Below are 57671 nucleotides of genomic sequence, written 5' to 3'. Positions count from 1 at the left end.
TGCCTCCAGCGGCCCAGCCGAACCTGGGCGCGGGTTTTTACACCGCCAACAATGCGCCTATTCCGGTGTATGTGCCCAATGAGATGCTTCTGATTCGGGCCGAGGCGTACGCGCGCAAAGGCGACCTAACAAACGCCGTTATCGAGTTGAACCGGGTGCGGACCAGCACGGCGGCGGCTTCCTTCGCCGGCACGTTGCCTACCTCGCCCCCCGGCGCGGGCCTGCCACCCTATTCCGGCCCGCTCACCGCTACCGATATCCTGACGGATATTCTGCGCAACCGGAATATTGAGTTGGCTTTCCAGGGCTTCCGCCTCGATGACAGCCGCCGCTTCGGCCGCCCCGGCCCTGGCGCCACTGGCTCGGAGCGCAACCGCAACTTCTTCCCCTACCCGCGCACCGAACGTGAAAACAACGCTTCCACCCCCACCGACCCACAGATTTGATGGGCGTTTGTAATCCACAGGCTCCCTCTCCGCGGGAAAGGGGCCGGGGGTGAGGTTAGCTGATAGAACGTTCTTTTGCGCATTCAGCACTATTCCCCACAGCTCCGCATGAACGCCCACCTCACCCGCTTACATCACCTCGCCAGTCAGCCCAGCCGCCACATCATTGGCCTGATGTCGGGCACCTCGCTCGATGGGCTTGATGTGGCGCTGTGCCGCCTGGATGGACACGGCGCGGGCACGCAGCTGGTGCTGGAGCAATTCCACACCGTGCCATATGACGAGGATACGAAGGCCCGCATCCGCCAGGTATTTGCCCGCGAGCAGGTGAGCCTGGAATACCTCACGCTCCTCAATGCCTGGCTGGGCCAGCTACATGCCCGCGCCGTATTGGATTGCCTGAAGATTTGGCAAATAAACCCCGCCGAAGTCGACCTCATTGCCAGTCACGGCCAGACGGTATACCACGCCCCCCAGCACCAGCACCAGCGCCCGGATTTTGCCCTGAACGCCACGCTGCAAATCGGCGATGGTGACCACGTGGCCGTGGGCACGGGCATCATCACACTCAGCGACTTCCGGCAGAAACACGTGGCAGCCGGCGGCGAAGGCGCCCCGCTGGCGGCCTACGGCGACTTCCTGCTGCTGAGCAGCACTGATGAGGAGCGACTGCTGCTCAATCTCGGCGGCATCGCCAACTTCACCTACCTGCCCCGCGCCGACGGCGATGCCCGCACGGCCTTCAGCACCGACACCGGCCCCGGCAATACCCTGCTCGATGCCACCATCCGCGCCCACCGCCCCGAGCTAGCTTACGATGAAGACGGCCGCCTCGCCCTGGCCGGCCGCGTGCACGAAGGCCTGCTGGCTGCCCTGCTCGACCATCCATTTTTTGCTGCCCCCCTGCCCAAAACCACTGGCCCAGAGCTTTTCGGCCCGGCTTATTTAGAAGCAGCACAGCAGCGCAGCGCCACTCTTGACTTATGTTTGGAAGACATGCTGGCCACTTTGGTTGAGTTGAGCGCCGTGGGCGTAGCGCGGGCCGCGCGGGCGGCTTTTGCGAGTCGACCTGCTCCCGTGGCCATCTACACCAGCGGCGGCGGGGCGCACAATCCGGCCCTGCTGGAAGCGTTGGGCCGGCACTTGCCCGAGGCACGATTCGCTAGTACCGACATTTTAGGCATCCCCGGTGATGCGAAAGAAGCCATCCTGTTTGCCGTGCTGGCCAATGAAGCGGTAGCGGGGCAGCCGGTAGCAATTGGCGCGGGGCGGCAGCGGGTACCCGCGGTGGGCATGGGCAAGGTGTCGTTTCCGGGGTGATGGTATCAGCACAAACACAGCAATAAATGTCATGCAGCGCACTACCCAAGCCGCCCTCGAAACAACTGGCACCCAACCCATAGCGGAAGCCTCCCAACCCGGCCGGCTCATCAGCCTCGACGTGTTTAGGGGCCTCACCGTGATGGCCATGATACTGGTGAACAACCCCGGCGACTGGGGCCACATCTACCCGCCGCTGGAGCATGCGGAATGGAACGGCTGCACGCCTACCGACCTCATTTTTCCGTTCTTCCTGTTCATTGTGGGCGTGAGCCTGGTGTATGCGCTGGACGGCGTGAAGCAGCGCGGCGGGCCGCAGGGCACCGTGCTGCTGCGGGTTTTGCGCCGGGCAGCGGTGCTCTTTGGATTGGGCCTGCTGCTGTCGCTCTACCCGAAGTTCGACTTCTCGACGGTGCGCATCATGGGCGTGTTGCAGCGCATTGCGCTGGTGTTTCTGGGGTGCGGCTTTATTTTCCTGAAAACGAGCTGGCGCACCCAGGTCTGGCTGATTATCGGGTTCCTAGTCGGTTACGCGGTACTGATGCAGCTGGTGCCCGTGCCTGGTTTCGGCGCTGCCAACCTAGAGCCGACCACCAACCTCGGCGCCTGGCTCGACCGCACCCTCTTCACCGAAGCCCACCTCTGGAAACAAAGCCGCACCTGGGACCCCGAAGGCCTGCTCGGCACCTTGCCAGCGCTAGGAACTGGCCTGCTGGGCGTGCTCACAGCCCAATGGCTGCGCCGGCGCGACCAGGAGCCCGCCGCCAAAGTGGCCTGGCTCTTCGTGGCAGCCGGCGGGCTCATCGTCCTCGGCTTGTGCTGGTCGCCGTGGTTTCCCATCAATAAAGCCCTGTGGAGTAGCTCCTACGTACTCTTTTGTGGTGGGCTGGCGATGGCCGGCTTGGCGGCACTCTACTGGATTTGTGACGTGCAGGGCTACCGCGCCTGGACGCGCCCGGCGCTGGTGTATGGCGTCAATGCCATTCTGGTCTTTTGCCTCTCGGCGTTGCTCTCGCGCACGTTTGGGCTGTTTCAGTTAGCGTTGCCAGGCGGCAAAACCGGCGGGCTAAAGGAGTGGCTCTACGAGTGGGGCATCGCGCCGCATTTCCAAGACCCGCGCAATGCCTCGCTGGTGGGAGCCATCACGCTCATTGTCATCTGGTACTTTATCCTGAGTTGGATGTACAAGAAAGGCGTGGTGCTGAAGGTGTGAGTGTTTTCGTCTGTTATCCTGAGCGCAGCGAAGGACCTTATCACTACTGAACAGATTGCAGTAATATCAATCTACGCAGCCGTGATAAGGTCCTTCGCCGTGCTCAGGAGACAGACGGCATGACGTTCTTTGCTATTCGAATAGCAACTTTTATTATGAAAATCCTCATCATCGGTGGTGGCAACATGGGCCTGACTTACGCCCGCAGCTTTGCCCGCACCCACGTCACGTCCCGGCTCGATTTGCGCCTGCTGGCGCGCTCGCCGGAGCGGGTGGCAGCGCTGGCCGTCCACGAAATCGGCACCGTGTGGGGCTCGCCGGCCGAGTGCGTGCCGGGTGCCAACATCCTCATTCTCGCCGTTAAACCCCAGGATTCGCCCGCCCTCTTTGAAACCCTTAAGTCGCTGGTGCAGCCGGAACAGCTGGTGCTCAGCATTATGGCTGGCGTGCGCATTGCCACCATCAAAGAGGCGCTGGGCACACCTAAAGTTATTCGGGCCATGCCCAACCTGCCCGCCCAGATTGGCATGGGCATGACGGCCTTCACCGGCACCGACGAGGTGACCCGCGCCGAACTGGTGCAGGTGCAAAACCTACTCAGCACCACCGGCAAAACGGTGTATGTGGAGCAGGAAAGCGCCATCGATGCCAGCACCGCTATTTCGGGCAGTGGCCCGGCCTACGTATACTACTGCATGGGCGCCCTCATGGACGCCGCCGCCCAAATGGGCTTCTCCCCCGCCGAAGCCGAGCTGCTGGTGAGCCAGACCTTCCGCGGCGCGGTGGAGTTGTATTCGCAATCGGGCCTGAGCTGCCAGGACTGGATTGCCAAGGTGGCCTCCAAAGGCGGCACCACCGAGGCAGCCTTGAAAGCCTTCGGCACGGGAGCAGTACGCGAGGGCCTGATGGCCGGGGCTGGGGCAGCAAGGGACCGGGCCGAAGAGTTGGGGAAATAAAGTCTAAAAAGCCCGTCATGCGCAGTGTAGCCGAAGCACATCTAACGCTGTGGTAATCCCTTCGTTTGAATTTGTATTGCGGTAGATATGCTTCGATTACGCTACGCATGACGCTTTGACTTGCCTGCTTCTACGCCACTGAGTACCCCGCAAAATCTTTGCGTAGCTGCGTCTTAAGCAGCTTTCCCGTAGCCGTGTGCGGCAAAGCATCCACAAATTCCACCGCATCGGGCTCCCAGAACTTAGCCACTTTGCCTCGGAAAAAGGCCAGCATTTCCTCGGCTGAAACGTCCAGACCAGGGCGGCGCACCACCAGCAGCAAGGGCCGCTCGCTCCACTTCGCGCTGGGCACACCAATGACGGCCGCCTCGGCCACGGCGGGGTGGGCCACGGCTAGGTTTTCGAGGTCGATGCTGGAAATCCACTCGCCGCCCGACTTAATAACGTCCTTCGAACGGTCGGTGATTTGCATGAAGCCGTCGGGGTCGATGGTGGCTACGTCGCCGGTGCGGAACCAGCCATCGGCCGTAAGCTCACCGGGCGTGGGGCTGCGGAAGTACTCGCGCACCACCCACGGCCCGCGCACCAGCAGGTCGCCGAATGCCTCGCCGTCGTGCGGCAGTTCCTGGCCATCGTCGCCTACTATTTTCATATCGACGCCGAACACGGCCCGGCCTTGTTTGGCCAAAACGCTGGCTTTCTCGCTGGCCGGCAGCTCCAGCTGGTTGGCTTTGAGGCGGCCAGCAGTGCCGAGCGGGCTGGTTTCGGTCATGCCCCAGGCGTGGGTGATTGTCACGCTTAGCTCGTCCACAAACGCCTTCATCAATGCCGGCGGGCACGACGAACCGCCCACCACCGTGCGCCGCAATGTGCGGAAGCGGCGCTGGCCTTCGCGCATGAATTGCAACAGCGCCAACCAGATAGTGGGCACCCCAGCCGAGAACGTAACGCCTTCGTTCTCCATCAGCTCATAGAGGCTGGCACTGTCCATGCCCGCGCCCGGCAGTACGAGTTTGGCACCGGCGAGCGGGGCCGCGTAGGGCAAGCCCCAGGCGTTGACGTGGAACATGGGCACCACCGGCATTATCACGTCGAGGGCCGAGCAGCCGAGCGAATCGGGCAGCGAAATGCCCAGCGCGTGCAGCACCGTGGACCGGTGCGAGTATAGCACACCCTTGGGCTGGTCGGTAGTGCCAGAGGTGTAGCACAGCGAACAGGCCGTGTTCTCATCAAAGCTGGGCCATTCGTAGCCAGTCGTTTCAGCCGACAGTAAGTCCTCGTAGCTGCACAGGCCGGGCATTTCTGAACGAGCCGGCAGGTGCTCAGGGCCAGCCAGCAGCACCCATTTTTCCACGGTGGGGCACACCGGGGCCAGGCGCTCGACCAAGGGTAAAAAGGTGAGGTCGAAGAACAGCAGCCGGTCCTCGGCGTGGTTGATGATGTAGACCAGTTGCTCGGGAAACAGGCGCGGGTTGATGGTGTGACACACCGCCCCGATGCCTGCCACACCGAAATACAGCTCAAAGTGGCGGTGCGTATTCCAGGCCAGTGTCCCCACCCGGTCGCCGTTTGCGACGCCCAGCTTCAACAGGGCCTGGGCCAGCTGCTTGCTGCGACGGTTGGCCTCGGCGTAGGTATAGCGGTGGATGCCGCCCTCGGGCCGGCGCGACACGATTTCGGTGGTGGCGTGCCACTTGGCGGCGTGCTCGATAATCGTGGCCACCCGCAGGGGTTCGGCCATCATCAGTCCTAACATAGTGGGGCGGGAATAAGAGTAGGGCCGTAAGGTAGCAAGCCGACACTCATTTTCTCTGCCCGCCCGATAGGCTGCGTAACCGCCTTACCGCGCCGCCTCGATGGCCAGCTGCAGCAGCGACGAGCGCACGCTCAAATCGCCCAGCTTGTTGTTGCGCCGCGTGGGGTGCACGCGGTTGGTGAGCAGCACCACCACCAGGTCCTTCTCAGGCTCGACCCAGAAGTAGGTGCCCGTGAAGCCAGTGTGCCCGTAGCTGCGCTGCGAGGCCGATTTGGCCGAGTTCACCGTAGGGTCGGCGGCGGGGCGGTCGAAGGCCAGGGCGCGGCGGTTGTCGGGGCAGAACTGGCAGCGCGTCCAGTCGGCCAGAATGGTTTTGTCGAACAGCTGCTGGCCGCCATAGCGCCCGCCCCAGGCATAGGTTTGGGCGAGTTTGGCCACGTCGTTGGCATCGCCGAAGAGGCCGGCATGGCCTGAGAGGCCGCCCAGCAGGGCCGCGCCTTCGTCGTGCACGGTGCCGTGCAGCAGCTGCTTACGGAAGGCCGAATCAACTTCCGTGGGTACGATACGCGCCAATGAAAAGCGGTTGGCAGGCCGGAAGCCGAGTGTGCGGGCGCCCAGCGGCCCGTATACTTCCTTCTGCAAAAAGGCATCGAGCGACATTCCGGTACGGCGTTGCACCAGGTCCGGATATAGAATAAACGACAGGTCGGAGTACACGTAACCCGGCTTCGCATTCAGCGGCGACTCCCCAATTTCCTTATAGATACGGGCCGGCAAATCCTTGCTGGCCCACAGGCCTTGGGCCGCTGGCAGCGGGAAGCGCGCCGACGAATCGGGCCGGAAGTAGCGGCGGCGCAGGTCGCCGTTTTTCTTGGTTAGCTCCTTCCAAAACGGAATCCAGGCTTGCAGGCCGGCCTGGTGAGCCAGCACGTCACGCATCTTCAAGTTGGCCTTGTTGGTGCCGCGCAGAAAGGGGAAGTAGTTACCCAGCGTGCTATCGGGGCTGAATTTATGGTCGGCTTCGAGCTTGAGAAGCGCGGGTGTGGCGGCCAGCAGCTTGGTCATCGAAGCCAAATCGTAGAGGTCTTCGTTTCTGACGGGACGAGGAACTGACACCAGCTTGGTATCCGCTGTTGGCACGCCTGTTTTCTTCTTTTTAGCATCAACTACTGCTTCTCCAAAACCTGCATACGTCTGGTTGCCATAGCTTTTGCGGAGCACCACCGTGCCGCGCCGGGCAATAACCACCTGCGCGCCCGGAAACGCTTGGGCGGCCAGCGCCCGGCCCACGAGGCTGTCCACGCGAGCTTCGAGGCGGCCGTCCATGTTCACGTCTTCTGGGTTGGCGTAGCGCAGGCGGAAGGGGGCAGCCGTGCGCAAGCCAAAGCCACGCGGGTACCGGTCGCTCACCGTGACGGGCAGCTTGCCCGTGGCTGCGATACCGCCAAAAATGGCCTGGGCAGCCAGGTTTTGCGCATTCTCACTTTCCTGATAGGCCAAGACGACAGCGGCAGCGCGGTCCGAATCGCGCACCCGCGCTACGGCGTAGGCCGAGCCAAACACGCTGAGCACCAGTTGTTGCTTTTGGTCGACCAGTTCGCGCAGCAGCATGTTTTCCTCGGGCGAGATGCCGAAGCTGGTAGCAGGCAGTCGGCCTAGGTTTTGCAGACTCACCAACACAAGGTTGTAGGGCTTGAGGGCGGCGCGCAGCTTGGTCAGCTCATCGAGCGAGGCAGTAGCGGCGATGTGGAAATGCGCGGCTGGCGCATAGTCGGCCACTGCTTTCTGGAAGGCCGTCGTGTCGCTGGGAGCGCCGCCGAGCACTAGCGTGGCAATGCGCAACGTATCGAGGCGCTGGAGCGGCAGCAGGTTCTTCTGGTTTCGCAGCAGCGTGATGCTCAGCTCCGTGAGGCGGTGGCTCAGGTACTGCGCGTGCGGGCCGTTGAGGTCTTCGTAGAGGTTTTTGGTATCGATGGGCCGGTAGTGGTTCAGGTCCGCCCACTGCTTGAGGGCCAGCACGCGGCGGCAGTGTTCGTCGATTTCTTTTTGCGAAATCCGACCACTGTCCACCGCAATGCGGACCATTTTGAGCGCCAGCGGAATGTTCTTGCTGAACTCCAGAATGTCGTTGCCGGCCATGATGGCGCGCACGTCGGCCTCGCCGGGCGGGAACTTGCTGATAACGCCGCGCATGTTCATCGCATCCGTGAATATCAAGCCTTTGAAGCCCATTTCCTCGCGTAGCACGCCCGTGATGATGGGCCGCGAAAGCGTGCTGGGCCCCAGTACCGTATCCAGGGCCGGCACGTTGAGGTGGGCCACCATCATGCCGCCGAGCCCGCCCGCAATCAGGCTACGGAAGGGCGGCAGTTCTAGGGTATCGAGCCGGCGGCGGTCGACGCGCACGGTGGGCAAAGCCAGGTGGGAGTCGGCGTCAACGTCGCCGTGGCCCGGGAAGTGCTTGGCCACAGCCAGAATGCCGGCGTCCTGCATGCCGCGCATGTACTGGCGGCCGTCGCGGGCCACGGCGGCCGGGTTTTCGCCCCAGCTCCGGAAGCCGATGACGGGGTTGGCCGGGTTGTTATTGACGTCGACTACCGGCGCGAAGTTGACGTGCATGCCCAGCCGCTTAAACTGGTGGGCGATTTCGCGGCCCATATCGTAGAGCAGCGTGGTGTCGGTTTCGCCGCCCAGGCTCATCTGGTAAGGGAATTTCACCACGCTGTCGAGGCGCATGCCTACGCCCCATTCGCCATCCAGGGCCACCAGCAGCGGCACTTTGCTCTGGCTCTGGTAGCGGTTAAGCAGATTGGCCTGACGCACCGGCCCGCCCTGAAAAAATATCAGCCCGCCAATGCCGTACTGCTGAACGAGGGCCGAAATCGAGTCCTCGTCCGCGCGCTTGCGGTTGGAATAAGCAGCCACCATGAACAGCTGCGCGGCCCGTTGGTCGGGCGTGAGCTGGCGCATCAGGCTATCGACCCAGGTCGAGTGCAGGTATTTGGTGAAGGCCGGGGTGCTGGCGGCAAGGGCTTTCTGGCGGGCCGCAGCCTGGGCGGCCCGGCGCGCTGCTTCCACGCGCGGTATCGTTGGGCGCTTGACCGGACCAGTTGGCCGGCGCTGGGCCCAGACCAATGATGGCGCCGCAAGCAGCAAAAACAGCAAGAGAAACGCGGGAATTGGAGTACGCAAGGCGAGGACTTTTTTACGAAAGTACCGCCTCGTAAGGCATTGGCTCGCGAGGAAGCCAGGGGGTTTGCCAGAGCAAGGCTGATAATTGGGCAAGGGCATATTACGTCGACTTCTACGGTCGGCCGATAACATCTGTTGAAAGGAACAGACCTAGGCGGGCAATCCGGCTGCTTCGATTCAGCACAAGGCCCGGCTCCACTGCCTGCACTGATTGGCAAATTACCTGCAACTGCTAAAACCCTACTTGTCCCAACCATAATAACTGCACCAAATGGCCTTAAGACTCAATACTATATATCCTATTCTATCTACAAGTTCAAAACCTTACACAAAGTCATTGATTATACAATAATTACAAACAGTAGTGTGTGCTATATTTTTGCATATAAAACAGCAAATAAATACGACTTATACACCACTGCTATGCATTGTTCATGCCTACTTCTTCGCTTTTACTGCTTTGCTTATCCAGCAGCAGGATTGGCGTATGTATCTCTTTAACCAACCCACTCTTTCTTTATGAAACACCCTTTACACTGCCTGGGCAGCGCTTGGCCAAGTGCGGCAGCACTGCTCCTTTGCTCGCTCAGCGTAGCCGCGCAGGTTAGTTCAAAAACCCAGGATTTTTCGGGGAGTGCCGCTACTCCCAGTACATACGTTACCCTGACCACCAGCGCCAACGCTACCAACTCCGGCACAGCCGGCTACTTCTCAACAAGCTTTACCCAGCCTGGTACTGGCGCATTCGGCGTCGCCGACAACAACGCCAGTACCACCCCCAACACCATTCCAGTTGTTTTTTCGAGAGAGACATTTCAGGCAGGCTCGGCAAATAATAAAGTAACCTTTCAGTTGGGCCAGAAAGGAAACTTTGGTTTTGATGACAATAATAATGTGACGGTAAGCATATCCATTAATGGTGGCGCTGCAGTCAACGCTTTAACCATCGACGGCCCGAACAGCAACAGTGCCCCTGTTTTTAACATTGGCACCGGGGGCTCTTACACGTCGACGTACGGAACTCCCGCGACCTATTCATTTACCATGCTGGCCGCAACCGGCGCCAACCCAAGCCTGAACGCTGTTGGGAATTATACGATTAATCTGCCTGCTTTCAGCAGCAGAACAACCGTTGACGTAACCATCTCGGTTAGAGCAGCACGCAAGTCGACGGTTCTCATCGACAACGTTACGATTTCTTCGAGCTTGCCCCTGCCCGTTGAACTAACCCGTTTCGAGGCCTTGGCCAGCACACAGGCCATGAACCTGAGCTGGGCCACGGCCAGCGAGAAAAACAGCGACCGGTTTGAGGTGCAGCGCAGCGCCACCGGCGAGGCCTACCAAACCATTGGTATGGTAAAAGGCCAGGGCAGCAGCACCAGCGCCCACACCTACTCGTTCGTGGACAGCCGCCCTTTCACCGGCCGGGCCTATTACCGCCTGCGTCAGGTCGATACCGATGGCACGGTGACCTTCTCGCCGGTAGTAGCGACGCAGGCACTGGCGGGCATAGCAGCTGCTTATCCGAATCCCAGCCTGGGGCTCGTGACGCTGCCATCAGCCCTGAGCTTCGTGCAATACCGCATTTTTAATACCATAGGCCAGATGCTCCTAACCGGCAAGGCTGCTGGCAATGACCGTATCGACATCACCAGCCTGCCCAAAGGCCCTTTCTTTCTGGAACTAGCCAGCAAAACAGGCTGTACAACGCAGCGCTTGGTGCACGAATAGGTTTTGCGAAAAGTCCACATTATGCGCGGGCAGAATGCGCTTCAGCCCTGCTTTCCTTTGGGGGCAGGGCTTTTTTTGGCCCAATGCCGTACAACGGAACACGACGGGGGTTCTTTTGCCCCGCGCTCTTGGCTCTATGTCCCTTATTTTCACTTTGGTTGGTCCGCTGAAGCGGGCAGGAGGTTTTATTGCGAGCTGTGCACTACTCCTCGGGCTTGAGGCTTGTTCGGGCAATGCGCCGCTGGAGCAGTCGAGTGGCGGCTCGGGCCGTTCCACCGTGGTGTCGGCCGACACAACAGCCACGCTGCCCACCGAAGCCTGCGGCCTGCTCACGCCCGGCGAAGTAGCCAATCTCACCGGGCGCCCCGTGCAGCAGCAGGCCCAAGGAGATGCCTGCCGCTTTGTGGAAGCCGACCAGCCCGGTAGCCCCGATGCGGTGGTGATGGTATCGTTTCGGCCTGCTGCGGCTTTCCAGATTGCGGAAGCCGGCAACGACCTGCGGCACAGCGTTTCGCCTGTAACTGGCTTGGGCCGCGCCGCCTACTACGACGACAACCACGGCGACCTTTACGTGCAGTTGCCCGACCGCACCTTGGTTATCGGCATGCCGCGCCGCGTGAAAAGCTACTCCCGCGAGCGCATTGCACCGGAGCTGGGCCGCCTAGCCATGGCACGTCTGGCTGCGAATGCGAGGAGCACCCCGGCACAATAGCCAACCAAGCGGATGGGCATGCAGCGGCTTCGTAGCTTGCGCCACATTCCCATTCGCTCATGAAGAAAATTGCTTTGGCCGGCCTCGTTGCCGCTGCCCTCACTTCGGCCTGCAACCAGACCAAAACCTCCGAAACGGCCAGCACCAGCGCCAACGGCGCGGCCGCCGATACCACTAAGGGCCTCAACGGCCTGTTTGCCAGCTTCTGGGAGCAGCAGTCGCGCCTCGACCCGCTGTCGGCCACGGCCCAGGGCGACAACCGCTACAACAACCTGCTGCCCAACGACCAGACCCAGGCTTTCCGGGATACGCTGAGCACTTTTTACCAGGACTACTTGACGCAGTTGGGCAAGTTCGACCGCGCCCAGCTGGATGAGAACGACAAAATCAGCTACGATATCTTTCAGTATGACCTCAAGCAGCGGGTGGCGGGCCTGAAGTTGAACACGTGGATGATTCCGTTTCAGCAGTTCTGGGGGTTGCCCATTAGCATGGGCCAGTACGGCTCGGGGCAGGGCAATCAGCCGTTTAAAACGGTGAAGGACTACGACAACTGGCTGGGCCGGGTGCGCGGCTTTTCGGTATGGGCCGACTCGGCCATTGGCAACTTCCGGCGTGGCATGAAGGCGGGCGTGGTGCTCCCCAAAGCCTTGGTGGTAAAGATGCTGCCGCAGATGCGCGCCGCCGACATGCAGGTAACGGACCCCACCAAGTCGCTGTTCTACGGCCCTATCAACAGCTTCCCCAAGGACTTTTCCGACGCCGATAAGCAGCGCCTCACCGCGGACTACAAGAAGGCAATTTTGACCGAGGTGGTACCGACTTATAAGAAGCTGGGCGACTTTCTGGCCAACGAATACCTGCCCAAGTCCCGCGCCACCAGCGGCATCAATGCCGTACCGGGCGGGCCGGAAATCTACCGCTACTACGCCAGCTACTGGACCACTACGGAGAAGACGCCGGCCGAAATCCACGCTTTGGGCCTGCGCGAAGTGGCCCGCCTGCGCGCCGAGATGGAGCGCATGAAAATTCAATTGGGCTTTAAGGGCACTTTGCGGCAGTTCTTCGAAAGCCTGAAAACTGACCCCAAGGCCATGCCCTTCAAAACGGCCGAGGAAGTGCTGGCGGGCTTCCGCAAGATTCAGGCAACCATCGACCCGAACCTGAAAAAGATGTTCGGGCGCACGCCCAAAACCCCGTTTGAAATCCGCGAAACGGAGAAATTCCGCGAAGCATCGGCGTCGGCGGAGTACAACCAGGGTTCGCCAGATGGCACGCGGCCGGGCATTTTCTACGTGCCCATTCCCAAGCCCGCCGAGTACAACGTGACGCAGGGCATGGAGTCGCTGTTTCTGCACGAGGCCATTCCGGGCCACCACTACCAGATTTCCTTGCAGCAGGAAAATACCAGCTTGCCCAAGTTCCGGCAGTTTGCTGGCTACGGCGCCATGACCGAAGGCTGGGCCCTCTACTGCGAAAGCCTGGGCAAAGAGCTGGGCCTCTACAACGACCCCTACCAGTACATCGGCGCGCTAAGCGACGAGATGCTGCGCGCCGTGCGCCTGGTGGTGGATACCGGCCTGCACACCGGCCAGATGACCCGCGAGCAAGCCATTGACTACATGCTCGATAACACGCCCGACAACAAGGAGAACGACACGGCGGCCATCGAGCGCTACATGGCCATTCCGGGTCAGGCGTTGGCCTACAAAATCGGCCAGCTTAAGATTCAGGAGTTGCGCGCCAAGTACACCAAGCAGCTCGGCAGCAAGTTCTCCCTCAGCAACTTTCACGACGAACTGCTGAAAGACGGCGTGATGCCGCTGGGCGTGCTCGAAACCAAGATGGACGCCTGGGCAGCCAAGCAATAATACTTCTCCTAAAGGGTTGTCATCCTGAGCGCAGCGAAGGACCTTATCACGTTTGCGCAGTGGTTTACTGCAAATTACTCATCGGTGATAAGGTCCTTCGCTACGCTCAGGATGACAGAAATGCTTTTGTTCATCTTGCCAACACCCTGCTAAAATCTTCTATGCTGCCTCTCCTCCCCCACCAACGTTTGACCGGTTTCCTGGCTGCCCTCGGACTGACGTTCACCGTACTTTCCCCTCCCGCAATGGCCCAATCCACTGCTCCTACCATCACGGTAGCCACCAGCGCCAGTCAACCGCTGCTCGCGCCCTGGGGCGGCCCCCACGGCGGTGTGCCCGCGTTCGACAAGGTGAAAGTGGCCGATTTTAAGCCGGCGCTGGAAGCGGCAATGGCTGAGAATCTGGCCGAAATCAATGCCATTGCCAACAACCCGGCGGCGCCCACGTTCGAGAATACCATTGTGGCACTGGAGCGCAGCGGCCAGACGCTCATCCGCGTGAATACGGTGTACGATATCTGGAGTAGCACGCTAAATGATGACACGTTCAGCGCCATCGAGACGGAAATGGCGCCCAAGCTGGCAGCTTTCAGCGACCAGATTACGCAGAACGCGGCGCTGTTTAAGCGCATCGAAGCGGTGTATAAAGCACCCGAAATTAAGAAGCTCACCCCGGAGCAGCAGCGCTTGGTGGAAGTTGATTATAAACAGTTTGTGCGTGCTGGGGCAAAGCTGGATGCCACGGCCAAGGCGCGACTCTCGCAAATAAACCAGCAGCTGGCGGGACTGTTCACCAAGTTTTCGCAGAACGTGCTGGCCGATGAATCGGACTCGGTGCTGGTGCTGAAAACCGATAAGGACCTGGGCGGGCTGCCGGCCTCGCTGCGCGACGCGGCCAAAACCACGGCGGGCACGCGCAAGATTGCGGCGGCGGGCGTCATCACCAACACCCGGTCCAGCATCGACCCGTTCCTGACGTACTCGGACCAGCGCCAGCTGCGCGAAAAGGCCTGGCGCATGTTCACCAACCGGGGCGATAACGGCGGTGCCCACGACAACAACGCCCTCATCACCCAGATTTTGCAGCTGCGGGCCGAGCGGGCCAAGCTGCTGGGTTACGCCACCCACGCCCACCTGCGCCTCGACAACACCATGGCCAAGACGCCCGAAGACGCCATGCAGCTCATGGAACAGGTTTGGAAGCCCGCCGTGGCCCGCGTGCACGAGGAAGTGGCCGACATGCAGGCCCTGGCCCTGAAAGAAGGCGCCCCCGCCAGCTTCAAAATCGAGCCCTGGGACTACCGCTACTACGCCGAGAAGGTGCGCAAGGCCCGCTACGACCTCGACCAAAACGAGGTAAAGCAGTACCTGCAGCTCGACAAGATGCGCGAGGGCATGTTCTGGGTGGCCGGCGAGTTATTCAACTTCGCCTTCGTGCCCGTGACCGATGTGCCCGTGTACCACCCCGACGTGAAGGTGTGGCAGGTGAACGACAAAACTAATGGCAAGCAGGTGGGCCTCTGGTATTTCGACCCCTACGCCCGGCCCGGCAAACGCTCCGGCGCCTGGATGAATGCCTACCGCGACCAGCAGCGCATCGATGGTAAAAACGTCACCACCATTGTGTCGAACAACTCGAACTTCGTGAAAGGCAAGGACGGCGAGCCCGTGCTCATCTCCTGGACCGACGCCACCACGCTGTTTCACGAGTTCGGCCACGCCCTGCACGGGCTGTCGAGCAACGTAACCTACCCCACCCTTTCGGGCACCAACGTGGTGCGCGACTATGTGGAATTCCCCTCGCAGTTGCTCGAAAACTGGCTACCGACGCCGCAAGTTCTCAGCCGCTTCGCCCTGCATTACCAAACGGGCAAGCCCATTCCGCAGGCGTTGGTCGACCGCATCGACAAGGCCAGCAGCTTCAACGAAGGCTTCGCCACGGTAGAATTCCTGGCCAGCGCGCTGATTGACATGAAGCTACACCTGGCCGGCAGCCAGAAAATTGACCCCGACAAGTTTGAGCGCGAAACCCTAGCCCAAATGGGCATGCCCAGCGAGCTGGTGATGCGTCACCGCACGCCGCAGTTCGGCCACGTTTTTTCCTCCGATGGGTACTCGGCGGGCTACTATTCCTACCTGTGGTCGGTGGTGCTGGCGGCCGATGCCTCCAGCGCCTTCACCGAGGCCGGCGGGCCTTACGACAAAGCCGTGGCTGCCCGCCTGCGCCAAAACGTGTTCACGGTGGGCAACACCGTGGACCCGGCCGCGGGCTACCGCGCCTTCCGGGGTCGCGACCCGAAGATTGATGCGCTAATGAAGCAGCGCAACTTCCCGATGACGGCTGCTAAACCCGGCGGCAAGCTGGGCCCCGGTAAGCCCATTGATGTGCCACCGAAGCAGCCTGTGCGGCGGAAAAAGTAGTCGCTCATCGGATAATATTCATTGCAGGAGAGCCCCGTTTGCGGGGCTCTCTTTTTTTGCAACTGCTCAGAAGCCACCAAAGCATCATGCACTAAGGAGTAACCCGTATTCCTTACCTTCTGCCATGCAAAATCAGATTATCAGTTTCTGGTCCGCAGCCTTGCTGCAGTTTATCGAGCTGCTGTTGCCCAACGCGGCCTGCGCCCAGCGCCGCTTCGAGTTGGCCGACATTGGCAAAGTTGTGAGCGTAACCGACCCGCAGCTTTCACCCGATGGCCGGCAGGTTCTCATCGTGGTTTCGCGCCCCAACCTAACTGCTAACCGCCATGAGGCCGAAGTAGTAATGGTGGAAACTACCAGCGGCCAACAGCGCGTATTGGTAGCCGGCCGGCCCACCGTGAAGCAGCCGCGCTGGTCGCCCACCGGCGACCGGGTGGCCTTCCTGGCTCGCACGGGCGCGGGCAAAGACGCGCATACGCAGCTTTTTATCCAGGCTCCTACCGGCACCGCTGAAGCCCGCCAGGTAACCGCTGGACCTACCAACGTACAGCATTTCCGCTGGAGCCCTGATGGCAGGACGCTCGCCTACACTGCTGCCGACGAGCCCGCCAACAAAGCCGAAATTGAGCGCGGCAACGACAGTTTCGAGGTAGGTGACGGCAGCGCCACGCTCACCGCCTCCCCCGCTCCCGACCACCTCTGGCTGGCCGATGCCAGTGGCAACCAGCCTGCCCGCCGCCTCACCAGTGGTACCTGGAGCCTGCCCGACGACTCTTCCGAGCCCTTTGACTGGGCGCCGGATAGCCGCACGCTGGTGTTCACGCGGCGCGCCACGCCCCAGGCCGGCGACCCAGCCAGCAGCCTCTGCACTGTGGAGGTGGCCACCGGTACCATCCGGATGCTGAGCGGGCCGCCCCGCCAAATTGAGCTGCCCGCATTTTCGCCCGATGGCCGCTGGATTAGCTACCAGACGCCACGCGATACGGCCTTTTTTGAGGGACTGGAATTCCAGGTGATTCCGGCTAATGGCGGTGCGCCACGCCCGCTCACCCGGCCCATCGACCGCAACTTGCAACGGGCAGTGTGGAGCCCCGATAGCAAAAGTCTTTTCGTGGGCGGCAACGACGGAGCGGGCGTGTCCATCTGGCAGCAGCCGCTGAGTGGCAAGGCCCGTAAGCTGCCGCTGGGCGCGGTATCGCCCAATGGGAATTACTGGGTGGAGATGTCAATTAGCCGGCGCAACTCCGTGGCCCTGACGGCCAACGAGCCGGGGCGCCCGGCCGAGCTGTACTACCTGGCGTCGCCCACGGCTGCCCCGCGCCGCCTCACCGATTTCAACCACGAAACTGCAGCGCTGGCCCTGGGCCGCTTGGAAGCCCTGGAGTGGACCTCCGATGAGCTGCGCCCCAATGGCATCCTCACTTACCCGCCTGATTTCGACCCCGCCAAAAAATACCCGTTGGTGCTGATGATGCACGGCGGCCCGTCGAATGCCTCGCGGGTGGCGTTTTACGGGCTGGGACAGGCGGTGGCAGCGCGGGGCTACGTGGTGTTTCAGCCTAACTACCGGGGCAGCGACAACCTGGGCTACGCCTTTCAGCGCGCTATTCGGAACGATGCGGGAGCCGGGCCGGGGCGCGATGTACTGGCTGGCATCCGGGCGCTGGAACAGCGCGGCTGGGTCGACACGAGCCGCATGGCGCTGTCGGGCGCCAGCTACGGCGGGTTGATGACGGCCTGGCTGATGGGCGAGCCCCGACGCTGGCGTTGCGCTGTGGCCGCCGCCTCGGTGGTTGATTTGCTGGACAGCTACAACCTGAGCGACAACAACGTAGCCAATGCAGTGCATTACGGACCCTCGCCCTGGCTCAGCGCCGAAAACCTGGCCAGCTACCGGGCGCAGTCGCCCATTTCAAGGGCCGGGCGCTGGCGCACGCCCACGCTCATTCTGCACAACGTGGGCGACTACCGCGTGCCCATCGCCAATGCCTACAAGCTTTACCACGCCCTGGAAGACCACCGCGTACCCGTCCGTTTCGTGGCCTTCCCCATCTCTGCCCACGTCCCCTCTGACCCAGTGCGCAGCGCCGAATGGAACCGGCTGTGGGTAGAATGGCTCGACCAGTATTTGCAAAATGCTGCATCGGATGGGCCGCGTTAAGGCCCAAATTTTCACGACAAACAAATTACGGCTACCATACTTTCTCCTTTATGCAAACTACCCTTCGCAACCTGGGCTTCCGGCTGCTTGCCACCCTTACGCTGACCGCGCCACTAGCCGCATCAGCCCAAAAGAAGCCCGCTCCCAAGTCCGCCAACGCCGAAAGCGCCATCCGGGAAACCGATATTAAGCGCGACTTGTATGCTCTGGCCGGCGACCATTTTCGGGGCCGCGAGGGCGGTACGCTCGATGAACTGAAGGCCTCGGCCTGGCTAGCCGAGCAGATTCGGGCCATTGGCCTACTGCCGGCCGGCGACGATGGGACCTACTTCCAATGGTTCCACTTGCAGCGCACGCGGCTGACGAAGGCCAGCCGGCTCAGCATCGGTACGCACCAGCTAAAGCTGCACGAGGATGCGCTGGTGATTGCGCCCACTACCTACGCCATTACGGCGCCGCTGCTGTACGTGGGCACGGGCACGGCGGCCGAGCTGGCCAAGGTCGATGTGAAAGGCAAGGCGGTGGCGCTGCTGTTTTCGGGCACGCCGCCGGCCGAATCGAGCTTCCGCTACTACCTGCGACAGGTGATGACTGATAAGTCGGCTGAGCTGCTGAAGGCGGGTGCGGTGGCCGTGGTGTTTGTGGCCGATGCGCGAGCGCAGGCCATTTACGAGCACTGGGGCCACACCTACGAACGGGGCCGCTACGGCCTGCCCGGCGATGCTGCCACCCAACCGGTGAGCACGCCGCCCACCATTCTGCTCCCCGAAACGGCCAAGGACTGGGTGCAACAGGCCGGTCAGCAAGTCAGCATCGACCTGCGGACGGAGAGCTTCCTCTACCCTTCCGTCAACGTTGTGGCCCGGCAGCCCGGCACCGATGCGGAGCTGAAAAAGCAGTACGTTCTCTTCAGCACCCACCAGGACCACGATGGCGTGCGCGCGCCCGTAGCCGGCGATTCCATCTATAACGGGGCCGACGACAACGCCACCGGCTGCGCCGCGCTGCTGGCCATCATGCGGGCTTTTCGGCAGCAGCCAGCCCGGCGCTCGGCGCTGTTTGTGTACCACGGGGCTGAGGAGCGAGGCCTGCTGGGCTCGCGCTACTTCTCAGCCAATCCCACGGTGCCCCAAGCCAGTATTGTGGCCGTGCTCAACGCTGAGATGATGGGCCGCAACGCTGCCGACAGCGCCGCACTGATAGGTTCGACGCCGCCTCACCTCAACTCTTCCGATTTGGTGAAGACAGCCCTGGCAGCCAACCAGGCGGGGCCAAAATTCAAGCTCGATACTGAGTGGGACAAGCCTACGCACCCCGAGCGCTGGTATTTCCGCTCCGACCACCTGCCTTACGCCCGCCTGGGCATCCCGGCCGTGATGTACACTTCCCTGCTCCACCCCGACTACCACACGCCCCGTGACGAGCCCAAAACCATCGACTACGCCAAGCTAACCCGCATGACTACCTGGATATACCTCACCGGCTGGGCCGTAGCCAACCGCACCGCCGCTCCCGCCCGCGAACCAGGGTTCAAGCTGGAGCGATAAGAAAGGGAAGCTGCTCAACGCTACCGTATAACGAACAAGCAGAGTTGCGGAATAGGCACGTAGCGGCGACAGGTTTGTAGCAACGAAGCTAACAGAAGCATAAAGCCGCGTAGCGGTGACAGATTACCAAGTGGTTCTGTCACCGCTACGCGGCTTTTTTGCTTTGCCTCGCTGTGGATGTTTTGCAACTGAGACTCAACGCAAAAGCAATGCTCCTAATTATTCTTGTTTTATGAATAATATAAGTACTTTAGTGCTCCATTATTTTGTCGCCCCATGAAGCACCTTTTGCTTGTCGTTCTGTCATTTGTTGCTCCGGCTGTGCATGCCCAGGCAGCCAAGAAAGCGGCTGCGCCGGCTGGGGCCCCTTCGGTTCCGCTGGCTACATTATTTGAGCGCTACCACGACCGCACCAACCGCCTGTTTCCGCTCCGGGCCACGGTGCAGGGCGACAACCGCTTCAACGACAAGCTGCCCAACGACCAGACCCGCGTATACCGCGACACCCTACGCGCCTTCTACACGCACTATTCCAACGCCCTGCGCCGTGTGAACCGCGCCGCCCTGACACCCAACGACCAGCTGAGCTACGACATTCTGCGCTACGAGCTGGACCAGGAGTTAGCCGCGTTCAGGTTTAATAACTGGATGATGCCTTTCAATCAGTTTTATGGGCTGCCCACCAGCCTGCCGCAGCTCGGCTCGGGCAAAGGCGCTCAGCCATTCAACACGGTGAAAGACTACGACAACTGGCTGGCGCGCATGCGCAGCTTCCCCGCCTGGACCGACTCGGCCATTGCCAACTTTCAGCACGGCGAGCGCAGTGGCATTGTGCTACCCAAGGCACTCGTGACCAAAATGATAGCGCAGCTAAAAGCAGTAGCCAGCGCCGACCCCACCACCAGCTTGTTTTTTGCGCCGGTAGCCAACTTTCCAAAAACCTTCACGCCCGCCGACAAGGCCCGGCTGACGCCCCTCTACCAGAGCGCCATCCGGCGCGATGTGCTAAACCAATACCGCAAGCTGACCGACTTTCTCGAAGTGGAATACCTGCCCAAGGCGCGCACCACGTCGGGCATCAATGCCTTGCCGCAGGGCGCGGCCCGTTATGCCTACGCTGTGCAGGTGGGCACTACCACCGCCCGCACCCCGGCCCAGATTTATGAAACCGGCCTGGCCGAAGTGGCCCGCATCAGGGCCGAAATGGATACGGCAAAAAACCGGACAGGCTTCAAAGGTGACCTCAAAGGCTATTTCAACTACGTAAATACCGACCCCAAATTCCGGCCTTTCAAAACCGAGGCCGAAGTTATTAACGCTTTCCGAGCCATTCAGGGCCGCGTCGAGGTCACGATTCCGACCTTGTTTAGCCGCGGGCCCAAGGCGCTTTTTGAGGTGCGGGCCACCGAGGCCTACCGGGCGGCCTCCGCCTCGGCCCAATACAACCGCGGCGCACCCGATGGCTCGCGGCCGGGCATTTTCTACGTGCCCATCCTCGATGCCACCAAATACAACACCGTTGCCAACCCGGCCATGGAAACCTTGTTTTTGCACGAGGCGCTGCCGGGGCACCACTTTCAGGCCTCGATGCAGCAGGAGAATACCGCCTTGCCCAAGTTCCGACGCTTTGGGGGATATTCGGCTTGTAGCGAAGGTTGGGGTCTGTATTGCGAAAGCCTGGGCAAGTCCCTAGGCCTCTACACCGACCCCAACCAGTATATGGGCCACCTGGGTGCCGAAATGCACCGCGCCCTGCGCCTCGTAACCGATGTGGGCCTGCACACCGGCAAGCTCACCCGCGAGCAAGCCATTCAGTACATGATGGATAACGAGGTTATCAGCGAGCAAGGCGCTACGGCGGAAGTAGAGCGCTACATGGCCATTCCGGGCCAGGCGCTGAGCTACAAAACCGGCCAGCTCAAGCTCACTGAGCTACGCGACCGGTACCGCCAGCAGCTGGGAGCGAAGTTCGACCTGCGCGCCTTCCACGACGAGCTGCTGAGCGTGGGCCAGATGCCCCTGGCCGTGCTGGAAACCCACATGGATGCCTGGGCCGCCCGTATTAAGTAAGCCCAAGGCATCCCCGCGCTCCGAAACCGCGTTGACGCAAACGGTGCTTCCATTTCAACACCGTTTGCTTCATGAATCTGACTAATCCTGAGCTGGCCTTCGTGCTGGGCCGCCTGCTGATGGGCGTGGCTTTCCTGACCCATTTTCTGGTGCGGCTGCCCAAGCTGGCTGCGTTTCAGGCAGGCATGGTGAAGCAGTTTGCTAACTCCCTGCTGCCCGAGCTACTGGTGCGCCCCTTCGCGGTGGTGCTGCCGTTTGTGGAAGGCGGCATTGGCTTGCTGCTCATTATCGGCCTGTTTACCCGCCCGGCCCTGGCGGCGGCCATGCTGCTGATGACAGCGCTGGTGTTCGGCAGCAGCCTGCTGGAGCAGTGGGATACGGTGGGCACGCAGCTGGTATATGGGCTTTTCCTCTTCGCCCTCATTCTGCATTGCCACTACAACCGCCTCTGCCTCGACCGTACGGCAAGCGTTGGTGGGCGCTAGGGCGGGGCTTCACCCCCTACCCCCTGCCTCTCTCCCACGGAGAGCCTGGCGATTGCCAACGACCACGCCGCCGTAGCCCCCTATCCATCTAAGAGGGAGCCGGGGTGAGCCTCTCACTAGCGCCACAGTCATCTGAACAATTCCGGCAATGAGCCGGTCATTGCCGCAATACCTCCCTACTTCGCCTTTCTCGCATGCGCCACTTTACTGCCGCCGACATTGCTGGCTTTGAAAAAATCTACCGCCTGAACCTCGTCAATGGGCTGCCAGGCTTCAAGCCGGCCAACCTGGTGGGTACCGTTGCGGCGGATGGCCAAACCAACCTGACCGTGTTTAGCTCAGCCCTGCACCTGGGCTCCGACCCGGCCCTGCTCGGCATCGTGACGCGGCCCACCACCGTGCCGCGCCACACCTACGCCAACCTCAAGGCCAACGGTTGCTACACCCTCAACCATGTACCAGAGGCGCGGGCGGCATCAGCCCATTACACGTCGGCCAATTTCCCCGATGATGTCTCGGAGTTTGACGAATGCGGATTCACTGCCGTATTCCGGGATGAATTTCCCGCGCCCTACGTAGCCGAAAGTCCCTTGAGCATCGGCCTACGCCTGCTGGAAGAGCACCACATCAGCAACGGCACCGTGCTGCTGGTGGGCACCGTGGAGCACGTGTACCTGCGGGAAGATGGCCTACGCGAAGACGGCACCCTCGACCTTGTGGCGCTGGCCACAGCCTGCATCTCCGGTCTTGATGGCTACCACGCCGTGGCGCCGCCCGTGCGCTTCGGCTACGCCCGGCCCGGCCAGCCGCCGGTGGCGCTGTAGCTTCTCCGTACTTTGACCTAATTAAAACAAAAGGCCCATTCCTGCGCAGGAATGGGCCTTTTTTCTGGCTTTCTCGGGTGTAGTTATGGGTACTGTGTTTCAATCTTACGGCCCAGCGAATCGGTGTATTGATGGGCGGTTGCAGTCAGCCCGTCGTCATTGGGCAAACGGCTGGTAGCGGCGGCATAAGACTGGCGGGCATCGTTTCCGAATTGATTGCTGGGCTTGCTGTTGCGCTTTTCTCCGTCTTCCCGTTTTTTAGCTTTGCGGCCCTTTTTCTTGCCGGCAGTGGCCAGCGCCACGCCACCCAGCACCAGGCCCGCTACGGCGGCCACTTTCAGCCAGGGTTTCACCAACGGCGGTGGCACAGACGTTACGCCACCGCTGTCGGCCCGGGCGGGCTGGTGCGCGTAGCGGCCAGTTTTGGGTCGGGCCAGGGAATCGAAGCGGGGCACGAAGTCGGCCAGTTGGCGGCGCAGCTCTTCGCCGTGCATGGGGATGCCGTGACCAGTGGCAGCTACTGCGGGCTCCATGCGTGCGAGTAGCTCCATCGAAGCGCGGGCAGCATCCCAGTCGGGCGTGAAATAGGCTGGCGGGCCATGCACTTCCTGCTTTTGGGTGAGCGTGCCGAGGCCCGATTCAGCGAAAACGGTGGTGAAGGCATCACCGGCTACCAGAATTTTATCGTGTTGCCGGAAGAAGGAAACGTGCCCAAAGGTGTGCCCCGGGGTGTGCACCCACCGCCAGCCGGGCAGGCCGGGCACACTGCCATCGGCAGGCAGGGCGTGCACCCGTTCGCCAAAATCATAGGGCGTTTTAGGATAGGCAAAGGAGAGGTAGGCCATCATGCCCCCACCCACCGTGGGGTCGGGTGGTGGGTAGCTGGAACGGCCGGTGAGGAAGGGCAGCTCCAGTGGGTGGGCGTACACGGGCGCGTCGGGCCAGACTTCGAGCAAGCCCTGAAGGCCACCGGCGTGGTCGAAATGGCCGTGCGTGAGCAGGATGGCCGCGGGCGGGATGTTGGCTCCGAACAGGGTTTCGGCCTGCTTCTTAATCTTGTCGGCTGAGCCGGGCAGGCCAGCATCAATGAGCACCCACGGCCCCTCCGGCTGGTCCTGCGGGAAGGCATAATAGAGGTTCACAAATACGTCGCGCAGCACACTCAGGCCGGGTACTACGGCAGTGAAAGCAGGCGTATCGGCCCGCGTGGCATCATTGGAAAGCATAAGCAAACGAAGAAAAAGGTGGAACCAGCAAAGCAAAAACCAAGGCTACTACGGGCCCGCCCGCGCTTGGGGTTGGCTTTTTTTGCTACGCTTGAGGCTAGGCTTTTTCTAGCGCTCAGCTTCGGCCGAACGCAAAAAGCCCCTCGCCTAATTGGTAAGGGGCTTTCATAGCAGCGCTAAAAAAAATTATTCTGCCGACTTGCCTTTGTCGCCGGTGGCCTGGTCGGGCGAGCCCATCTGGCCGCTGGCGTTCTGGGGCGAGGTGGTGCTGTTGCCGGAAGGGGCCGAATCCAGTTGGTCCTGCGTGCTGCCGTTCTTGATAGCGGCGGCCGAGCCCACACCGCCGGCCGGCTCTACGCGCTGCTTATAGTTGATGCTGTCGCGGTTCACGTCCGAATTGTGCCAGCCGGGAGGGTTGGCGAAACCGTGTTTGAATTGCACGTTTTCGCCGGGGCTCCAGCGGTAGTCGCAGGACGAAAGCGAGGCCGCCAGGGCGGTGCCCAGCAGCAAGGCCAGGGCGGGACGAATGGAAAGCTTCATGAAGTAGTGCTTGGGATTGGTCTTGCAAAGTACGTTGATTTCGGGCGGAAGGCCAACGCAATACCGCGCGGGCCGTTACTTTCGGGTCTTCCGCCGCTTAGCCGCCATTCCCGCCCATGTCTGATTCTGATGCTTCCCAGCCTTCCCGCTTTCGCCGCGCCCTGGGGGCCGTGGGGCGGGCAGCCCTGCTGCCCGTGCGCGGTGCCAGCTATGTGGTGCGGGCGGGCCAGGCCCACCAGCATTTTTTCCTACCGGTGCTCAATGGCGCCCTCGGCGACCAGCTAGCGGCGCGCTACGACCCGCGAGCCATCCAAATGAGCTTTCGGCGCGGGGGCCAAGACGTGCCCGTGGCGGCCCTGCGCCTGCTGGAGCCCCACCAGAAAACCGTGGTGTACGTGCACGGCCTGATGGGCGACGAGCTCATCTGGCAAACTGGCTTTCAGGACGCGCCCGGCAGCCGGCGCTACGGCCCCCGCCTGGCCGAGGAAACCCACAGCCGCGCCCTCTACCTGCGCTTCAACTCCGGCCTGCACCTCTCCGAAAACGGCCGCGAGCTCAACCGCCTTCTCACCCAACTGGTCGAAACCTACCCCGATGCCGTGGGCGAGCTTGTGCTGGTAGGCCACAGCATGGGCGGGCTGATTATCCGCTCGGCAGGATATTACGCTTCGCCTGCTACTCCGCTTAACAAAGTAGCAAAGGATGCTGAATTGACTGAGGACGAGGCAGTGGCTGAAAGCACAGCGCCCTGGCTAGCTCATTTGCGCTCCGTGTTCCTTATTGGCACGCCCAACGACGGCTCGTGGCTGGAGCAGAATTCGCACTTTACGGCGCGGCTGCTGGAACGCATCAACCTGTTTCCGACGCGCTTTCTGAGCAAGGCGCTCAACCAGCGCAGCAACGGCATCAAGGACCTGCGCTACTCCATTCTGGTAGATGAGGACTGGCAGGATGCCCACGCCAACGACCTCACGCCACCGCGCACGCCCGTGCCGCCGCTCCCCGGTGTGCAATACCATATTTTGGTGGGTGCATGGCTGCGCACATCGCGCCCCGCCGCATTGCGCGAGTATTTTGGCGATGGCCTAGTGGGCAAAGGCAGCGCCCACGGCCATACTACTTTCGGCGATGAAGCCGGACTGCCAGCCGGTGCCAGCGTGCGCACGGCCGTATTCAGCCAGCAACACCACGGCGGCCTACTCACGCATCCAGAGGTATTTCAGTACCTCAAGCACTGGGCCTGACCATCACCTACAACACTCGAAACGCCTCCATTTACTTAAAAAAGGAGGCTTCTTGAGTGAAAGCGAAGTAGCGTGAGGTTGTTGAGCCTGTGGGGCTGTCGGATGTTTCCTAATCCGTATTTGGGCTTGGATAGCCGCCGCTACTCACAATCGCACAGAACTTCCCGCGTGGGCTTGGCCACCTTGTAGTCGGGCAGCGAAACCTCCTTCATGTAAACGACCGAAAGATGCTTTAGCGGCGCATGTTGGGGGTTTTCCTTCCAGATACGCAGCAGGTAGTTGCAGTAATAAGGCCGCATCCAGGCGTTGTTGACGAACAGGTAGTTCTCGGAATACTTGCGCCATCGGTCGTTTTTGAACAGCGATACCACAGCGGCAGGTTTGGCGTAAGTAAGCGGCGCGCCGGCCCGGTTCAAATCGACCTTCTGGCCGCCGGCAGTAGTCGCTTCCAGAATGTACCAGCCGTCGTCCTTGAACACGGCGGGGGCAAACATGCCCCAGTGCTGGTCCACCCGCAGCAGGTAGCCGAACCAGCGCACGGGCTCCGCCATCACCCCTCCGGCAGGGCGCAGCACGGCCACATCGTCGAGGTTCCACCAGCAAACGTAGGCCAGCACAGCGGCTACGAACGTTTCGCGTACGGCCCGGCCCAATCGGCGGCGGCTGGCAGCGGGCGGGCGGGTACGCTCCAGCCGTAGCTGCCAGGGCAGTTGCCAGGCAGGCAGGCGCGGCTGCAGCCAGGTTCGCAGGCGTACCGCGTGGGAAGCCAGCCGCCCCGTGAGCCAGTCGAGCGCCATGGGCGGCAGCAGGCCCAGCACCGAAGCCATGTTTATCAGGAAAAACAGCCCCACGTATAAAGTGAGGCTGATGCCTAGATGAAACCCGAACAGCACCCCAATAACCAGCAGCCGCCACCACCGCACGCCCACCGGCAAAAACAGTGCAAACGGCAGCAGCAGCTCGGTATAATACGTAGCAAAGGTGAGCCCCCGCAGCACCTCCGGATAAGGATAAAGCAGCCGCCCACCGGGCAGCAGCAGCTGGTCGAGACTGAACGCATAGTAGAGGGCCGTGCCGGTTTCGGTCCATTCGGGGCCGGTTTTGAGCAAGGCGGTGCACCAGTACAGCAGGCAGAGCTGCACGATGTAGGCTACCGTGGCAGCACTGAAGTAATCGAGGCGGGCGGGCTCCGGCTTGTGGCGGGTATCCCAGGACCAGACCCGCCCCCAGGGCAGAAACATGCCCCAGAACAGCAGCATCCGCAGTAGGTCGTCGCCGCCCTGGCTGATGAGGGTGTTGCGGTTTTGCAACGACACCAGCAGCACCCATGAGAATACCGTAGCCAGCCGCGTGTGGTAGCCTAGCAACAGCGCCCCTGCCACGCCCGCCGCCAGCAAAAACAGCACCGCCTGCCCCTGCCACAGCCCACTGGCGGTGTGCAGTGAAAATCCGTACTGCATCCAGGCGTGCTCAAACAGCACGGGCAGTGGCAGCACGCCCAGGTTGGCATAATGCGCCTCCAGGTCGGTACTGCGAATAGCCAAATCGACCAATACTACGGCCGCAACGGCCATTCGCAGCAGCGCCAACGCCCGCAAATCGAGGGTAAACGGCCGACGGAGCACACCCCAGAAACCAGTTGGCGCGGAAAGCTCCGGAACATCAGAAATGGGAGTGGGCGACGGCGTAAGTACTTGGCTCATAAAGTCAGTTTGGCAGGCTCGCCGCAGCAGCGAATGGAACAATGCCAACCGCTGCCCCTTCAGCGGGCTTGGCTACATGGCGGTCGGTCCATTTCCTTCTGGCTACCCGCTAAGTCGTCCGTAAATCATGTATACGGCTCCCAATCGGGATTCAGCTGCCGAAGAAACCCCTATTTTTTCCAAAGCCTCTCTACGTAGAAACCCGGCGCTTCTTTTCCTGCTGGTCCCGTTGCCGCTATTCAGCCCGGTAGTTGCCAGCGCTTCCCAACACGGCGGGCAACTCCAACGGCCGGTCTGGGGTAAGCAGGTAGGTTTAGGTTTGCGCCGTACCAGTAGCTTTTTCGCCTGCCATGCCCTCCCCTGCTCCCGATACCATCCTGTTCGATGGGGTATGCAACCTCTGCAACGGCTTTGTGCAGTTCGTTATTCGGCACGACCCGGCGGGCCGCTTTCGCTTCGCCGCGCTGCAGAGCGACGCGGGGCGGGCCCTGCTGCTGGCCCACGGCATTGCCCCCGCCATAGTAGCTGCCGAGCCCGAATCGGTGCTTTTGCTCAGCGCTGGGAAGCTATATTCCCACTCCGATGCGGTGCTGCGGATTGCGCACGGGCTGGGCGGCAGCTGGCGCCTGGCAGCGGTGGGCAGCTGGCTGCCTCGTATTTGGCGCGATGCGCTGTACCGGTTTGTGGCGCGGCACCGCTACCGCTGGTTTGGTCGGCAAGAAAGCTGCATGCTGCCGACCCCTGCGCTGAAAGCGCGATTCCTGCCATAGCCTGTTCCTTCTTCATCACAAGGTTGCGGGTGGGCCAATGTAGCTACGCTCCCTTCGCATATCCATAGTTAAATGATTTGCTAAAACGGCACAAATGCCGAGAGGCAAAGGGACATGTCACTACATCGGTTGCAGTTCGCTCTGCGGCAGCTTCCCTTACCAAAGGCTGTTAATCGGAGCTTGCAGACAGCAAAGGTTTGTTATTCGATTAAGGATAATTGACAGGTAATAACCAGTAGTAATAATCAACACTGATTACTTTGCATTTTGCGGAGCTTTATCTGAACAAATAGATTAGCATCTAGTACATTCGCGTAATTGTATGCACTATAATCCATAATTTTCTACTGATTATATAATAAGCCTAAGTACTTAGCGAGCAGCTTATCCACCTAATCTGTTCATAAGAATTATCAATTTTATTCTTTCTACCATGAAAACGAGCTACTCGGCGGCCTTGTTCTTAGTTCAGGCTTTGTTGCTATTAGCCCGGGAAGCCGTGGCGCAGTCGGGTGGGGCACTATGGCAACCAGTACAGGCGCCAATGGCCCGCGGTGGAGGCAGGCCTCTGGGCAGCTGGTTCACTCTTGATGCCAGCCAGTTGAATATGCGGCTGGCCAGCGCCCCGCCCGAAAGCCACCCAGCGGCGGCCGTACCAGTCGAGCTCCCCTTTCCTGATGGCAGTCTGCACCGCTTTGCCTTGACCCTGGTGCCGGTGCTGGCCCCGGCCCTCGCCGCCCAATACCCTCAGATTCGTACGTATGCCGGCCGCAGCCTCGATGCCCCTACTACCACCGTGCGCCTCGAAACGTCGCCCGCCGGCTTGCACGCACAGGTAACCTCCCTCACCGGCACCCTCACTATTGCGGCCGACCCGGCCGCTACCAACCGCTACCAGAGCGCTGCTGATGCCCCCGATGGCTTTACCTGTCAGGCGCTGCCGGTGCTGGGGCGGGCAGCGCGACCCACCAGCGGCAATGCGCCCCCGCCTCCCACGCCTTATGGCAGCCAGCTTCGTACGCTACGGCTGGCACTGGCCGCCACCGGCGAGTATACCCAGAACCTGGGCGGTGGCACCGTGGCCGGCACGCTGGCCAGCATGGCCTCATTGGTGAACTCGGTGAATACTGTGTACGAGCGCGACCTGGCACTGCGCCTCGAATTAGTGCCCAACAACGACCTGCTGATTTACAGCAGAACCACCACCGACCCCTACGACAACAACGACCCCACGAGCCTGATGAACAGCAACCAGGCCGTCGTGGATGGAACCATCGGCAATGGCAGCTACGACTTAGCACATGTACTGGGCTTCCGAAGCGGTGGCTACTCAGGTATTGCCTACATCGACGTGGTATGCTACGCGCCCTATAAAGGTGGCGGCGCTTCTACCGGCGGCTCGGCCGCACTGATGGCCACTGTGGCTACCCATGAGCTGGGGCACCAGCTGGGCTCCAACCACACCTTCAACGGTGATAAGGGCAACTGCGGCGGTGGCAACCGCAGCGGTGGCTTCGCCTACGAGCCGGGTGCGGGCAACACCATCATGTCGTACGACCAGCGCTGCTACCCCGACGATGTAGGACCAGGCATCAGCTACTTTCACGCCGCCAGCCTCAGCATCATCCGGCCCGAGCTGCAGTGCGGCACCCAGACACCCACCGGCAACCAGCCGCCCACCGTGACTGTGCCGCCCAGCAATACCTACACCATTCCGCAGGGCACGCCCTTCACCCTGGTTGGCTCTGGTACCGACCCCGACGGCGACCCACTCACCTATTCTTGGGAGGAACTGGACCTTGGCAACCCGAGTGGTCTGACCGGAGCCGCTACCGATGCTTCGGGGCCACCGCTGTTTCGCAGCTTCGCGCCTGTTACCAGCCCCGAGCGCACCTTCCCGCAACTGAGTACCCTGCTGACGAACACGCCTTCGGTGGGCGAAATACTGCCCCGTGTGGCGCGCTCGCTCAACTTCCGATTCACGGCGCGTGACAACCGCAGCGGCGGGGGTGGCGTGGCCGGAGCCAACGTGACCCTGACCGTGGGCGAAGCTGGCCCATTTGCCATTATCGAGCCCCGGGGCACCGTCACAGCGGCTTCTAACAGCACCCTCCGCCTCAACTGGTCCGTGCTGGGCACCGACCGCGCTCCCGTGAACTGTGCCAATGTGCAGGTGCTTTTTTCGACCGATAACGGCCAGAGCTTTCCGCTGGTGCTGCTGGCCAGCACCCCCAACACAGGCGTGGCCACGGTGCAACTGCCCAACGTGGCCACTAATCGGGGCCGCCTGAAAATCCAAGCCATCGACAACGTGTTTTTTGCCATCAATAACGCCGCCATCACCCTCACCCGGCCCCTGCCCGTGGAGCTTACGGCCTTCACGGCGGAGGCCTACGGCGCAACGGCTCACCTGAACTGGGCCACGGCTTCGGAGAAAAACAACGCCGGTTTTGCTGTCGAAACCTCGCCTGATGGCCACGACTTTCGCCGCCTGGGCTGGGTGCCGGGCGCGGGCAGCAGCACTAGGCCCAGCCGCTACCAATTCGATGATGGCACGCTGGCCGCCGCGCCCGGCACCATGGCTTACTACCGCCTGCGCCAGACCGATGCCGACGGCACCGAAACCTTTTCGCCGGTGCGGGCCGTGCCCGTGCCCACTGGCGGGGCTGCCAAGCTTCAGCTGTGGCCCAACCCGGCACACGGCACCGTGACCGTGGCAGAACTAGCCCCGCGCCAGTCGGTACAGCTGCTGGACCTCACCGGCCGGGTACTGCTTACGGCCATATCGCCTGCCGCCGGGCCATTGGAGTTGGTACTACCGGTCGGGGTGCGGCCGGGCCTCTACGTGGTGCGGGCTGGCGGTCAGGCCCTGCGGCTGGCGGTAGAATAGGGCTGCATATTCTGGGCAGGTGAGTGGGTGGTAGAATGGGGTTTAGTCGGCTTACCGACCTTCTCCGTCGATTGCAGGGAGTGAAAAACGGCCTAGCTGGTATATTTGGCCACATCATTCACTTCCTAACCCGTTTTCGCTATGAAAACCCTTACCCGTTTTACGCTTGCGCTTGCCGCTAGCGCTTTCACCTTGGGCACAGCCCATGCCCAAGCTGTGCTCAACCTCAACCTCGAAACTTGGTCGACCCGTTCCACAGCCGTAGCAGGCGGCGTAGAAGCGCCCACCGGCTGGCTCACCGACGATGACTTGGTAGCGCAGGATGGCGGTGCGCAACTACCGGCCAGCTTTAACACCCTGACCAAAACCACCGACAGCCACGGTGGCTCCTACGCAGCCAAGCTCACCACCGACGCCAGCGGCTTTCCCACCTACTTCGTGCTGGGCTCGCGGGCGGCTTCAAACTCCAGCAATTCGCTGGGGGGTATGCCCTTCACCGGGCGGCCCGCCCAGTTGCAATTCTACTACAAGCTGACCGGTGCCAGTGCCGTGGCCGACTCGGCTTATGTGCAGATGGAACTAACCACCACCGTAAACGGCGCTTCCCAAACGGTAGGTTACGTTACCCAAATTCTGACCAGTCCGTCGTCCACTTACACGCTGGCGTCATTTCCCGTCACATACCTCTCCACCGCTACCCCCGACTCTGTGCACCTGATGTTCCTATCGGGTGTGGCCAGCAACATCACCACGGGTACGTCGGTATACATCGACGACATTGACCTTGGCCTCATCCCCACGGCCACCCGCAACACGGCTCTCAATGCTGCCGTCACGGCTTCGCCCAACCCCAGCCCCAACGGCCGCTACGCCCTCAACACCACCGAGCCGGCCCTGCTAGCGGCCCCGCTCATTGTGCTTGATGCTACTGGTCGCGTCGTGCGCCGCGAAGCCGCCGCTGTGGCGTCTGCCTCGCGGGAGCTTGATTTGAGCGCCCTGCCCGCTGGCCTCTATACCATGCAACTGTTCACGACTAAGGGCTTGGTGAGCCAAAAGCTGGTAGTACAATAACGGATTGGCAATAGAAGTCGATTTACGACTTTCATAAGAACGTCATGCCAAGGGCAGCCGACGCCTTTCTATCGCAACAGTAAAATTGATTACTTCTGCGTCAGAAATGCGCCAACTGCCCTTGACATGACGTTCTTTTCTTGCCCCATCAATACACGCAGCGGCATTTCGCTTCCTGCCTTCAAAAATGCACCTGCTCGGCCCGGCGTAACCAGGCTTCATCAATGGTTGCCCCCAGGCCGGGGGCGGTGGGCATTGCAAGCACGCCACCGGGCTGGTAGCAGAATCCGCCCAACACCGGGTCGTCGGTGAACATGAGGGGCGTGTCAAAATCGCAGTGATGAATGGCGGGGTTGGTGAGGGCGAGGTGCGCCGCGGCCGTCATGCCCAGCCGCGATTCTAGGAAGCCGCCCACTTGCAGGGTCAGGCCGGCGGCTTCGGCCAGGCGGGCTATTTTCTGGGCCCGATGAAAGCCAGAGGACTTGCCTAGCTTGATGTTGAGCAGCTGGCAGGCCTGCAATTGGATGAGGCGGGCTGCATCGTGCTCGTCGCCGCAGCTTTCATCGGCCATGATGGGAATGGGCGAGGCCGCCGACACCCGGCTCAGCTCCATGAAATGCTGGCGCAGGATGGGCTCCTCGCAGTGTTCGATGTTGAACTCGCCCAGGGCTTGCAGCACAGCAATGGCGTTGTCGGCGGTTTGCCAGCCCTGGTTGGCATCTACCCGCAGCGGGTGCGCCAGGCCAATGCCGTCCCGGATGGCCCGAATCCGGGCCACATCGTCTTCCAGCGTTCCGCCCAGCTTCACCTTAATGGCTGGGAAGCCCTCCTGCTGAAAGCGCATGGCATCGGCCTGCATCTTGGCGGGCGGGCCAAGACTTACGGTCATATCAGTGGTGAGCGTTTTATCGAGCTTACCGCCCAGAAACGCGTAGATGGGCAGGCCGGCGTGCTGGGCCGCAATATCGTGCAGGGCAATATCGAAGGCACTTTTGATGCTGCTGTTGCCGTAGATGATGCGGTCCATCTCGGCAAGGCAGCCGGCCAGGTCCAGCGCATCACGCCCTTTCAAAGCCGGGGCAAAATATTGGCCCACCACGAAGCAGGTATCCACGCTCTCGCCATTGATGGTGAGGAAGGGACTGCACTCGCCGTAACCGACGTGGCCATCGGCGGTGCGCAGCACCACTACCACGTTCTGCACCGCCAGCAGCGGCCCGAGGGAGATGACGAATGGCTCACGCAGCGGCACCAGCAGCTTGTAGATGCTAATGGCGTGGATGGTGGTACCGGGCATGTTGGGGCGAAATTGGAGCGGAATGACAACCCAAAGTAGGGCAAAGCACTAGCTCGCGCGGCCCGAACGGAGGCGGAAATGCAAGCAACTGGCCAGCACGCCGCTTCAGCCCAGCACCGCCAACGAGCCCACGATGCCGCCGCCAAGCAGCGCGAACGCGGAGGCAATGATGGCCAGGATGAATAGCACGGTTTTAAAGCCCGCGTCGGGGATGATGCGCAGCTGGTCGCCGGGGTTGAACTGCGCCGCGCCGGGGTTGCGCAGCTCGTACTCGCCGGGCGCGGCGGCCGAAAAGCTGTCGAAGCGCAACGTAGTATCGCCGCTCAGGTTGGTGCGCTTTGTGCGGCTCCAGCGCGGCGGCGTGAGGCGCTGCACCACGCCGCCGGGTAGGGCCTGCACCTCCAGCACCACGGACGGCAAGGTGAACAGCAGCCCCCAGCGGCCGGGCCGGGTGCAGCCCACCTCGTACTGACCGGGCCGGGTGAGCGTGAAGCGGAATGCCGGCTGGGCCGCCGAAAACGTAAAGGCATTTTCGGCGGGGTCGAATAGGCGGACCAAGCCCCGAATGCTATAGAAAAGCCCTACCATCCCCAGCAGGCTTAGTGGAAGTAACGGGAAGGCCAGCCACGATGGCAAAGTGGGCGAAACAGTGGCCGGCGTGGCCTCAATAAACAGCAGCATGGGTCAGTAGATAGGTTATGACGGCTTCTCGCAAAGCCATTTTTGGCCAGGATGAATGCTAAATCCAGCGGCGGCTCTGCCAGAAAAGCTCATAAAAAATCAGCCAGAACAGGGTAATAAACCCGATGACAGAGCCGGCAACCACAGACCTGAAATCGTAGCCCTTTTCCGAACTGCCTTTCTTTTTCGCGTCCTTGTTGAAGGACGAAATTGCGCCGTAAATAAAGGCTACCGTGACAACCAGCGCCAGTGCAGCCGAGATGAGGATTTCTTTTAAAACAAGGTCCATGGAAGCGGGCAGGTCAATACAGTCCGGATTAGGTTGTTCAAAGCAGCATCCGGTTTTTACACCGTCATCAGCATCCCTAGGAGAGGCAACTGATGTGGCGGGATGTGCCGGGCATGAGGCGCACATCAGCAGGGAGCGTGCGTCGCAGTCAGCCACCAGCTCATCTTACGAATGGATACCTATATTGTTATTGCTCTTCAGACTTAAGCACGGGCGTATTCATCTTCTCTTTTAGCTGCACCTGCAGCTTCGCGGCGGCGGCCGCAAAGCTCTTGCGTTCGGCCTCCAGCATATTGCCCCCGTCTTCGTTGATGGCATGTGTTTTAATCAGGTCGTCTTCGACTGGGCGCTTTGAAGACGACAGCGGCTTGGCCACGGGGTATTCGAAAACAAAATCCGTCACCTCGTACCGGTAGCGGCCTTCCCGGACCGCCAGCTTCACCGTGTAGTGGAGCACCATGTTCACGGTATTGGGCTGCGGCAGGCGGGTGCCGTGGTTCGTAAAAGGAAAAGTATAGGCAAACGGCTGCGCCCCATCCGCGGTAATCACCTCGGTACCCGGCTCCTGGATGACAACGGGAGGCGGGCCGGCAGGGGCCTTGCTGCTGGCCCAAGCGAAGGCGCGGGCGTGCAAGTCGGCTTGGCTTGCACCGGCCATCGGTACTACCGCCGAGTAGCATATCCGGCGCGTCGTCTTATCGAGGGGGAAAGCCGTGGGGGCCTGCCCTCTGGCCATACCGGCCACGCAACATAGAAAGGCAATGGGGTGTTGCGGTTTCATCAGAAAAACAGGTTTAGGCAAACAAGATGGTACTGACTTTACCTTGTCGGCGCGCATCGTAGAAACGCACCAGCGAGGCAGCCTTTTGAATGACCATTTTTGCAAACGGCCGCTACTCGCAAAGCAATTATGGCAGAATATGCATTCGAAACTCCAGCAGTTGGTCTTGCCGAACAGCGACTATACCAACTGCAAAGCCGATTTGCTTTCGAACATATTGATTATTCGCTCATTCAATGAACGTATTTTCTGTTTTCTTATTCTTTTTAAGAACCTTAAGTAGCTGAATATAGTTAAGGCCCGCTCGTACGCGTATCGAGGGCTGAACGTCCCATTGCTGACGCGCTTGCTGAGGGTGCGCCAACCTATTTGTTTCTTATGTCGCACCGCTACTTCGCCGTCCACAAGCCCTACGGCTACCTTAGCCAGTTCGGTGGCCCGTCTTCGGGCGAAGTAAAAAAGCCCTTGCTGGGCGAGCTTCACGACTTCCCGGCCGGCACCATGGCCACCGACCAGCTTGAGGAAGAAACCGAGGGCCTGCTCCTGCTCACCACCAACAACCAGATTGGCGACCTGATACGGAGCTACAAGACAGCGCAGGAATACCACGTGCTAGTCGATGGCCTGATTGACGCCGCCGCCATCGCCCGGCTCCAAACCGGCGTCGAGAGCGAGGCCTACCCGACCAGTTCGTGCCTCGCCCGCCGGCTCGACGCTGGCCCTTATTTCCCGCCCTGCGCTCGCAACGTTGGCGACGGACCCACCTCCTGGGTGTCCATCACCATCACCGAAGGCAATTGCCGGCAGGTGCGCAAAATGACGGCTGCCGTGGGCTTCCCCACGCTTCGCCTGTTGCGGGAACGGATAGGTGGCATCCACCTGGGCAATATGCAGCCGGGCTGGGTAGTAGAGTCGGACGATTTTGTGTTTTGGCCCAACAATGAGATTAGCGCCCGCACGTACATGCCAGATTTCAGGGGCTGAGCCTCTATTCACCCTTCCAATGCCCATGCCTCCCCCTCCCGCCCCGCACCTGGCCGGTGTATCCATTTCCAGCAAGAAAGGCATCATCGTGCTCTTCGTCCTCATCGTGCTACTTGCCCTTTTTGGCAGGGCCCCAACCACGCCGCCGCACTCGACGGGCAGCACCTCCCCAGGCAGCACCGGCCCCAACTCCGACACTTCTTCCGCCGAAGCGGCGGCCACCGGGCCGGGCCAAAGATAGGCAGCGGCAAGGCCCGCTACGCCGCCCGATAGCTGTGGCCCAGCCCACCGGCACTGGTGCGAGGCCGTGCACGCCCCCCCCACGCTGCCCCCTCCAAACGGCTGAAAAGACCTTGCGCTGACCGTTCGTAGTGATGGGCTGACCGTTCGTAGTGGTGGGCCGGGCCTTTGGAGGGGGTGGTGGAGCTTTCGGCAGTGAGCGGGGAGCGTTGGGCCGCGATAGCGGGGGCTTGGGAGGAGTGGGCCGGGCATTGGGCCGGGCCGGCGGGGCGTTTGGTGGCACCTGCCAAAAATTCCATTACTTTCGACGCGCCTCCGGCTGCGGTTGGGGGGAAATGTCTATCCCACAACCCCTTTTTCGTTTCTAGTGATGCGCCAAACCCAACCGGTGGCCCTGTTCCACATGCCCCAAAGCGAGCTGATTCTGACCAGCTCCAACAAACACGGCTGCCTCGTGCGCGATGCTGCCGAGCTGGCCCCGCGCGGCGTAGATGCCAAGCGCATTGCCGCTTTCGACAAGCTGCGGCAGGATTTTGAGCTGCTGCCCACCGACATCGAGTTGGATACCGCCAAGCAAAACACCACCTTGGCCAAGGAAGCCGTGAAGACGCGAGCCACCACGGAGCTGCAAGCCCTGATGGGCATTGTGGGCACGGTGCACGATGTACGCTCGGCCAGCTACAAGATGTTTGGGAGCGGCGGCTTGGCCGGCGGCCCCGAGGCCGAGCTGTACGTGGGCTTGCTGCGGGTGGTGCGCGTGGGCCGCGCCCACCTGGCCGAGTACGCACCCAAAGGCCTTACAGCAGTCATGCTGGACACGCTGGCCGCTTCCGCCGCCGAGTTTCTGGAGCGGTTGGGCGACCAACAGGACGCCGAAGCTGCCCGGGGCCGCGCCGCTGATGTGCGCATCCTGGCCGGCAACGCCCTCTATGCCGAGCTTATCGACCTCTGCGGCATCGGCAAGGCCCTTTATGCCACCACCGACGCCCGCAAGTACGCCGACTATGTGGTGACCGATGCGCCCGCCCCGGACAACGCTCCCGAGCTGCCCAAAGCGTAGGGTTTGGATGGGTTGAAATGGAACAGGGCATCTCGCGAGGTGCCCTGTTTTGGTTTGTAATAAGGTTGGCAATTGGGTTGTTATCCCAATTGCCAATGCCATGTTCCCGGTTCAATGTACTCAGGTCCGGCAAGCATCAGCCAACGAATGATAAATAAACTGCTGCTGCTATAGGCTCGAAATGACACCTCTTCCCTTCTCTTGTTGGCGCGCGGCTGCGACGCGCGCCAACAAGAACATCCCCACCCGCGCCGGCTTACCGTAGCGCGGCCTGCACGTCCACCACCTCAAACTGGTCGTTGTTTTCCAGCAGGTGTTTCAGAATGGGGATGTGCCCCTGGCCGAAGATGACCACTATATAGCCATCGCCGGGCCGTACCTGGCTGATGATGTTGGCGTAAATCATCAGGTTGCGCAAGTACCAATCGGACACCGCGCCGGCGCCGGCGAAATTCTGGCCGGCACCGATGCGGGCCATGTACTGGAGGTAGAGCGCCAGGTTGGCCCGCAATTGCGCTGGCTGGTTGATGAAGCGGAGCACGTCGGTGATGGTTCCCTTTTTCAGCTCGGCATCGAATGAGCCCAGCAAGGCGGTGGCGGCCACGCCCATTTCGCGCAGCAGGGCCTGCTGGCCGGCGGCAGCCGTGGCCGTCATGAGGCTGTCGTGGGGGTTGGTACTCAGCTCATCGACGCAAGTGATATGGGGCAGGCGCAGCTGCCGTGCCAGCCGGAACCCGAGCTGCTCGCGCTCGGAAATGGCCAGGGCGTAGCGCCCGGCCAGGTACTGCTGGTAGAGGCTGTCGACGGCCGCCTGCCGCTCGTGAGGCCGCTCAATCATGACCTGCCGGGCGTGGGTCCGGGCCAGCAGCGCCGTGAGGGCCTCCAGCTCCTGCTGGCGGCGGGGGCTGCGGAAATCATCGGTTTTCAACTCGTACCGGTCTTTGTGCGGCGTCTCGAAGTGAACAGTGCCGAGCAGCAGGATTTTCGTTTTGGCCGGCTGCGCCCCGGCCGGCCAGCTCAGGGCCCAGGCCAGCAGCAGGAGCAGTATGTTGAGGTGCTTCATGGTTAGGGGCGTCGGGGCGAGGAGGTGTCAGCGGCAGCCACGTCCCTGCTGATACGGCTTTCGGTGGCAACAGGTGCGGGCTGACCCTTGGGCTGGTGACGGGCACACCGTGGACGACCGCCGAAGCCAGGCGGCAGCGGCCAGTCCCGCTACGCCACCACTTACGCCCACAAGTATGAGGGTTATGGGGTGAACGATACGCTCGCGCCGGTGGTGCTGCCCCGGCTGTGAGGCTCGGAGAAATCTGGACAAAAAAGGGCGCCCCAGCGGGCGCCTTTTTTTGGGTTTAAGTGGCTAGAGGTGGTTAATTGACCTTCACCAATGTGATGTTGTCTAAGAAATAGTAACAGTCTTGTTCAGAGCCGACCCTACGAGGGCGGCGGCGGTTGTGCTCGACAGCTTGCTTGTACTTTCGAAGGTCGAATAGGCTCCGGGATAATCCCAATGACAGATACTGCCAAGCGGCTGAGGCCTGAAACGTTGCCACAACCTGTTGCCACCCTGCGGAAGTAACTGCGGTTCTCAGAGGCAGGAGGACTCCCTGTCCCTGGCTCGGAGCGGCGAGCTTATCGAACGGAGTCGCGCCGAGTACGGCCGTGAGGTAGGGGGTAAAGAATTGAGAAGAGTCAGCCAATGCCACCCACAAAGTCAGACGGTACATGTGCCCAGGAACAAGCGGCGTTGCCAAGCCGGTCCATATGGACTCCTCTATATGAAATGCTTCTTTCAGGGAGCTATTTTCCTCCTGCGAGAACAGAACGAGCCCAGCGTAGCATCCCCCATCAAGGGGCGTTTGGGTCCCTACATAGGTATGAGGCACGTGCAAGCCGTTGTCCCCCGTGCCGGTGCATGTACTTAACAAGTCTGGGGTAAGTCCTCCATTGCGCCAACCCTGAGCATATTCGATGTCACCCACAGAACGGGGACAGTCGTGTACACGCTCAAAGCTACCGTTACTTATTAGGGACTGCCCCAATGCCTCATGTGTGTGAAGCAACAGCCCAAACAAAACTAAACGCAGGAACATCGGATGAAGCTCTTTAAGAAACTCAAGTCTTTAAGAAACTCAAGCCACCGGAGCAGTCGGCGCCACCTCCCCCACCGCCACCACGCTTACGCGCACCTCGCCGAAGCCTACCGGCACCACGAGGCTGGGCAGCACCAACCCCGTTTCCAGGGTCATTTCTGCAACTTCGGCAGCCTGGCCATCGATGGTTACTTCGATGGCACCAGCCACGCCGTGCAGCACCACACGGTAGGTGGCGTAGCTGGGCGTGTAGTCGCCCTCGATGGTTTGGGTGAGCACAAGGTCTTTAGTAGTGCCAGCGACGGTGAAGCGGCGCAGGGTTTTGTGGCCTTCGGTGTAGGCGTAGCCTTCGCCACCGTCGTCGTAGAGGACGCTCTCGGCCTTGCCGTTTTTGTAGTAGACGTGCAGGGTGAGTTCTTCCACGGGTTTTTCGCCCACGTACTGCATCACCGGCTGCATGGGTACCACGGCTCCGGCTTTCACGAACAGGGGAATACGGGTGAGGTCGGCGGCGGCCCAGACTTCGCTGCCACCGGCCTGGGGCGTGTCGGTCCAGTAGTAGAACCAGTCGCCACGGGGCAGGTACATCCAGCGGCCGTCGGCGCCGGGCTGGGTGATGGGGCAGACCAGCAGGTTGTCGCCGAGGCCGAATTCGGCCATGCGCAGGTAGGTTTCGGTGTCGTTCTGGTCGAGGAAGGTGAGCGGGCGCAGCATGGGCGTGCCCTTGGTGGCGTACTGCCAGAAGGCGGTGTACATGTAGGGCAGCAGGCGGTAGCGCAGCTCGATGAAGTAGCGGGCCAAATCCGTCACGGTGTCGCCGAAGCTCCAGGGCTCCTGGTCGCCGTGGTCGCCGGAGCTATGGGTGCGGAAGAACGGGTGGAAGGCCCCCAGGGCAATCCAGCGGGCGTAGAGCTCGCCGGTGGGCGTGTCCACGAAGCCGCCGATGTCGGAGCCGATGAAGCTGAAGCCCGAGATGCTCAGGCGCTGGCACTGGATGTTGGCCAGCCAGAGGTGCTCCCAGCTGGCGATGTTGTCGCCGGTCCAGCCGGAGGAGTAGCGCTGGCCGCCGCTGTAGGTGCTGCGCGTGATGGTGAAGGGCCGGTTGGGGTAGCTGAAGCGCTTCACGCCGTCGTTGGTGGCGCGGGCCATCTGCATGCCGTAGATGTTGTGGGCCTTCTGGTGCGAGGCCCAGTGGCCGTCGTAGTGGAAGCGCACGTCGGGCGGGAAGGTGCCCTTCTCGAACACCGCCGGCTCGTTCATGTCGTTCCACACGCCCTTCACGCCGATGTCCTGGATGAGCTCCTTGAATAAGCCGGCCCACCATTCGCGCACCTCGGGGTTGGTGTAGTCGGGGAAATTGCAGAGGCCGGGCCACACCGAGCCTTTCATCAGCGGGCCGTCGGCACGGCGGCAGAAGTAGTCGTTGGCCACGCCCTCCTGGTACACCGAATACTCGGGGTCAATCTTGATGCCGGGGTCGATGATGACGATGGTTTTGAAGCCGTCGGCGGCCAGTTCCTGCACCATGCGCTTGGGCTCGGGGAAGTGCTGCTTGCTCCAGGTGAAGCAGCGGTAGCCCTCCATGTAGTCGATGTCGAGGTAAAGGGCATCGCAGGGAATCTGGCGGTCGCGCAGCCCCGAGGCAATTTCCTTGACGTTGCTTTCCGGGAAGTAGCTCCACTTGCACTGGTGGTAGCCCAGCGTCCAGAGGGGCGGCAGCTCGGGCGGGCAGGTGAGCAGGGTGTACTCCTGGGCCACCTCCATGAGCGTGGGGCCATAGATGAAATAGTAGTTCAGCTCGCCGCCCTGGGCCCAGAAGCTGGTCACGTCGGCCCGCTCGGCCGCAAAGTCGAAGCTGGCCTTGAAGGTGTTGTCGAAAAAAATGCCGTGGGCAATTTTCTGGTGCAGCACGTGGTAGAACGGGATGTTCTTATACAGCGGGTCGGAGCCCTTCACGTAGCCGTAGGTATCGGAGCCCCAGTTGGTGAAGCGCTTGCCGCGCAGGTTCATGTTGTCGGGCTTGTCGCCGAGGCCGTAGTAGTGCACGCCGGCGGGTACCTGCTTGCTCATCTTCACGATGTCGTTGCCGGTGTCGTAGTCGTACTCCCAATGGAAGCCCTTCTCGTCGTCGCTCAGGATGGTGCCGGAGCGGTCGAGCACGCGGGCCTTCAGGCTTTCCTTCTGAATGATGCAGATGAGGCGGGCCGTGGTGAGGCGGTAGTGGTCGGGCTTTTCGCGGAATTCGACCAGGGCCGGGGCCAGGCGCGAGAGGGCATCGGCGGGCACGGCGTAAGAAAAATCGGGCGAGAGCGGGCCGTCGGTGAGGTAGCGGAAGCGCAGGATTTTGTCGCTCAGCACGTGCAGCAGCAACCGCACACCATTCTGGCAATTGAATAGAAAGCGGTGGTTGTCGAGCTCGTCGACCCGAATTACTTCACCGGGATAATGCTCCTGATGGCTTTTGGCCGCCAGGTCGTTCACCATGTAGTTATTTTCCTGAATCGAGGTATTCATAAAGTAATGCTAAGCAAAAGGCAAAAGCCCTCTAAAAGTGAGTCGAAGAAAGGCCGGCCGGGCCTGCGGCGCGAAGGCTAAGAGCGCAAGTTACTTTTTTCTGCGGCTGACAAAAGGGTTTTTTCGGCAAATGCGGCCCCGCTGCCGTAGCATTGGGGGTTAATTCACGGCCGAGCTCCCCTCCCTGCCGCAGGCCGGCCGAATTCCCTTTCCTGCTTTACCCATGACTCCGCCCGATTTCTCCGTCTTGCTGCTGGCCTGGGACGATGCCGACCCGCAGGTAGCCGTACTCGGCGGCGCGGCCCTGCCTCCTACCCTGCCGCTGGTCTACCAATTGGCCACCCAGCATCCCGTGGTAGCCCTCTACCCCCACCTCCCAGCCACTGAAAACCCGGCCGCAAATCCTTCGGCCCAGCCGGTGCCACCCACTGCCAACCACCTCCAAACCACAACTGCGGCCGAGGCAGCCGCAGCGCCTACCGTCCCCGAAGCAGCTTCCGACGCACTAGCGACCACCGTGGCTGGGCCTGGTGTGCAGCTGCTGCCCACTCCCACCGCAGAAACCGACGCCCGGCACGCCCCCGTACAGGTTTCGCGCATCGTCGGTTTGGCCGAACTGCTGCCGGCGGAGCTTCCATTAGCAGCAGCGGTAACGGAAACGGCACTGCAGGCATCTGTTTCCATCACCGCTGCCCTGGCCGCTCCTGGCCGCAGCCAGTGGCCCACGGGCATCAATGCGCCCGTATTCACCAAGCAGTGGCAGGCCCCCGCCGCGCCTTATCTGGGTGCTGGCTCGGGTGCTTTCTTTCCGCCGCCCCCGCCGGCCCCACCGCGCCTAGCCGCCCCGAAAGCTGCGCAATCGGGCGTTCCAACTTCTGCCCCAGTTGCCCCGCCCCGCCGGCCCACAGCTGCAGAAGCAACCCCAATCACGCCGCTACAGCCTCGCCAACTCCCGTTGGCCGGTGACTTGAACTTCGACCCCGACCCGGAGCTTCCCGCCGTCACCATTCAGCAGCCGGCTCTTTTCGACGAGCCCACAGAGGAAATAGGGGCCGCCGAAGCCAACGACATTTCGGCCCCCGAAGACGACCTAGTACCCGATGCCCCAGCCCCGGTTGAGTCCCAGGCCGCGCCAGAGCCAGCAGCCCTGCCTGCCGCTGCCGCGCCCCAAATGCCGCAGCTAGAAGGGCTGAACTTTCGCATGATTCAGTATGCGCGGCAGGCGGCACAGCTGGTGCAGCACCGCCCGGACTTTGGGGTAATTTATGCACCCAACTGGCCCGCCTGGCTAGCCGCGCTCGAAATCCGGAACAGCTCGCGCCAGCCGTTGGTACTGTACCTCACCAGCCTCGCGGCCGACTTTGCGGGCCCCGCCGAGCGCGGCTGGCTCCCTGAGTTAGAGCGCATGACCCTGCGCCGGGCCACCCTCGTACTAGTGCCCGATGCTACCGTGCAGCGGCGTCTGGTGGCCCTCTATGGCGGGCTGGCGGGCGAAATACGCGTCCTGGCCGCCGATGACGAAGCGGCCGTGCAGCGCATGCTCGGCGAGGTGGCATTGAGGTAGCAGTCGGGGTATTGGCGCGGGGAGTTTAGGTTGGAATTGGCTTCCTTTGTTCGATACAAGCATTTTTTGCCCTCCCTCCTATGCAGCCCGAACACGAATTTGAAGGTATTTTAGAAGCCTCTGGTGAAACCGGCGGGGTGTACGTGGTTGTGCCTTTTTCGGTACCCGAAGTATATGGGACCCGCGGTCGGGTGCCCGTGCAAGCCACCTTCGACGGCTACCCCTACCAGGGTAGCATCGTGCCCATGGGCGACGGCTACCACGCCTTGCTCATCCTCAAGCAAATCCGCAAAGCCATTGATAAAACGGTGGGCGACACCGTGCGCATCACCCTCACGCGCGACACCGCCGAACGCAAGATGGAAGCCCCCGCCGACCTGGCTGCCCTGCTGGCCGAGGCTCCCAAAGCTGCCGCCTACTTCGCCAAGCTAGCCTACACCCACCAGCGCGAGTACGTCCGCTGGCTGGAAGGCTCCAAACGCCCCGAAACCCGCACCCGCCGCCTGGCTGAAATTGTGGAGATGCTGAGCCAGGGCCGTAAGCGCGGGTAGCGGGTTATTATCGGCTATTAAAACGGTCATGTCGAGCGCAGCCGGGATATCCCGCTTGGGGTAGTAACTCATTGCTGCGGCACGCAAGCTGTCCCGGCTGCGCTCGACCTAACGGTCTGAATCATTACGTCACAATCACTGCTGGTTTCCCACCAACCATCCTCATGAAAAAGCACTACTTGCCGCTCCTGGCCTTACTGCTCCCATTCCTGGCTAGCGCCCAAACCGCCGCTATCGACCGCGTGAACCCGACCAACTGGTGGGTCGGCCTGAAAAACCCGAATGTGCAGCTGATTGTCCATGGGCCGGGCGCGGGCACGTTAACTTACACCATCAATTACCCGGGGGTAAAGCTGGTGAAAGCCAGCACCGTCGAGAACCCCAACTACGCCTTTCTGGACCTCACCATTGCTGCTACTGCCAAGCCCGGCCGGGTACAACTGGTAGGCAAAAAAGGCAGCCAGACGGTGACGCAAAGCTGGGAGCTGCGCGCCCGGGACAACTCCCCCAAAGCGCAGGGTGTAACGGCTGCCGACTTTATTTACTGCGCCATGATTGACCGTTTTGCCAACGGTGACCCGGCCAATGACAAGTTTGCTGACATGCGCGACCCTAACCTGGACCGCGCCAATCCATTTATGCGCCACGGCGGCGATTTGGCCGGAGTAGCCGCGCACCTACTCTACCTCAAAGACCTGGGCGTGACGGCCGTGTGGCTAACCCCGGTGACGGAAAACGACCAGCCGCTTACCAACGAGGGCGGCACCATGCGCGCCTCCTACCACGGCTTCGGCTTCACGGACCAGTATCAGATTGACCGGCGCTTCGGCGGCAATGCAGGCTACAAAAGCTACGTGCAGCAGGCCCACGCCGCCGGCCTGAAGGTGGTGCAAGACGCTGTGTACAACCACGTAGGCAATACCCACTGGACGGTGCAGGACCTGCCCATGAAAAACTGGCTGCACCAGTGGCCCTCCTACACCAACACCAGCTACAAATACCAGCCCGTGACCGACCCACACGCCGCGCAGAGCGACCGGCGCGTGACGCTCGACGGTTGGTTTGTGCCGTTCCTGCCCGACCTCAACCAGCAGAACCCCTACGTGGCCAACTACCTGATTGAAAACGCCATCTGGAATGTGGAAAATTTTGGCATCGATGCCTATCGCATCGACACCTATCTGTACAACGACCAACCCTTTATGAACCGCTGCAACGCGGCGCTGCTGGCCGAGTACCCGCACCTGCACATCTTCGGCGAGTCGGCGGTGACCAACGTGGTGGACCAGGCCTACTATACCCGCAGCAAGATTGACTTTCCCTTTAAATCGAACCAGCCCGGCGGACTCGACTTTGTGCTCGAAGGCGCCATGTTGGGCGCCTTGAAGGAAGTGGGCACGCCCGCCACTACCGGTTTCGACGGTGGCCCGCACCGCTTCTACCAGACCCTGGCCCAGGATGTGGTGTACCAGGACCCCACCAAGCTCGTCACTTTCCTCGACAACTTCGACCACGACCGGTACCTGTCCGTCATCGGCGACGACTTCGACCGCTATAAGATGGGCCTGACCTGGCTGCTCACCACCCGGGGCATCCCGAGCATGTACTACGGCACCGAAATTCTGATGAAGAACTTCAAGGACCCCACCGATGCCGAGGTGCGCAAGGACTTCCCCGGCGGCTGGGCGGGCGATAAGGAGAACAAGTTCACTGCCGCTGGCCGTAGCGCAAAAGAAAACGAGGCCTTCGACTATGTGCGTAAGCTGGCCACTTACCGCCGCGAACACAAGGTGCTACACGAGGGAAAGCTCATGCAGTACCTGCCCGAAAATGGCCTCTACGTGTACTTCCGCTACGATGCTGTCGGCACGGTACTGGTGGCTTCGAATACCACCGACAAAGCCGCCACGCTGCCCACCGCCCGGTTTAAGGAGCGCATAAACGGCTTCAGCAAGGCCCGCAACGTGATGACGGGCGAAAGCTTGAGCGACGTTGCAAAGCTCCAGCTGCCAGCCAAAACTGCAGTGGTGTTGGAACTATTGAGATAGCATTTTGACCCTGAAGTGGCGAAGCCACGTCAGCAAAGAAGGCGCGTGTAAGGAGTTCACGAAACTTATCCCGCTACTAAGCATTTCGTAAACTTTGATTGGTGAGCCAGTTTATTAAACCCGCACTATACGGGTGCGGAGGCAATGTTAAACAGCTTCTATCGCAAACACTTAGTTTACTAAAACGAGCGATTCCTTGGCAAGATGCCTCTGCCGTCATCATGTAATGCTTATCAGTTTCTGTCACTAAAGGGAGTAAATCCGCACCTAACGTATGTTCTATTCCCTTGTTAGAATTGATGCGGATTTTAACTGCCAACTGGGGCGCGGGGCTTTTACGGGTTAGGGCCGCACTTTACGTCCCGTTTCCGATGCCCTAACCCGTTGCGGGCTGCGCGCTCGGCTGGCTGGTGGCGGCCCGTCGCGGGGCGGGGCGGCCGCTCACAGGTCGACAACAAAGGTCGTCCCCTCATTTTCCCGGCTTTCCACCCGGATGAGGCCGCCGTGCAGGCGCACGATTTGCTGGGTGATAAACAGACCCAGGCCCGTCGCGGACTCACCAGCCAAGCCCTCGCGGGCGGCCGTGCTGAACTTGTCGAAAAGGTGCGCGTGGTATTCGGCGGGAATACCGATGCCAGTGTCCTGCACCGCGAGACGCAGCCGGCCGGCCGGCTTGTCCAGCCGCACCGTCACCCGGCCCCCGGCCGGCGTAAACTTTAGCGCGTTGCTTACCAGGTTGTCTACCACCCGGCCAAAATTATGCGGGTTGAGGTTCGCCTGTACGGCATGGGAAGGTACCTCCAGCACTAGGGTCACCCCCTTGGCGCGGGCGACAAGTCGGTGGGTGTCCAAGTGCGCATCCAGGTAGGCCGAAAAGTCGAGGGACTGCTTGCGCAACTGCCCCGCGTCCAGTTGGCCGAGGTAGAGCACGTCTTTTAGGATGGCTTCAGCCTGCACGGCAGCTTGCTCGATAATAGCGAGGTACTGGGCCTCTTCGCCGACTTGCTCGCGCCGCAGCAGCTCCACTGATAGCTTTATGTTAGCCAACGAGTTGCGCACGTCGTGGGCGGCCATGTGCAGCGCGGTTTCTTGCGAATCGTAAAGGCGCTTGATCGAGGTGTGCAACTCCATGTGGGCCGTGGTGTCGATTAGGGTCGTGTATCCCATTTCTTGGCCGTGGTCGGAGAGCCGGACGGAGTGGACTTGGCACCAGAGCAACGTCCCGTCCGCACGGATTAGACATGTTTGCAGGGTGAAACAGGGTATTTTGCACGCCCACAATTGTTCTTGCAACTCGCACCAGTCGGCGCGGTAGTGCGGGTGGGCAAAATCGAGGATGCGCCGGCCTTCGACCTGGTCGGCGCGCGTACAACCCAACATAGCCACCAACGCCGGGTTGACCTGGCAGATGGTCAGGTCGGGGGTCACGATTTTGTGGCCCAGCGGCGAATTCTCAAACACCGTGCGGAAGAGCGAGGGGCGTGGGGCGTCACCGCTCTTCTCTCGTTGCTGGTCCCCGGCTTGCCGGCCGGGGACCAGCTGCTGGCTGAGCACTGGCTGGGAGGCCGGGGACAGGGCGGCGGGTTGGTCCTCTCGCAGCAGCCACGCCATGGCTTCGGCTTCGGCCGTGAAAACGCGGGTGTGGTAGGGGTGCGGTGCGGCGAAGGCCTCGGCCACGGCTTCGCCCACTGGGGCGTCGGTGTGCAGCTGCGCCAAGCGGGCCGGTGAGCACAAGACAGCCAGCCGCAGGACCCGGGGCGCCAGTCGGGCGACTGCCCGCGGCAAAAAGTTTTGGGTGAGCCACTGCGTGACGTACAAGTCAATTGGGCCGGCGCGGCGCGAATCGAGCAGCCAATGGGCACTGCCGTACCGGCGGGCCAGGTTCAGAGCGGCGCGGTAGGATTCCTGTAACTCCCGTAGCGAATAGGTCCCGCGCCAGCGCAGGGCTAGGATGTGCTGATGCGGGTGGTATTCCAATGAATATACCGGCGCAACGCCAACGCGTGTAGCTTCCATGGCCCAAAAGTGAAGTATTAAATTATCTGAGTCGAAATGTACAACAAATTACCAATTGTTAAATAAGCAATTGTTCAACAGCTTTTTAACTACAATAAAAACACCCTGCCAAGCGTAAGCATCCTTGTTCGTAGTATCGGTCCAAAGACAACTCTTAAGTGCCTGTTTTCGCGTTTAGTGAAACGGGGGTCTAAATTAACGAGCATTTTCGTTGTAAGGTGACTCTAACGGCAGCATGTAATGTTTGCTGGTTGCTGTCGATAAAGGGTATAAACCAACCCTTTTTTGCATAGCATGGAACGACACGCCGAGCCGATAGGAGTTAAATTGAAAGCGCTTTTGGTCGCCTGGATAACGCTGGTGTTTGGTACGAGTGCGCTCCTCGTCCTCTTCAGCCCACTGCACTTTACGCCATACAGTCCTCAAGTATTGGTCAACTTTTTTCGCACCATTTGGGAAGTTGCCGACGAGGTCGGTCCCGTGGTGAAGCTGACGCTTATCTTGCTTTTCACGCTCTTGGTTGGCACCAGTGAGAAGCTTCTCAAACCCCGCATCGCGAATGCCTACGCCGCGCGTGCGCTGGTAGCCGTCTTGGCGACGGTCACGGTCCTGGGCGCACTGCCAGCAGCGTATTCCCGCGGGTTTGGCATCGGGTTGACGGAAACCCGGTTTGACGAGCGAACTCTCTGGCTCTACCTGCTCGGCGCGGTGTTAAGCGGGGTGGCCTATCAATATTCCCTGCAGAAGCAGCGGGAACAGTTGTAATCTCCTCCCCGCACACATACGCCGTTGTAAACAAAGGTGTTACTGGCTCCAAAAGTGGTGTACCCAAACGGTCCGAATAAAATAACGAGGGTATTGTTAGAAAATGCGGAGGTCTTCAAAATGTAGGCCTTCCAGCCCCTCCTGCTTAGCGGCCTCTTTTACTTCTCGGCTGATGCACAGCCCGCTAGGAATTTGCCAGCTTGTGGAAGGGTAGCCAAATACACTCAGGCCCGCAATTTTTTCCGGGGCAAACACGGGTTTTACGAGCAGGGCCGGTCGGTTGGCCACTGGGTGAAAGACCGACGCGGCTTCGTTCAAGACGTCGGGCTGGTACGTGAAGCGTAACAGGTAGTACGACCGGCCTGGGCCCGTGGCTGGCCGCACCGTGACGCGGACCCACTCTTGGCCTTCCCGTCCGCAGGCGTGCCGGTCGATGAGGGCGCGCAGGCGGGCAGAGACCACCGGCCACGCCAACGTGTTAGGCTGGTAATCCGCCCAGGGGTGCCGCAACCCGCTCAAGTCCTCGGAATCTTCGGGCCCGTGTTTGCTAAACGTGACCTGTTTCAGCACTAAGTCGAATGGCAAGGCGTCGAGGGTCAGCACCTCGGCCGGCACCGGGTCCAGTAGGGCATAGGACGGAGGCAACTGCGACGGGAAAAAGGCCACGGCCACATGTCGGCTGTCCTTAGGGGACAAGAAGTAGTGCGTCATCGCTGATACAAGGCCATTGAGCCCGCAAGGTGGGCGCAAAAGCATGAAAACGTGCGTCCAGTCTCAGTTCACCTAAACGGTAGGCTAACCAAATTCCCCGCCATCTCAATCGTTCGAGGGCTACGCCCGCGCCAGCACCAGCGCCACCCGGCTTGGCACGTACAGACTTAGCTGATGCTCGTATGTCTCGTACTCGTAACCCTCATCGGGCCGGTCGAAGCCGCCAAAGCGAGCGTTATCGGACGACAGCACCACGCGGTATTTGCCTTCCTCGGTCACCCAGAAGCGGTAGTCGGTGAGGCTGCGCTCAACGTGCAGGTTCACAATGAAGACCAAGTCGCCGCGCTCGAAGGCCAGCACCTGGTTTTCCTCATCGTGCCTGAGCAAGTTGGCAGGGCCGGCAGCCAGCAAGTGTCGGGCTTTGGCCAGGTGAATCATGGCCTTATCAAAAGTGCCCATTTGGTGGAATTTCAGGTCGGGATTGTCACCCAGGCTCCACTGGCGGCGGGCGAAATGGTAGCTCCAGCCGTTGCCCTCACGGGGGAAATCGACCCATTCGGGGTGGCCGAATTCGTTGCCGATGAAGTTGAGGTAGCCCTCGCCACCAGCCGCCAGCGTGAGGAGTCGAATGATTTTGTGCAGCGCCAGTGCCCGCGCCGCACCGGGGTCGCCGTCCACGTTGTGCATGTGGGTGTAGATGGCCGCATCGAATAACCAATGAGCCAGGGTTTTGTCTCCTACCAGGGCCTGGTCGTGGCTTTCGGCGTAGGCAATGGTTTTCTCGCCGGCCCGGCGGTTGGTAAGGGTGTGCCAGAGGTCGCCAAGGCGCCAGTTTTCATCGGGCGTGTGCTTCAGCAGCTTAATCCAATAATCCGGAATGCCCATGGCCAGGCGGTAGTCGAACCCCACACCGCCCTCCTTGATAGGCCGGCACAGGCCGGGCAGGCCGCTCATGTCCTCGGCCACCAGCATGCTGCCTTTCCTGAACTCATGCGCCAGCGTGGTGGCCAGCTGCAAATACAGAATGGCGTCCTCATCGGCGCTGAGGCCGAAGTAGTTGTCGTAGCCCACAAAGGCCACGCCCTCGCCGTGGTGGTGGTAGAGCATGCTCGTCACGCCATCGAAGCGGAAGCCGTCGAAGTGAAATTCTTCGAGCCAGTAGCGCACGTTGCTGAGCAGGAACTGCTGCACCTCGGGCCGGCCGTAATCGAAGAGCTTGCTGTCCCAGCCGGGGTGGTTGCCACGCTCGCCTTTGTGGAAATACTGGTTGCCGGAACCGTCAAAATCGGCCAAACCTTCTGCTTCGTTTTTCACGGCGTGCGAGTGCACGATATCCAGCAGCACCGCAATGCCGCGCCGATGGGCTTCGTTGATGAGAAACTTCAGGTCTTCGGGCGTGCCGAAGCGGGAGCTGGCGGCAAACAGATTGGCCACGTGGTAACCAAAGGACCCATAATAAGGATGCTCCTGTACGGCCATTAGCTGGATGGTATTGTAGCCATCAGCTTCAATGCGCGGCAGGATGTTTTCGGCAAATTCGCGGTAGCTGCCCACGCGGCCTTCCTCGGTGGCCATGCCCACGTGCGTCTCATAAATTAGCGGCTCCTGCACGGCAGTGGCTGTTTTGAATTGCTGGTCGGTCCAGGCGAAGGGCTGCTCCGGCCGCCAGATTTGGCCCGCGAAGTCCTTGGTGTGCTCGTCCTGCACGGCGCGGCGCAGAGTGGCGGGCAGGCGGTCCTTGCCCTGGCCATTGGCTACCACGTGCACCTTGAAGCGGCTGCCGTGGGTGAGGCGCTGGTCGTAGTCCGCATCGGGCAAAAATGCTTCCCAGACCCCGAATTCCAGCTTTTGAAGCGGGTTGGCTCCACGGTCCCAGCCGTTGAAGTCGCCGACCAGGTACAAGGCCTCGGCGGCGGGGGCCCACTCGCGGTACACCCAGCCACCGCGGCCGGCGTCGTGGTTCAGGCCCAGCTGCTGGTGCGCGGTGGCGTAATTCAGCAAAGAGCCGTGGTACTGCTTGATTTCGGCCAGCCGGGCTTGCAGGCGCTCCTGGCGCTGGCGTAGCACGGGCTCGTAGGGAGCCAGCCAGCCATCGTTCTTTACGAGGGCCAGCGGAGCAGGACGGCGGGGTTTGACAGCGGCGGGCGTGGTGGGTTTTGACTTAGCCATGAGTGCGGGAGGTTTGGGCCAAATGTAGTGCGTTGAAATTGCCGGTACAGTGCCTTGGGCAGCTTAGCGGCTATTTCTTTCAGCATTAACGGCTATTTGAGCCCAACGGTAGTAATCCCGCTAATCATAGCGTTATTTTGCCCGCTATGAAACAACGCTTACTTGCTGTTCCCCTGGCATTACTGTTGGCTTGCTCGGCCGAGCGACCGGTCACTTCCACTTCCAAGGCTTTTGAGGGGTCATTGGGCACGCCGATACCCAAGGCCGCCGCCCCCCGCCTGGCTAACTATGCCATGGTCGTGTCGGCCCATCCCGAGGCATCTAAAATCGGCACGCTCATTTTGCAGCGCGGCGGCAATGCCTACGATGCGGCTGTGGCCGTGCAGTTTGCCTTGGCCGTGGCCCTACCCGCCGCCGGCAACATTGGCGGGGGTGGTTTCCTGCTCTACCGCGACCGCAACGGTTCGGCCGGTTCGCTCGATTTCCGCGAAACTGCACCGGGCAAGGCTTCGCGCGATATGTACCTGGACAAGCAAGGCAACGTGGTGGCGGGCCTGAGCACCGCCGGCTCGCTGGCCGTGGGCACGCCCGGCACGGTGGCCGGCATGGCCGCGCTACACAAGCAATTGGGCAAGCTTTCGTGGCCCGCGCTGGTGCAGCCGGCGGTGGCCCTCGCCACGCAGGGCTTTCCCCTCACTGCCAAGGAAGCCGCTGGCCTTAATAGAGCCCGGACCGATTTCCAGAAATACAACCCCGGGAGCACGCCAGCCTACCTGCGCCCCGGAGGCGGCGACTGGCAACCCGGCGACACCCTGCGCCTGCCCGAGCTGGCCCGCACGCTGGCTCGTGTGCGCGACCAGGGCCGCGCCGGCTTCTACAAGGGTGAAACCGCCCGCCTGCTGCTCGCCGAAATGAAACGCAGCCGGGGCCTCGTCAGCCAAACCGACCTCGACAACTACAAGGCCAAGTGGCGCGAGCCGCTGCGTGGCCGCTACCGCGACTACGACGTGATTACGATGCCGCCGCCCAGCTCCGGCGGCGTAGCCCTGCTCCAGATGCTGCAGATGCTGGAGCCCGTGGACCTGGCCCAGGCCGGCTACCACACGCCCCTGGCCGTGCACTACATCACCGAAGCAGAGCGCCGGGCCTACGCCGACCGCGCCACCTACCTCGGCGACCCAGATTTTGGCCATGTGCCTACCCAGAAGCTGCTCGATGTAGACTACAACCGCCAGCGGGCCGGCTCTATGCGCCCGAAGGGCCGGGCCACGGCCAGCGCCACACTAGCCGCCGGAGCTAAGCTGCCGGGCTACGAAAGCAGCGAAACCACGCATTTCAGCATCATCGATGCCTTCGGCAACGCGGTGAGCTGCACCACCACACTCAACGGTGGCTACGGCAGCAAGGTGGTGGTGCCCGGGGCCGGCTTCCTGCTGAATAATGAGATGGACGATTTCAGCGCGAAAGCCGGAGTGCCGAACTCCTATGGCCTGACCGGCGGCGTGGCCAATGCCATTGCTCCCGGCAAGCGCATGCTCAGCAGCATGACCCCCACCATTCTCACCCACAACGGCAAAGTGGCCCTCGTGACGGGCACGCCGGGCGGCAGCACCATCATCACCAGCGTGTTGCAAAGCATCATCGGCATCGTGGACTATGGCCTGAACGCCCAGCAAGTAGTGACGGCCCCACGCCTGCACCACCAGTGGTTGCCCGACCAGCTTGATGTGGAAGCCGGGGCGTTGTTGCCCGCCGCGCAGGACACGCTCCGCGCCCGTGGTTACCACCCTACCCCACAGTTGCCTTGGGGCAGGCTGGATATCATCCATGTACTGCCCGACGGCAAGTTAGAAGGCGGAGCCGACCCTCGCGGCGACGATACCGCCCTGGGGTATTAGAAGGTAGACCAAATCAAAAAACGTCATGCCGAGCACAGCCGAGGCATCTTGCGTAGAGTCGTAACCCCAATTGAAAGGATTACTATTCCACGCAAGATGCCTCGGCTGCGCTCGGCATGACGTTCTTATTGCTCTGTCAATTGAGCAAACGGCAGCTGCTTAGTGCTGCGCGGGCACCGTGCGGGCAATCATGCGCAGGTTGCCCGCAGCGGTGATGAGCTTCTGGCTCAGTTCGCGGGCTTTGTCGCCCTCGCCGCTGAAGTTATGGGTAGCCAGAGCCGCTTTCGCCGTCAGCTCGCCGATGTTCTGGAAGGCCACGGCCATACCGGCTGCATTGTTGTTATTGATGTGGCCGCGCAGGGTTTCCAGCTCCGTTACGATGGGACGAGTAGTGGGCTGGTCGATGCTGCGTAGGTGCTGAATCCAGTTTTCGAGGTGGTCCTGGCCCTTGCCGGGGTCAACATTGAAACCGGCATTAACGGTATCGAACAGCAAGCGAATGCTGGATTCTGCTTCAGAAAAAAAGCTCATGTAGCGAAAAGTAAAGTGGGATATTGAACGTTCCGGGCCAGACGCACGCGACAGTCTGCGCCGTTCGGCGGCCAAAGATAACCGGCGGGGCGGCTAGTTTTCGGGTCCGGGGTGCAATTCCTGTACGTCGGGGTGGCTGTAGTTGACCACAATAACCGAAAACGGATGCGGCTCGCCCTCGCGCTTCTCAATGCGAATGGTGCCGGCATCGCGCAGCTTATTAAGCAGGTCCCGGCGCTCGTAGTCGGGCAGCTCGGGCAGCTCATCGGTAAGCAGGCGCATAAACGGACCCAGCCACAGCTCCGTTACGCGGCGCTGCTGCTTGGCTTCCAGCTTCTGAAATTCGGCCAGCATAAAGGCCAGTGTCCGGCGCTCGGTATCGGTAGCCAGGCGGCGGCTGGGGGCAAAATCGGGCACCTCCTCGGCTAGGCGGGCAAAAGGACGGGCAGCAACCGACACGATGGTCCGGGGCATAATGGTCGTTGGCGCGGACGTTGCTTTGGGTTGGGAATCGGCCTCGGGTGCGGCAGCGCGGGCGGCCAGCGCCGCGGCCGAGGGCACCCCCGCCAGGCCTTGCTCGCGCAGTCGGCGGCTTTCTTCGATGGAGCGCTGACGGTCGGCCCGGCGTTTTTCCAGTTCCTCTACCCGGCCGGCAGTCAGCAGGCTACGGGCATCCAGAAACTGCTCGGCCCCAATGTTCTGCAGCAAGTCGCCGGATACCGACTCCCGGAAGCCAGCCACCAGCACCTGCCGGGCCTGGCGGCGCAGGTGCTGCAATACGGGGATATAATCCCGGTCGCCGGCCACGAGCACGAAGGTGCCGATTTCGGGCCGGGTGTACATCACCTCCAGCGCATCGATGCACAGCTGCATGTCAGCGGCGTTTTTGTGGTCGGTGCCCAGCACGTTGCGGGTACTCACGCCCATCAGGTAGAGGGCGCCCTGGGGTGCGGTGGCCAGGCGCTCAAAGTCGGCGTAGGCGTAGCTGATGAGGCTGTCGAGGCTCTTTTTGCCCAATTCCTCCCGCAGGCTCCGGACGATATCGAGCACGATGTCGTTGAGGTCGGGCGGGTCGTGGAAGTGGTTCTTTAAGAAATAGTAAATGTTTTCAAAATCAATGAAAACAGCGGCATATGGGGAAGCAGTTGGCTTGGGCAGCATGGGGCAAAATACGTTGTCGTGTCATGGAGAATCAGCCCTGAGGATAGACCAGAACAGCTTGCAAACGTGCCTTGTGGACAAACAGCCGGGCCCCACCCTGGAAAGCAGGAAAGGCCTCGACTTCGGCCGTAACTTGCCGGCTCGTGTTTTATTTGAGTTGATGAAGGTACGAAACCTTGCGCCTGCTTCGGCAACCGCCCTGCTGGCGGTGCTGTCTTTATGCCTCTTTTCTTCGGCGGCCCAGGCCCAGCGCGCCGAGAACGGCCGCCCAACGAGTGACCCGTTTGGCCGGCGCATGGAGCCGGCGCGGGCGGTGCCGGGCGGGCGGTACAAGTCGCATTTGCAGGGAGTCAATTATTTTCAGATACTCGCCACTGATGGCAGCACATTGCGCATAACGGACTGGCAAACCGGCATTTTGAAGGTGGATTACTTTCCAGCCGGCCATGCCCTCTTGCCCGACAGCTCGATAAGTGTGATGCCCATTGCGGGCGAAAAACCAGGCCCTGTACCGGAAAAAACGAAGTATATGCAGCGGGATGGCCTCGTATGCGTGTTGCCGCTGCGCACCGCATCCCGAGCCTCCCTTCGCCGGACCGCGGCCGAGGCGGCGGCCCCTTTGCTGCATTTCAACATGGCGGGTGGCTTGGTAGTCGAGGTTCAGAAAAACCCGTTACAGGTGCGCCTCATCGGAACCGACGGCACCCGTTTGGTTGAAGCAGCCAGTCCCTTCCGCCGCGCAGCAGTCCTTCCTACCGCTGCCACCGTTTCCGCGGCGGGCGGCGCGGGCGTGCGCTTCTCCCTCGCGCCGGGCGAGCAGTTGTACGGCACGGGCTCGCGCGCCCTGCCCGTGGACCGGCGCGGCTACCGCCTGGAGCTGTATAATCAGGCGCATTATGGCTCCCAAAACAACGAGCCCAACCTGAACATCACCCTGCCCACGGTGCTCAGCAGCCGGGGCTACATGCTGTTTTTCGACAACCACGCGCCGGGCTACCTCGATTTGGGGAAGACGGAAAAGGATGTGCTGGAATACGGTGGCGAAGGCCTGACCTCCCTCTCCTACTTCGTAATAACCGGCCGCAACCAAGCCGAAATCCTCAGCCGCTACACGGCCCTGACCGGCCGGCAGCCGCTGCCGCCGCGCTGGGCCCTGGGCCTGATTCAAAGCCGCTTCGGCTACAAGACCGATGTAGAGATGCAGAACGTGGCCAGCCGTATGCGCCACGAAGGGTTCCCCCTTGATGCGCTGGTGCTGGACCTGTACTGGTTTGGCGGCACCAAAAAACAGGGCGATTTAAGCTGGGACAAGGCCGGTTTTCCCGACCCGGCTGGGATGATGAGCAGCCTGAACAAGCAGGGTGTGAAGACCATCCTGATTTCGGAGCCTTACGTGATGCGCACCTCGCGCAACGACTCAACGGTGCGCACTCGGGGGCTGGTGGGCACCACAGCAGCGGGGCGGCCATTTACGGTCTCTTCGTTCTGGGCGGGGCCGGCCAGCATCCTGGATGTGTTTAAGCCAGCGGCCCGTGACTGGCTGTGGGACTATTACCGCACGCTGCACGACCAAGGGGCCGCCGGTTGGTGGTCGGACCTGGGCGAGCCTGAAAACCACCCCGAGGCCATGCAGCACGTAGCCGGCTCCGCCCGCGCGGTGCACAATGCTTACGGACAAAGCTGGGCCAGCATTTTCACCGAAGGCTACGCCCGGGATTTTCCCCAGGAACGGGTGTTCAATCTGGCCCGCTCGGGCTGGGCGGGCATGCAGCGTAACTCGGTTTTTCCGTGGTCGGGCGACATCAACCGCTCGTGGAGCGGCTACCGCGCCCAGGTGCCCGTGATGGTAGGCATGGGCCAGGGCGGCGTGGGCTACATGCACTCCGATGCGGGGGGCTTCTGCGTGGGCGGCATCGACCCGGAGCTGTACACGCGCTGGCTCCAAATGGCCAGCCTCTGCCCCATCCTGCGCCCCCACGGCGAAGGCGTGCCCCCCGAACCCTACTATTACCCAGAGCCATACAAGAGCAGTGTGCGCGCGGCGGTGCGGCTTCGGTATCAGCTGCTGCCTTATCTGTATACGCTGGCCTGGCAGAACGCGACAACCGGGGCACCCCTGGCCCGCGCAATGGATTTTGATGCTTCGCCTCATAAAGAATTAAGCAAAGCATCC

The 57671-nt window shown here is 61.4% G+C and carries 42 protein-coding genes (2 of these 42 cut by a window edge); 26 read left to right on the top strand and 16 right to left on the bottom strand.

What is annotated here, in order from left to right:
• From J4E00_RS17050 to proC, 4 genes are all read left to right on the top strand, one after another.
• Positions 1–446, top strand: partial view of a RagB/SusD family nutrient uptake outer membrane protein gene (locus J4E00_RS17050; RefSeq protein WP_208176397.1) — the 3' end only. 886 nt of this gene lie to the left of the window's left edge; the window shows 446 of its 1332 coding nt (coding positions 887–1332); its start codon lies off the left edge, out of view; its stop codon occupies positions 444–446.
• Positions 447–554: 108 nt separating this feature from the next.
• The gene (locus J4E00_RS17045) at positions 555–1766 is read left to right on the top strand and encodes an anhydro-N-acetylmuramic acid kinase (RefSeq protein ID WP_208176396.1); all 1212 of its coding nucleotides are present in this window, start codon (positions 555–557) and stop codon (positions 1764–1766) included.
• A gap of 31 nt (positions 1767–1797) precedes the next feature.
• Entirely contained in the window at positions 1798–2979 is a 1182-nt protein-coding gene (locus tag J4E00_RS17040) for an acyltransferase family protein (protein WP_208176395.1), read from the top strand.
• A 155-nt stretch (positions 2980–3134) separates the two neighbouring features.
• Complete coding sequence (gene proC, locus J4E00_RS17035; protein ID WP_208176394.1) at positions 3135–3935, top strand: pyrroline-5-carboxylate reductase; 801 nt, start codon at positions 3135–3137, stop codon at positions 3933–3935.
• A gap of 130 nt (positions 3936–4065) precedes the next feature.
• Here the strand turns inward: proC and J4E00_RS17030 are convergent, their stop codons facing one another.
• Both J4E00_RS17030 and J4E00_RS17025 read right to left on the bottom strand, forming a co-directional pair.
• Positions 4066–5691, bottom strand: a complete 1626-nt coding sequence (locus J4E00_RS17030; RefSeq protein ID WP_208176393.1) for a 3-(methylthio)propionyl-CoA ligase — start codon at positions 5689–5691, stop codon at positions 4066–4068.
• Positions 5692–5775: 84 nt separating this feature from the next.
• A complete protein-coding gene (locus J4E00_RS17025; RefSeq protein ID WP_236049915.1) occupies positions 5776–8883 on the bottom strand; it encodes a glycoside hydrolase family 3 N-terminal domain-containing protein in 3108 nt (1035 codons plus the stop codon).
• Between the two features lie 519 nt (positions 8884–9402).
• Between J4E00_RS17025 and J4E00_RS17020 the strand changes: the two genes are divergently transcribed.
• The 9 genes from J4E00_RS17020 (at position 9403) to J4E00_RS16980 (ending at position 22704) form a co-directional block, all read left to right on the top strand.
• On the top strand, positions 9403–10614 hold the full coding sequence (locus J4E00_RS17020) for a T9SS type A sorting domain-containing protein (protein WP_208176391.1): 1212 nt from the start codon (positions 9403–9405) through the stop codon (positions 10612–10614).
• Between the two features lie 136 nt (positions 10615–10750).
• The gene (locus J4E00_RS17015; RefSeq protein ID WP_208176390.1) at positions 10751–11326 is read left to right on the top strand and encodes a hypothetical protein; all 576 of its coding nucleotides are present in this window, start codon (positions 10751–10753) and stop codon (positions 11324–11326) included.
• Positions 11327–11385: 59 nt separating this feature from the next.
• Complete coding sequence (locus J4E00_RS17010; protein WP_208176389.1) at positions 11386–13197, top strand: DUF885 domain-containing protein; 1812 nt, start codon at positions 11386–11388, stop codon at positions 13195–13197.
• A 245-nt stretch (positions 13198–13442) separates the two neighbouring features.
• Positions 13443–15617: a M3 family metallopeptidase gene (locus J4E00_RS17005; RefSeq protein ID WP_208176388.1), complete on the top strand. Its 2175-nt coding sequence runs from the start codon at positions 13443–13445 to the stop codon at positions 15615–15617.
• A 124-nt stretch (positions 15618–15741) separates the two neighbouring features.
• Complete coding sequence (locus J4E00_RS17000) at positions 15742–17778, top strand: alpha/beta hydrolase family protein (protein WP_208176387.1); 2037 nt, start codon at positions 15742–15744, stop codon at positions 17776–17778.
• 50 nt (positions 17779–17828) lie between these two features.
• On the top strand, positions 17829–19325 hold the full coding sequence (locus J4E00_RS16995) for a M28 family metallopeptidase (RefSeq protein WP_208176386.1): 1497 nt from the start codon (positions 17829–17831) through the stop codon (positions 19323–19325).
• Positions 19326–19601: 276 nt separating this feature from the next.
• On the top strand, positions 19602–21395 hold the full coding sequence (locus J4E00_RS16990; RefSeq protein ID WP_208176385.1) for a DUF885 domain-containing protein: 1794 nt from the start codon (positions 19602–19604) through the stop codon (positions 21393–21395).
• A gap of 71 nt (positions 21396–21466) precedes the next feature.
• Positions 21467–21880 carry a MauE/DoxX family redox-associated membrane protein gene (locus J4E00_RS16985; protein ID WP_208176384.1) on the top strand — a complete coding sequence of 138 codons (414 nt, stop codon included), beginning with the start codon at positions 21467–21469 and terminating at the stop codon, positions 21878–21880.
• A gap of 194 nt (positions 21881–22074) precedes the next feature.
• Positions 22075–22704 carry a flavin reductase family protein gene (locus J4E00_RS16980; protein ID WP_208176383.1) on the top strand — a complete coding sequence of 210 codons (630 nt, stop codon included), beginning with the start codon at positions 22075–22077 and terminating at the stop codon, positions 22702–22704.
• An 83-nt stretch (positions 22705–22787) separates the two neighbouring features.
• Here J4E00_RS16980 and J4E00_RS16975 read toward each other — a convergent pair whose 3' ends face one another.
• Both J4E00_RS16975 and J4E00_RS16970 read right to left on the bottom strand, forming a co-directional pair.
• Positions 22788–23930 carry an MBL fold metallo-hydrolase gene (locus J4E00_RS16975; RefSeq protein ID WP_236049913.1) on the bottom strand — a complete coding sequence of 381 codons (1143 nt, stop codon included), beginning with the start codon at positions 23928–23930 and terminating at the stop codon, positions 22788–22790.
• 186 nt (positions 23931–24116) lie between these two features.
• A complete protein-coding gene (locus J4E00_RS16970; protein WP_208176382.1) occupies positions 24117–24470 on the bottom strand; it encodes a hypothetical protein in 354 nt (117 codons plus the stop codon).
• Positions 24471–24586: 116 nt separating this feature from the next.
• Between J4E00_RS16970 and J4E00_RS16965 the strand changes: the two genes are divergently transcribed.
• Positions 24587–25714, top strand: a complete 1128-nt coding sequence (locus J4E00_RS16965; protein WP_208176381.1) for an esterase/lipase family protein — start codon at positions 24587–24589, stop codon at positions 25712–25714.
• A 140-nt stretch (positions 25715–25854) separates the two neighbouring features.
• On the opposite strand, the gene J4E00_RS16960 is transcribed toward J4E00_RS16965, so the two are convergent.
• Positions 25855–27417 (bottom strand): HTTM domain-containing protein, encoded by a 1563-nt coding sequence (locus J4E00_RS16960; protein WP_208176380.1) that lies wholly within the window; start codon positions 27415–27417, stop codon positions 25855–25857.
• Positions 27418–27767: 350 nt separating this feature from the next.
• On the opposite strand from J4E00_RS16960, the gene J4E00_RS16955 reads away from it, so the two are divergent.
• From J4E00_RS16955 to J4E00_RS16945, 3 genes are all read left to right on the top strand, one after another.
• Positions 27768–28187 (top strand): thiol-disulfide oxidoreductase DCC family protein, encoded by a 420-nt coding sequence (locus tag J4E00_RS16955; protein WP_208176379.1) that lies wholly within the window; start codon positions 27768–27770, stop codon positions 28185–28187.
• A 433-nt stretch (positions 28188–28620) separates the two neighbouring features.
• The gene (locus J4E00_RS16950; RefSeq protein WP_208176378.1) at positions 28621–31077 is read left to right on the top strand and encodes a reprolysin-like metallopeptidase; all 2457 of its coding nucleotides are present in this window, start codon (positions 28621–28623) and stop codon (positions 31075–31077) included.
• Between the two features lie 141 nt (positions 31078–31218).
• Positions 31219–32148, top strand: coding sequence for a T9SS type A sorting domain-containing protein (locus J4E00_RS16945; protein ID WP_208176377.1), 930 nt, complete (start codon positions 31219–31221; stop codon positions 32146–32148).
• A gap of 181 nt (positions 32149–32329) precedes the next feature.
• Here the strand turns inward: J4E00_RS16945 and J4E00_RS16940 are convergent, their stop codons facing one another.
• From J4E00_RS16940 to J4E00_RS16925, 4 genes are all read right to left on the bottom strand, one after another.
• Complete coding sequence (locus tag J4E00_RS16940) at positions 32330–33445, bottom strand: mandelate racemase/muconate lactonizing enzyme family protein (protein WP_208176376.1); 1116 nt, start codon at positions 33443–33445, stop codon at positions 32330–32332.
• A 105-nt stretch (positions 33446–33550) separates the two neighbouring features.
• Positions 33551–34126: a hypothetical protein gene (locus J4E00_RS16935; protein WP_208176375.1), complete on the bottom strand. Its 576-nt coding sequence runs from the start codon at positions 34124–34126 to the stop codon at positions 33551–33553.
• A 58-nt stretch (positions 34127–34184) separates the two neighbouring features.
• The gene (locus J4E00_RS16930; RefSeq protein WP_208176374.1) at positions 34185–34571 is read right to left on the bottom strand and encodes a hypothetical protein; all 387 of its coding nucleotides are present in this window, start codon (positions 34569–34571) and stop codon (positions 34185–34187) included.
• Positions 34572–34602: 31 nt separating this feature from the next.
• Positions 34603–35196 carry a DUF4468 domain-containing protein gene (locus J4E00_RS16925; protein ID WP_208176373.1) on the bottom strand — a complete coding sequence of 198 codons (594 nt, stop codon included), beginning with the start codon at positions 35194–35196 and terminating at the stop codon, positions 34603–34605.
• Between the two features lie 378 nt (positions 35197–35574).
• Between J4E00_RS16925 and J4E00_RS16920 the strand changes: the two genes are divergently transcribed.
• The 3 genes from J4E00_RS16920 (at position 35575) to J4E00_RS16910 (ending at position 37480) form a co-directional block, all read left to right on the top strand.
• Entirely contained in the window at positions 35575–36180 is a 606-nt protein-coding gene (locus tag J4E00_RS16920; protein ID WP_208176372.1) for a pseudouridine synthase, read from the top strand.
• A gap of 25 nt (positions 36181–36205) precedes the next feature.
• Positions 36206–36421: a hypothetical protein gene (locus J4E00_RS16915; protein ID WP_208176371.1), complete on the top strand. Its 216-nt coding sequence runs from the start codon at positions 36206–36208 to the stop codon at positions 36419–36421.
• 369 nt (positions 36422–36790) lie between these two features.
• Positions 36791–37480 (top strand): hypothetical protein, encoded by a 690-nt coding sequence (locus J4E00_RS16910; RefSeq protein ID WP_208176370.1) that lies wholly within the window; start codon positions 36791–36793, stop codon positions 37478–37480.
• Positions 37481–37736: 256 nt separating this feature from the next.
• Here the strand turns inward: J4E00_RS16910 and J4E00_RS16905 are convergent, their stop codons facing one another.
• Positions 37737–38543, bottom strand: a complete 807-nt coding sequence (locus J4E00_RS16905) for a DUF5694 domain-containing protein (RefSeq protein ID WP_208176369.1) — start codon at positions 38541–38543, stop codon at positions 37737–37739.
• Positions 38544–39609: 1066 nt separating this feature from the next.
• The gene (locus J4E00_RS16900) at positions 39610–42084 is read right to left on the bottom strand and encodes a glycoside hydrolase family 31 protein (RefSeq protein ID WP_208176368.1); all 2475 of its coding nucleotides are present in this window, start codon (positions 42082–42084) and stop codon (positions 39610–39612) included.
• Between the two features lie 223 nt (positions 42085–42307).
• On the opposite strand from J4E00_RS16900, the gene J4E00_RS16895 reads away from it, so the two are divergent.
• The 3 genes from J4E00_RS16895 (at position 42308) to J4E00_RS16885 (ending at position 46247) form a co-directional block, all read left to right on the top strand.
• Positions 42308–43648, top strand: coding sequence for a glycosyltransferase family 4 protein (locus J4E00_RS16895; protein ID WP_208176367.1), 1341 nt, complete (start codon positions 42308–42310; stop codon positions 43646–43648).
• Positions 43649–43728: 80 nt separating this feature from the next.
• Positions 43729–44199: a YdeI/OmpD-associated family protein gene (locus J4E00_RS16890; RefSeq protein WP_208176366.1), complete on the top strand. Its 471-nt coding sequence runs from the start codon at positions 43729–43731 to the stop codon at positions 44197–44199.
• Positions 44200–44363: 164 nt separating this feature from the next.
• On the top strand, positions 44364–46247 hold the full coding sequence (locus J4E00_RS16885; RefSeq protein WP_208176365.1) for an alpha-amylase family glycosyl hydrolase: 1884 nt from the start codon (positions 44364–44366) through the stop codon (positions 46245–46247).
• Positions 46248–46688: 441 nt separating this feature from the next.
• On the opposite strand, the gene J4E00_RS16880 is transcribed toward J4E00_RS16885, so the two are convergent.
• On the bottom strand, positions 46689–48263 hold the full coding sequence (locus J4E00_RS16880) for a PAS domain-containing sensor histidine kinase (protein WP_208176364.1): 1575 nt from the start codon (positions 48261–48263) through the stop codon (positions 46689–46691).
• A gap of 294 nt (positions 48264–48557) precedes the next feature.
• On the opposite strand from J4E00_RS16880, the gene J4E00_RS16875 reads away from it, so the two are divergent.
• Positions 48558–49028: a hypothetical protein gene (locus J4E00_RS16875; protein ID WP_208176363.1), complete on the top strand. Its 471-nt coding sequence runs from the start codon at positions 48558–48560 to the stop codon at positions 49026–49028.
• Between the two features lie 96 nt (positions 49029–49124).
• Here the strand turns inward: J4E00_RS16875 and J4E00_RS16870 are convergent, their stop codons facing one another.
• Together J4E00_RS16870 and J4E00_RS16865 are read right to left on the bottom strand one after the other, a co-directional pair.
• Positions 49125–49739, bottom strand: coding sequence for an imm11 family protein (locus J4E00_RS16870; RefSeq protein WP_208176362.1), 615 nt, complete (start codon positions 49737–49739; stop codon positions 49125–49127).
• A gap of 120 nt (positions 49740–49859) precedes the next feature.
• Entirely contained in the window at positions 49860–51908 is a 2049-nt protein-coding gene (locus tag J4E00_RS16865) for an alpha amylase C-terminal domain-containing protein (protein ID WP_208176361.1), read from the bottom strand.
• A gap of 146 nt (positions 51909–52054) precedes the next feature.
• Here J4E00_RS16865 and ggt point away from each other — a divergent pair, with 146 nt between their 5' ends.
• Positions 52055–53806 carry a gamma-glutamyltransferase gene (ggt, locus tag J4E00_RS16860; protein WP_208176360.1) on the top strand — a complete coding sequence of 584 codons (1752 nt, stop codon included), beginning with the start codon at positions 52055–52057 and terminating at the stop codon, positions 53804–53806.
• A 159-nt stretch (positions 53807–53965) separates the two neighbouring features.
• On the opposite strand, the gene J4E00_RS16855 is transcribed toward ggt, so the two are convergent.
• Complete coding sequence (locus J4E00_RS16855) at positions 53966–54337, bottom strand: hypothetical protein (protein ID WP_208176359.1); 372 nt, start codon at positions 54335–54337, stop codon at positions 53966–53968.
• A 93-nt stretch (positions 54338–54430) separates the two neighbouring features.
• Positions 54431–55498 (bottom strand): NYN domain-containing protein, encoded by a 1068-nt coding sequence (locus J4E00_RS16850; RefSeq protein ID WP_208176358.1) that lies wholly within the window; start codon positions 55496–55498, stop codon positions 54431–54433.
• Between the two features lie 160 nt (positions 55499–55658).
• Here J4E00_RS16850 and J4E00_RS16845 point away from each other — a divergent pair, with 160 nt between their 5' ends.
• Positions 55659–57671, top strand: partial view of a TIM-barrel domain-containing protein gene (locus J4E00_RS16845; protein WP_208176357.1) — the 5' portion only. Its footprint extends 915 nt past the window's final position; only the first 2013 of its 2928 coding nucleotides appear in the window; it begins with the start codon at positions 55659–55661; the stop codon falls past the right edge of the window.

The organism is Hymenobacter negativus (genome assembly GCF_017571495.1).
Lineage (GTDB): Bacteria > Bacteroidota > Bacteroidia > Cytophagales > Hymenobacteraceae > Hymenobacter > Hymenobacter negativus.
This window is presented reverse-complemented; position numbering and strand designations above follow the sequence as displayed.

Excerpts from the sequence above, each read along its gene's own strand:
- J4E00_RS16855 (WP_208176359.1), bottom strand. The coding sequence starts at position 54,337 with ATGAGCTTTTTTTCTGAAGCAGAATCCAGCATTCGCTTGCTGTTCGAT.
- J4E00_RS16940 (WP_208176376.1), bottom strand. The coding sequence starts at position 33,445 with ATGCCCGGTACCACCATCCACGCCATTAGCATCTACAAGCTGCTGGTG.
- J4E00_RS16870 (WP_208176362.1), bottom strand. The coding sequence starts at position 49,739 with ATGACGCACTACTTCTTGTCCCCTAAGGACAGCCGACATGTGGCCGTG.
- J4E00_RS16960 (WP_208176380.1), bottom strand. The coding sequence starts at position 27,417 with ATGAGCCAAGTACTTACGCCGTCGCCCACTCCCATTTCTGATGTTCCG.
- J4E00_RS16900 (WP_208176368.1), bottom strand. The coding sequence starts at position 42,084 with ATGAATACCTCGATTCAGGAAAATAACTACATGGTGAACGACCTGGCG.
- J4E00_RS16945 (WP_208176377.1), top strand. The coding sequence starts at position 31,219 with ATGAAAACCCTTACCCGTTTTACGCTTGCGCTTGCCGCTAGCGCTTTC.
- J4E00_RS16975 (WP_236049913.1), bottom strand. The coding sequence starts at position 23,930 with ATGCTTTCCAATGATGCCACGCGGGCCGATACGCCTGCTTTCACTGCC.
- J4E00_RS16915 (WP_208176371.1), top strand. The coding sequence starts at position 36,206 with ATGCCTCCCCCTCCCGCCCCGCACCTGGCCGGTGTATCCATTTCCAGC.
- J4E00_RS16980 (WP_208176383.1), top strand. The coding sequence starts at position 22,075 with ATGCGCCACTTTACTGCCGCCGACATTGCTGGCTTTGAAAAAATCTAC.
- J4E00_RS16995 (WP_208176386.1), top strand. The coding sequence starts at position 17,829 with ATGCAAACTACCCTTCGCAACCTGGGCTTCCGGCTGCTTGCCACCCTT.
- J4E00_RS16880 (WP_208176364.1), bottom strand. The coding sequence starts at position 48,263 with ATGGAAGCTACACGCGTTGGCGTTGCGCCGGTATATTCATTGGAATAC.
- J4E00_RS17045 (WP_208176396.1), top strand. The coding sequence starts at position 555 with ATGAACGCCCACCTCACCCGCTTACATCACCTCGCCAGTCAGCCCAGC.
- J4E00_RS16865 (WP_208176361.1), bottom strand. The coding sequence starts at position 51,908 with ATGGCTAAGTCAAAACCCACCACGCCCGCCGCTGTCAAACCCCGCCGT.
- J4E00_RS17015 (WP_208176390.1), top strand. The coding sequence starts at position 10,751 with ATGTCCCTTATTTTCACTTTGGTTGGTCCGCTGAAGCGGGCAGGAGGT.
- J4E00_RS17020 (WP_208176391.1), top strand. The coding sequence starts at position 9,403 with ATGAAACACCCTTTACACTGCCTGGGCAGCGCTTGGCCAAGTGCGGCA.
- J4E00_RS16885 (WP_208176365.1), top strand. The coding sequence starts at position 44,364 with ATGAAAAAGCACTACTTGCCGCTCCTGGCCTTACTGCTCCCATTCCTG.
- J4E00_RS16905 (WP_208176369.1), bottom strand. The coding sequence starts at position 38,543 with ATGAAGCACCTCAACATACTGCTCCTGCTGCTGGCCTGGGCCCTGAGC.
- J4E00_RS16955 (WP_208176379.1), top strand. The coding sequence starts at position 27,768 with ATGCCCTCCCCTGCTCCCGATACCATCCTGTTCGATGGGGTATGCAAC.
- J4E00_RS16985 (WP_208176384.1), top strand. The coding sequence starts at position 21,467 with ATGAATCTGACTAATCCTGAGCTGGCCTTCGTGCTGGGCCGCCTGCTG.
- J4E00_RS17040 (WP_208176395.1), top strand. The coding sequence starts at position 1,798 with ATGCAGCGCACTACCCAAGCCGCCCTCGAAACAACTGGCACCCAACCC.
- J4E00_RS16935 (WP_208176375.1), bottom strand. The coding sequence starts at position 34,126 with ATGCTGCTGTTTATTGAGGCCACGCCGGCCACTGTTTCGCCCACTTTG.
- J4E00_RS16990 (WP_208176385.1), top strand. The coding sequence starts at position 19,602 with ATGAAGCACCTTTTGCTTGTCGTTCTGTCATTTGTTGCTCCGGCTGTG.
- J4E00_RS16925 (WP_208176373.1), bottom strand. The coding sequence starts at position 35,196 with ATGAAACCGCAACACCCCATTGCCTTTCTATGTTGCGTGGCCGGTATG.
- J4E00_RS16965 (WP_208176381.1), top strand. The coding sequence starts at position 24,587 with ATGTCTGATTCTGATGCTTCCCAGCCTTCCCGCTTTCGCCGCGCCCTG.
- J4E00_RS16850 (WP_208176358.1), bottom strand. The coding sequence starts at position 55,498 with ATGCTGCCCAAGCCAACTGCTTCCCCATATGCCGCTGTTTTCATTGAT.
- ggt (WP_208176360.1), top strand. The coding sequence starts at position 52,055 with ATGAAACAACGCTTACTTGCTGTTCCCCTGGCATTACTGTTGGCTTGC.
- J4E00_RS16895 (WP_208176367.1), top strand. The coding sequence starts at position 42,308 with ATGACTCCGCCCGATTTCTCCGTCTTGCTGCTGGCCTGGGACGATGCC.
- J4E00_RS16970 (WP_208176382.1), bottom strand. The coding sequence starts at position 24,470 with ATGAAGCTTTCCATTCGTCCCGCCCTGGCCTTGCTGCTGGGCACCGCC.
- J4E00_RS16890 (WP_208176366.1), top strand. The coding sequence starts at position 43,729 with ATGCAGCCCGAACACGAATTTGAAGGTATTTTAGAAGCCTCTGGTGAA.
- J4E00_RS17030 (WP_208176393.1), bottom strand. The coding sequence starts at position 5,691 with ATGTTAGGACTGATGATGGCCGAACCCCTGCGGGTGGCCACGATTATC.
- J4E00_RS16910 (WP_208176370.1), top strand. The coding sequence starts at position 36,791 with ATGCGCCAAACCCAACCGGTGGCCCTGTTCCACATGCCCCAAAGCGAG.
- J4E00_RS17010 (WP_208176389.1), top strand. The coding sequence starts at position 11,386 with ATGAAGAAAATTGCTTTGGCCGGCCTCGTTGCCGCTGCCCTCACTTCG.
- proC (WP_208176394.1), top strand. The coding sequence starts at position 3,135 with ATGAAAATCCTCATCATCGGTGGTGGCAACATGGGCCTGACTTACGCC.
- J4E00_RS17000 (WP_208176387.1), top strand. The coding sequence starts at position 15,742 with ATGCAAAATCAGATTATCAGTTTCTGGTCCGCAGCCTTGCTGCAGTTT.
- J4E00_RS16950 (WP_208176378.1), top strand. The coding sequence starts at position 28,621 with ATGAAAACGAGCTACTCGGCGGCCTTGTTCTTAGTTCAGGCTTTGTTG.
- J4E00_RS16875 (WP_208176363.1), top strand. The coding sequence starts at position 48,558 with ATGGAACGACACGCCGAGCCGATAGGAGTTAAATTGAAAGCGCTTTTG.
- J4E00_RS17005 (WP_208176388.1), top strand. The coding sequence starts at position 13,443 with ATGGCCCAATCCACTGCTCCTACCATCACGGTAGCCACCAGCGCCAGT.
- J4E00_RS16920 (WP_208176372.1), top strand. The coding sequence starts at position 35,575 with ATGTCGCACCGCTACTTCGCCGTCCACAAGCCCTACGGCTACCTTAGC.